The sequence below is a fragment of the Roseomonas sp. BN140053 genome (assembly GCF_047690175.1).
In the GTDB taxonomy this organism is placed as follows: Bacteria; Pseudomonadota; Alphaproteobacteria; order Acetobacterales; family Acetobacteraceae; genus Roseomonas.
The window spans coordinates 1-54,509 of the sequence record NZ_JBLLEB010000016.1 but is presented as its reverse complement, the minus strand read 5'-3'; the positions used below and the strand labels follow the sequence as shown (position 1 = coordinate 54,509).

The 54,509-nt window shown below is 72.6% G+C and carries 54 protein-coding genes and 1 tRNA gene (1 of these 55 running past the window's edge); 27 read left to right on the top strand and 28 right to left on the bottom strand.

Features of this window, described 5'->3' with window-relative positions:
* Positions 1 to 108 carry the start of a glutathione S-transferase family protein gene (locus tag ACLIBK_RS15440; RefSeq protein ID WP_415388169.1) on the bottom strand. 516 nt of this gene lie to the left of the window's left edge, so the window shows 108 of its 624 coding nt (coding positions 1-108); it begins with the start codon at positions 106 to 108; its stop codon lies beyond the left edge, outside the window.
* Positions 109 to 321: 213 nt separating this feature from the next.
* On the opposite strand from ACLIBK_RS15440, the gene ACLIBK_RS15435 reads away from it, so the two are divergent.
* From ACLIBK_RS15435 to ACLIBK_RS15425, 3 genes are read left to right on the top strand one after another with little or no spacing between them, the layout of a single operon-like run.
* Positions 322 to 798, top strand: a complete 477-nt coding sequence (locus tag ACLIBK_RS15435) for a disulfide bond formation protein B (RefSeq protein WP_415388168.1) — start codon at positions 322 to 324, stop codon at positions 796 to 798.
* A complete protein-coding gene (locus ACLIBK_RS15430) occupies positions 795 to 1,388 on the top strand; it encodes a demethoxyubiquinone hydroxylase family protein (RefSeq protein ID WP_415388167.1) in 594 nt (197 codons plus the stop codon). Before ACLIBK_RS15435 ends, ACLIBK_RS15430 begins: the two co-directional genes overlap by 4 nt.
* A 41-nt stretch (positions 1,389 to 1,429) precedes the next feature.
* Positions 1,430 to 2,095 carry a hypothetical protein gene (locus tag ACLIBK_RS15425; protein ID WP_415388166.1) on the top strand — a complete coding sequence of 222 codons (666 nt, stop codon included), beginning with the start codon at positions 1,430 to 1,432 and terminating at the stop codon, positions 2,093 to 2,095.
* Positions 2,096 to 2,148: 53 nt separating this feature from the next.
* Here the strand turns inward: ACLIBK_RS15425 and ACLIBK_RS15420 are convergent, their stop codons facing one another.
* The 3 genes from ACLIBK_RS15420 to ACLIBK_RS15410 all read right to left on the bottom strand — a co-directional run bounded on the left by ACLIBK_RS15420 (position 2,149) and on the right by ACLIBK_RS15410 (position 3,685).
* A complete protein-coding gene (locus ACLIBK_RS15420) occupies positions 2,149 to 2,331 on the bottom strand; it encodes a hypothetical protein (RefSeq protein WP_415388165.1) in 183 nt (60 codons plus the stop codon).
* Between the two features lie 9 nt (positions 2,332 to 2,340).
* Positions 2,341 to 2,901, bottom strand: a complete 561-nt coding sequence (locus tag ACLIBK_RS15415; RefSeq protein ID WP_415388164.1) for an HNH endonuclease — start codon at positions 2,899 to 2,901, stop codon at positions 2,341 to 2,343.
* A gap of 145 nt (positions 2,902 to 3,046) precedes the next feature.
* On the bottom strand, positions 3,047 to 3,685 hold the full coding sequence (locus tag ACLIBK_RS15410) for an alpha/beta hydrolase (RefSeq protein WP_415388163.1): 639 nt from the start codon (positions 3,683 to 3,685) through the stop codon (positions 3,047 to 3,049).
* Positions 3,686 to 3,734: 49 nt separating this feature from the next.
* Here ACLIBK_RS15410 and gluQRS point away from each other — a divergent pair, with 49 nt between their 5' ends.
* Positions 3,735 to 4,595: a tRNA glutamyl-Q(34) synthetase GluQRS gene (gene gluQRS / locus ACLIBK_RS15405; RefSeq protein ID WP_415388162.1), complete on the top strand. Its 861-nt coding sequence runs from the start codon at positions 3,735 to 3,737 to the stop codon at positions 4,593 to 4,595.
* 23 nt (positions 4,596 to 4,618) lie between these two features.
* On the top strand, positions 4,619 to 5,173 hold the full coding sequence (locus ACLIBK_RS15400) for a nucleoside 2-deoxyribosyltransferase (protein ID WP_415388161.1): 555 nt from the start codon (positions 4,619 to 4,621) through the stop codon (positions 5,171 to 5,173).
* A gap of 48 nt (positions 5,174 to 5,221) precedes the next feature.
* Here the strand turns inward: ACLIBK_RS15400 and ACLIBK_RS15395 are convergent, their stop codons facing one another.
* A complete protein-coding gene (locus ACLIBK_RS15395) occupies positions 5,222 to 5,512 on the bottom strand; it encodes a 4a-hydroxytetrahydrobiopterin dehydratase (RefSeq protein WP_415388160.1) in 291 nt (96 codons plus the stop codon).
* A 41-nt stretch (positions 5,513 to 5,553) separates the two neighbouring features.
* On the opposite strand from ACLIBK_RS15395, the gene ACLIBK_RS15390 reads away from it, so the two are divergent.
* Complete coding sequence (locus tag ACLIBK_RS15390; protein ID WP_415388159.1) at positions 5,554 to 5,976, top strand: metallopeptidase family protein; 423 nt, start codon at positions 5,554 to 5,556, stop codon at positions 5,974 to 5,976.
* A gap of 50 nt (positions 5,977 to 6,026) precedes the next feature.
* Here ACLIBK_RS15390 and ACLIBK_RS15385 read toward each other — a convergent pair whose 3' ends face one another.
* The 4 genes from ACLIBK_RS15385 to ACLIBK_RS15370 all read right to left on the bottom strand — a co-directional run bounded on the left by ACLIBK_RS15385 (position 6,027) and on the right by ACLIBK_RS15370 (position 8,676).
* Positions 6,027 to 6,653, bottom strand: coding sequence for a uracil-DNA glycosylase family protein (locus ACLIBK_RS15385; protein ID WP_415388158.1), 627 nt, complete (start codon positions 6,651 to 6,653; stop codon positions 6,027 to 6,029).
* Entirely contained in the window at positions 6,644 to 7,366 is a 723-nt protein-coding gene (locus ACLIBK_RS15380; protein ID WP_415388157.1) for an NAD-dependent deacylase, read from the bottom strand. The genes ACLIBK_RS15385 and ACLIBK_RS15380 overlap by 10 nt, the downstream gene beginning before the upstream one ends.
* Before the next feature lie 157 nt (positions 7,367 to 7,523).
* Positions 7,524 to 8,060: an RNA 2',3'-cyclic phosphodiesterase gene (thpR, locus tag ACLIBK_RS15375; protein WP_415388156.1), complete on the bottom strand. Its 537-nt coding sequence runs from the start codon at positions 8,058 to 8,060 to the stop codon at positions 7,524 to 7,526.
* A 4-nt stretch (positions 8,061 to 8,064) separates the two neighbouring features.
* Positions 8,065 to 8,676 carry an arylesterase gene (locus tag ACLIBK_RS15370; RefSeq protein ID WP_415388155.1) on the bottom strand — a complete coding sequence of 204 codons (612 nt, stop codon included), beginning with the start codon at positions 8,674 to 8,676 and terminating at the stop codon, positions 8,065 to 8,067.
* Positions 8,677 to 8,731: 55 nt separating this feature from the next.
* On the opposite strand from ACLIBK_RS15370, the gene ACLIBK_RS15365 reads away from it, so the two are divergent.
* From ACLIBK_RS15365 to ACLIBK_RS15350, 4 genes are all read left to right on the top strand, one after another.
* Complete coding sequence (locus ACLIBK_RS15365; RefSeq protein WP_415388154.1) at positions 8,732 to 9,469, top strand: ABC transporter ATP-binding protein; 738 nt, start codon at positions 8,732 to 8,734, stop codon at positions 9,467 to 9,469.
* Complete coding sequence (locus ACLIBK_RS15360) at positions 9,466 to 12,111, top strand: ABC transporter permease (protein ID WP_415388153.1); 2,646 nt, start codon at positions 9,466 to 9,468, stop codon at positions 12,109 to 12,111. The genes ACLIBK_RS15365 and ACLIBK_RS15360 overlap by 4 nt, the downstream gene beginning before the upstream one ends.
* A 49-nt stretch (positions 12,112 to 12,160) precedes the next feature.
* Positions 12,161 to 12,673, top strand: coding sequence for a nucleoside deaminase (locus tag ACLIBK_RS15355; RefSeq protein ID WP_415388152.1), 513 nt, complete (start codon positions 12,161 to 12,163; stop codon positions 12,671 to 12,673).
* A 110-nt stretch (positions 12,674 to 12,783) separates the two neighbouring features.
* Positions 12,784 to 13,581, top strand: a complete 798-nt coding sequence (locus ACLIBK_RS15350; RefSeq protein WP_415388151.1) for a Bax inhibitor-1/YccA family protein — start codon at positions 12,784 to 12,786, stop codon at positions 13,579 to 13,581.
* Between the two features lie 92 nt (positions 13,582 to 13,673).
* Here the strand turns inward: ACLIBK_RS15350 and ACLIBK_RS15345 are convergent, their stop codons facing one another.
* The 8 genes from ACLIBK_RS15345 to acnA form a co-directional block, all read right to left on the bottom strand.
* Positions 13,674 to 14,462: a CarD family transcriptional regulator gene (locus ACLIBK_RS15345; protein WP_415388150.1), complete on the bottom strand. Its 789-nt coding sequence runs from the start codon at positions 14,460 to 14,462 to the stop codon at positions 13,674 to 13,676.
* A 201-nt stretch (positions 14,463 to 14,663) separates the two neighbouring features.
* Positions 14,664 to 14,996 (bottom strand): ferredoxin FdxA, encoded by a 333-nt coding sequence (fdxA, locus tag ACLIBK_RS15340; RefSeq protein WP_415388149.1) that lies wholly within the window; start codon positions 14,994 to 14,996, stop codon positions 14,664 to 14,666.
* Between the two features lie 85 nt (positions 14,997 to 15,081).
* Positions 15,082 to 15,372, bottom strand: coding sequence for an RNA-binding S4 domain-containing protein (locus tag ACLIBK_RS15335; RefSeq protein ID WP_415388148.1), 291 nt, complete (start codon positions 15,370 to 15,372; stop codon positions 15,082 to 15,084).
* 74 nt (positions 15,373 to 15,446) lie between these two features.
* A complete protein-coding gene (locus ACLIBK_RS15330; protein WP_415388147.1) occupies positions 15,447 to 18,386 on the bottom strand; it encodes a helicase-related protein in 2,940 nt (979 codons plus the stop codon).
* Positions 18,387 to 18,608: 222 nt separating this feature from the next.
* Entirely contained in the window at positions 18,609 to 19,691 is a 1,083-nt protein-coding gene (locus ACLIBK_RS15325) for a Hint domain-containing protein (RefSeq protein WP_415388146.1), read from the bottom strand.
* 107 nt (positions 19,692 to 19,798) lie between these two features.
* On the bottom strand, positions 19,799 to 20,590 hold the full coding sequence (locus tag ACLIBK_RS15320) for a metallophosphoesterase family protein (RefSeq protein ID WP_415388145.1): 792 nt from the start codon (positions 20,588 to 20,590) through the stop codon (positions 19,799 to 19,801).
* On the bottom strand, positions 20,587 to 21,486 hold the full coding sequence (locus tag ACLIBK_RS15315) for a diacylglycerol/lipid kinase family protein (RefSeq protein ID WP_415388144.1): 900 nt from the start codon (positions 21,484 to 21,486) through the stop codon (positions 20,587 to 20,589). The genes ACLIBK_RS15320 and ACLIBK_RS15315 overlap by 4 nt, the downstream gene beginning before the upstream one ends.
* An 85-nt stretch (positions 21,487 to 21,571) precedes the next feature.
* Positions 21,572 to 24,280: an aconitate hydratase AcnA gene (acnA, locus tag ACLIBK_RS15310; protein WP_415388143.1), complete on the bottom strand. Its 2,709-nt coding sequence runs from the start codon at positions 24,278 to 24,280 to the stop codon at positions 21,572 to 21,574.
* A 99-nt stretch (positions 24,281 to 24,379) separates the two neighbouring features.
* Between acnA and ccmA the strand changes: the two genes are divergently transcribed.
* The 4 genes from ccmA (at position 24,380) to ACLIBK_RS15290 (ending at position 27,914) form a co-directional block, all read left to right on the top strand.
* Complete coding sequence (gene ccmA, locus ACLIBK_RS15305) at positions 24,380 to 24,970, top strand: heme ABC exporter ATP-binding protein CcmA (RefSeq protein WP_415388142.1); 591 nt, start codon at positions 24,380 to 24,382, stop codon at positions 24,968 to 24,970.
* On the top strand, positions 24,967 to 25,626 hold the full coding sequence (gene ccmB / locus ACLIBK_RS15300; protein ID WP_415388141.1) for a heme exporter protein CcmB: 660 nt from the start codon (positions 24,967 to 24,969) through the stop codon (positions 25,624 to 25,626). Before ccmA ends, ccmB begins: the two co-directional genes overlap by 4 nt.
* A gap of 51 nt (positions 25,627 to 25,677) precedes the next feature.
* Positions 25,678 to 26,094, top strand: a complete 417-nt coding sequence (locus ACLIBK_RS15295; RefSeq protein WP_415388140.1) for a hypothetical protein — start codon at positions 25,678 to 25,680, stop codon at positions 26,092 to 26,094.
* Positions 26,095 to 26,249: 155 nt separating this feature from the next.
* Positions 26,250 to 27,914 carry an alginate lyase family protein gene (locus ACLIBK_RS15290; protein ID WP_415388139.1) on the top strand — a complete coding sequence of 555 codons (1,665 nt, stop codon included), beginning with the start codon at positions 26,250 to 26,252 and terminating at the stop codon, positions 27,912 to 27,914.
* Here the strand turns inward: ACLIBK_RS15290 and ACLIBK_RS15285 are convergent.
* The 3 genes from ACLIBK_RS15285 to tsaD form a co-directional block, all read right to left on the bottom strand.
* Entirely contained in the window at positions 27,859 to 28,836 is a 978-nt protein-coding gene (locus ACLIBK_RS15285) for an NAD(P)H-dependent glycerol-3-phosphate dehydrogenase (protein WP_415388138.1), read from the bottom strand. The two genes, ACLIBK_RS15290 and ACLIBK_RS15285, sit on opposite strands and share 56 nt — an antisense overlap.
* A complete protein-coding gene (locus tag ACLIBK_RS15280) occupies positions 28,829 to 29,668 on the bottom strand; it encodes a 23S rRNA (adenine(2030)-N(6))-methyltransferase RlmJ (RefSeq protein ID WP_415388210.1) in 840 nt (279 codons plus the stop codon). The genes ACLIBK_RS15285 and ACLIBK_RS15280 overlap by 8 nt, the downstream gene beginning before the upstream one ends.
* A 149-nt stretch (positions 29,669 to 29,817) precedes the next feature.
* Positions 29,818 to 30,894, bottom strand: a complete 1,077-nt coding sequence (gene tsaD / locus ACLIBK_RS15275) for a tRNA (adenosine(37)-N6)-threonylcarbamoyltransferase complex transferase subunit TsaD (protein ID WP_415388137.1) — start codon at positions 30,892 to 30,894, stop codon at positions 29,818 to 29,820.
* Between the two features lie 51 nt (positions 30,895 to 30,945).
* On the opposite strand from tsaD, the gene hemC reads away from it, so the two are divergent.
* The 5 genes from hemC to ACLIBK_RS15250 all read left to right on the top strand — a co-directional run bounded on the left by hemC (position 30,946) and on the right by ACLIBK_RS15250 (position 35,670).
* Positions 30,946 to 31,989: a hydroxymethylbilane synthase gene (gene hemC, locus ACLIBK_RS15270; RefSeq protein WP_415388136.1), complete on the top strand. Its 1,044-nt coding sequence runs from the start codon at positions 30,946 to 30,948 to the stop codon at positions 31,987 to 31,989.
* 10 nt (positions 31,990 to 31,999) lie between these two features.
* Positions 32,000 to 32,743 (top strand): uroporphyrinogen-III synthase, encoded by a 744-nt coding sequence (locus tag ACLIBK_RS15265; protein ID WP_415388135.1) that lies wholly within the window; start codon positions 32,000 to 32,002, stop codon positions 32,741 to 32,743.
* Complete coding sequence (locus ACLIBK_RS15260) at positions 32,740 to 34,266, top strand: hypothetical protein (protein WP_415388134.1); 1,527 nt, start codon at positions 32,740 to 32,742, stop codon at positions 34,264 to 34,266. The genes ACLIBK_RS15265 and ACLIBK_RS15260 overlap by 4 nt, the downstream gene beginning before the upstream one ends.
* The gene (locus tag ACLIBK_RS15255) at positions 34,266 to 35,540 is read left to right on the top strand and encodes a heme biosynthesis HemY N-terminal domain-containing protein (RefSeq protein WP_415388133.1); all 1,275 of its coding nucleotides are present in this window, start codon (positions 34,266 to 34,268) and stop codon (positions 35,538 to 35,540) included. Before ACLIBK_RS15260 ends, ACLIBK_RS15255 begins: the two co-directional genes overlap by 1 nt.
* A 55-nt stretch (positions 35,541 to 35,595) precedes the next feature.
* A tRNA-Thr gene (locus tag ACLIBK_RS15250) sits at positions 35,596 to 35,670 on the top strand.
* On the opposite strand, the gene ACLIBK_RS15245 is transcribed toward ACLIBK_RS15250, so the two are convergent.
* The gene (locus tag ACLIBK_RS15245) at positions 35,671 to 36,048 is read right to left on the bottom strand and encodes a tyrosine-type recombinase/integrase (RefSeq protein ID WP_415388132.1); all 378 of its coding nucleotides are present in this window, start codon (positions 36,046 to 36,048) and stop codon (positions 35,671 to 35,673) included.
* Positions 36,049 to 36,341: 293 nt separating this feature from the next.
* Positions 36,342 to 37,127, bottom strand: coding sequence for a Hint domain-containing protein (locus tag ACLIBK_RS15240; RefSeq protein WP_415388131.1), 786 nt, complete (start codon positions 37,125 to 37,127; stop codon positions 36,342 to 36,344).
* 446 nt (positions 37,128 to 37,573) lie between these two features.
* Between ACLIBK_RS15240 and ACLIBK_RS15235 the strand changes: the two genes are divergently transcribed.
* From ACLIBK_RS15235 to ACLIBK_RS15220, 4 genes are all read left to right on the top strand, one after another.
* Positions 37,574 to 39,259 (top strand): DUF2491 family protein, encoded by a 1,686-nt coding sequence (locus ACLIBK_RS15235; RefSeq protein ID WP_415388130.1) that lies wholly within the window; start codon positions 37,574 to 37,576, stop codon positions 39,257 to 39,259.
* A gap of 35 nt (positions 39,260 to 39,294) precedes the next feature.
* Positions 39,295 to 39,708, top strand: coding sequence for a DUF350 domain-containing protein (locus ACLIBK_RS15230; RefSeq protein WP_415388129.1), 414 nt, complete (start codon positions 39,295 to 39,297; stop codon positions 39,706 to 39,708).
* A 31-nt stretch (positions 39,709 to 39,739) separates the two neighbouring features.
* Positions 39,740 to 40,540 (top strand): hypothetical protein, encoded by an 801-nt coding sequence (locus ACLIBK_RS15225; RefSeq protein WP_415388128.1) that lies wholly within the window; start codon positions 39,740 to 39,742, stop codon positions 40,538 to 40,540.
* A gap of 189 nt (positions 40,541 to 40,729) precedes the next feature.
* Complete coding sequence (locus ACLIBK_RS15220; RefSeq protein ID WP_415388127.1) at positions 40,730 to 40,954, top strand: hypothetical protein; 225 nt, start codon at positions 40,730 to 40,732, stop codon at positions 40,952 to 40,954.
* Positions 40,955 to 40,989: 35 nt separating this feature from the next.
* On the opposite strand, the gene ACLIBK_RS15215 is transcribed toward ACLIBK_RS15220, so the two are convergent.
* Positions 40,990 to 41,238, bottom strand: coding sequence for a hypothetical protein (locus ACLIBK_RS15215; protein ID WP_415388126.1), 249 nt, complete (start codon positions 41,236 to 41,238; stop codon positions 40,990 to 40,992).
* A 298-nt stretch (positions 41,239 to 41,536) separates the two neighbouring features.
* On the opposite strand from ACLIBK_RS15215, the gene ACLIBK_RS15210 reads away from it, so the two are divergent.
* From ACLIBK_RS15210 to ACLIBK_RS15200, 3 genes are all read left to right on the top strand, one after another.
* Positions 41,537 to 42,646 (top strand): 5-methyltetrahydropteroyltriglutamate--homocysteine S-methyltransferase, encoded by a 1,110-nt coding sequence (locus ACLIBK_RS15210; RefSeq protein WP_415388125.1) that lies wholly within the window; start codon positions 41,537 to 41,539, stop codon positions 42,644 to 42,646.
* A gap of 104 nt (positions 42,647 to 42,750) precedes the next feature.
* The gene (locus ACLIBK_RS15205; RefSeq protein WP_415388124.1) at positions 42,751 to 43,389 is read left to right on the top strand and encodes a hypothetical protein; all 639 of its coding nucleotides are present in this window, start codon (positions 42,751 to 42,753) and stop codon (positions 43,387 to 43,389) included.
* Entirely contained in the window at positions 43,386 to 44,045 is a 660-nt protein-coding gene (locus ACLIBK_RS15200; RefSeq protein WP_415388123.1) for a hypothetical protein, read from the top strand. The genes ACLIBK_RS15205 and ACLIBK_RS15200 overlap by 4 nt, the downstream gene beginning before the upstream one ends.
* A gap of 57 nt (positions 44,046 to 44,102) precedes the next feature.
* Here the strand turns inward: ACLIBK_RS15200 and ACLIBK_RS15195 are convergent, their stop codons facing one another.
* From ACLIBK_RS15195 to ACLIBK_RS15175, 5 genes are all read right to left on the bottom strand, one after another.
* Positions 44,103 to 46,433, bottom strand: coding sequence for a xanthine dehydrogenase family protein molybdopterin-binding subunit (locus ACLIBK_RS15195; protein ID WP_415388122.1), 2,331 nt, complete (start codon positions 46,431 to 46,433; stop codon positions 44,103 to 44,105).
* 181 nt (positions 46,434 to 46,614) lie between these two features.
* Positions 46,615 to 49,785 (bottom strand): efflux RND transporter permease subunit, encoded by a 3,171-nt coding sequence (locus ACLIBK_RS15190; protein WP_415388121.1) that lies wholly within the window; start codon positions 49,783 to 49,785, stop codon positions 46,615 to 46,617.
* Between the two features lie 6 nt (positions 49,786 to 49,791).
* Positions 49,792 to 51,138: an efflux RND transporter periplasmic adaptor subunit gene (locus ACLIBK_RS15185; protein WP_415388120.1), complete on the bottom strand. Its 1,347-nt coding sequence runs from the start codon at positions 51,136 to 51,138 to the stop codon at positions 49,792 to 49,794.
* Positions 51,139 to 51,537: 399 nt separating this feature from the next.
* A complete protein-coding gene (locus ACLIBK_RS15180; RefSeq protein WP_415388119.1) occupies positions 51,538 to 52,764 on the bottom strand; it encodes an MFS transporter in 1,227 nt (408 codons plus the stop codon).
* A gap of 110 nt (positions 52,765 to 52,874) precedes the next feature.
* The gene (locus ACLIBK_RS15175) at positions 52,875 to 54,278 is read right to left on the bottom strand and encodes an FAD-binding oxidoreductase (RefSeq protein WP_415388118.1); all 1,404 of its coding nucleotides are present in this window, start codon (positions 54,276 to 54,278) and stop codon (positions 52,875 to 52,877) included.
* A gap of 151 nt (positions 54,279 to 54,429) precedes the next feature.
* On the opposite strand from ACLIBK_RS15175, the gene ACLIBK_RS15170 reads away from it, so the two are divergent.
* The coding region (locus tag ACLIBK_RS15170; protein WP_415388209.1) for a transposase at positions 54,430 to 54,509 on the top strand (80 nt) is incomplete at its 3' end.

The window sequence follows — 54,509 nt, the reverse complement described above, 5'->3', positions numbered from 1 at the left end:
GAAGGGGCCGCCGACATCCCGCCGGTCGAAGGCTTCGCCCAGCTCCTCGCAGAGCCAGAGCACCTTCATGACGTTGCTGCTGTTGGCCCGACCCCAGATGGTGACCATACCGGCGTTTCCCCTCGCTGTGCGCGGGGAGCAGGCTAGACCCGATCTGCCCGGGCTGAAATCGGACGGGGCGGTGAATCCGCGTCGTCGCCAGCGGGTCACGGTCCGGGCGCGAATGCCCGCGTCGGGCGGGTCGCAGCCCTGCGGCTACCGGTGCCCCAGGCAGCCGCACCCGGCTTGCCCGGCGCGGCGCGTCGCCGCAGGTTGCGCCGCATGACGCGCCGCACCGCCCTCGTCGTGGCCCTGTGCTCCATCCTGCCACCCCTGGCGGCGATGGCCACCGAGCGCTTCCTGGGCTTCGCACCCTGCGCCCTGTGCCTGTGGCAGCGCTGGCCCTACTGGGTGGCGGCGGTTCTGGCGCTGCTCGCCGCAACGACCCGGTCGCGGTCGCTGCTGGCGCTGGTGGCGGTGGCGGTGCTGGTGTCCGGGGCGGTCGCGGCGCTGCACGTGGGGGTGGAGCAGGGGTGGTGGCCCTCGCCGCTGGCCTCCTGCGCCGCGCCGACCTCGGCCGGGGGCGGCAGCGTGGACGACCTGCTGCGCAGCATGGCGGCCAAGCCGGACAAGCCCTGCGACGCGCCGGCCTTCCTGATCCCCGGCTTGCCGCTCTCCATGGCGGCGCTGAATCTCCTCGTCGCGTTGGCCCTGGGCGGCTTCGCCCTACATGCTGCGAGGAGAGGACCCCATCCATGAGCAGCACTGCCCCCGACCCGTCCGCCCCCGACGGGACCCTGCGCGAAACGGTGGCCCACCGGCTGCCTGGCGACCCGACTCCGCGCGAACTGGTGGAACGGGCGATCCGCGTGGACCATGCCGGGGAATACGGCGCCAAGCGCATCTACCAGGGCCAGATCGCCGTGCTGCGCGGCACCCGCTGGGAACCGATGCTGCGCCACATGCAGGAGCAGGAGCAGGTCCACCTCGACACCTTCACCCGCCTGATCGGCGAGCGGCGGGTGCGGCCCACCGCGCTGCTGCCGATCTGGCACGCGGCGGGCTTCGCCCTCGGCGCCGCCACCGCCCTACTGGGCCACCGCGGCGCCATGGCCTGCACCGTGGCGGTGGAGGAGGCGATCGACGAGCACTACGCCGAGCAGCACGACGCGCTGGGCACGGACGAGGCGCCGCTGAAGGCACACATCGCCCAGTTCCGCGCCGAGGAGCAGGAACACCGCGACATCGGGCTGGAAAACGAGGCCGAGCTGGCCCCGGCCTATCGGCTGCTCAGCAAGGTGATCAAGGCCGGCTGCAAGGTCGCGATCCGCGTCAGCGAGCGGGTGTGACGGGCCGGGGATCGCGCCCCCCGGGGCGGACGGCAGTGGCGGTGCTGCGGCGGGGCGCCGGGCTGCTGCTGGCAGCGGCCCTGCTGGGCTGCGCGCCGCTCGCCCACACGCCGGATGGCACGGCGCCCGCGACGGCGGGGGAGGCGGCCGTCACCCGCCTGCCAGCCGAGGCAGGCGGCTTCCGCCTGGCCGGCCCGGCGCAGCCCGACCGGACGCCCGGCGTGCGGGAGGGCATGATCGCCCGCTACGAGGGGCGCTGGGGCTTCGCCACCACCTACCTGTTCACGCGCGAGGCCGCGGCGGTCGAGGAAGGACCGGATTCCCGGCAGGCGCGGCAGGAGCTGGTGACCGCCGCGGCGGCCTCGCTGATCGCCGCGACGCAGAACGGGGCGCCCCGGCCGGCGCGGGAAGCGGCGGTGACCTTCCAGCAGGGCAACGCGCCGGCACTGCGCTGCCTGCTGTTCGAGCGCAGCCTGCAGAGCGGGCTGATGACGGATTTCGTCTGCGTCACGGGGGTGGGCGGCCGGCTGTTCAAGCTGCGGGTCACCGCGCGCCACACGGCCGAGAACCGGGAAGAACTGGTGGTCGCGGTGGGCCAGCTCTCGACCGCGCTGATCGCGGGCGCGGGCAGCCGCCCCGACGGCAGCCCGCCCCGCGTGCCGGGGCTGCGCTACACCGCCCTGGACACAGTGCCGGACGCGGGCTGAAGGGCAGGGCGCGCCCGCCCCGTTCGGCGGCCGACCCGCGGTCCGGGTTGCGGTCACAGCCGCCGGATGGGAACCGGGTTGGTCCGCAGCCAGTCCGGCCAGCCGAAGACGTGCTCGAAGCCGACGATCAGCAGGGCGATGGCGAGGGCCGCCAGGATCACGATGATTCGCGTGCGGTCCGGCGGATGGCGCCACCATTGCGCCATCAGCACCAGCAGCCGGGTATAGGGATCCAAGAGGGCGGGTCAGCTTTCCAGTTCGCTGTCCCAATAGAGGTAGTCGCGCCAGCTCTCGTGCAGGTAGTTCGGTGGGAAGCCGCGGCCGTTGTCCTGCAGTTCCCAGGAGGTCGGCTGCCGCGGCGTCACCCGCGGCACCATCTGGCATTCCCGCGGCAGCTTGGAACCCTTGCGCAGGTTGCAGGGCCCGCAGGCGGTGACGACGTTGTCCCAGGTGGTGCGGCCGCCGCGGGACCGCGGCACCACGTGGTCGAAGGTCAGTTCCGGCGTCGGGAAGCCGACGGAGCAGTACTGGCAGGCGAAGTGGTCGCGCAGGAACACGTTGAAGCGGGTAAAGGCCGGGCGCCGGGCGGAGGGGATGTATTCGCGCAGCGCGATCACGCTGGGCAGGCGCATGGACAGGGTGGGGGAGCGCACCTCGTGCTCGTACTCGCTGAGCACGGAAACGCGGTCCAGGAACACCGCCTTCACCGCGTCCTGCCAGGACCACAGCGAGAGCGGGTAATAGGACAGCGGACGGAAATCCGCGTTCAGCACCAGTGCAGGGAATGTGTGACCGCCGTCGGGCAAGCGTCGCTCCCATGCCGTTGCGGCAGCGAAGCACCATCCCTGGGGCCATGTCGGACGAAATAGGCCCCAGATGCAGTGGCGCCGCCCGATATGCCGTCCTGTTTGCCACGCCCGTGTCGGGGCGGCAACAGCCGCCCGCGCGGTGTCACCGGCTCGTCACGCGACGGAGGAACTCCGCCCCCGCGGCCAAGCCGGAATCGTCGATGCCGTGTCCCAGCCCGGGCACGAACAGTGTGGACACCGGCGCGCCCAGGGCCCGCAGCGCGGCTTCCGCCTGGGCGGAGGCGGCGGCCGGGACCACCTCGTCTTCCCGGCCGTGCACCAGCAGCACCGGCGGCCACGGCGTGGTCCGGGACGCGGGCGGGTCCAGCAGGGCGCCGGAAAAGGCCATGATCCCCGCCGGCGGAGTCGCCCGGCGCAGCCCCACCTGCAGCGCCATCATCGCGCCCTGGGAAAAGCCCATCAGCACCAGCCCGGCCGCCGGCACGGCTTCGGCGGCCAGCAGGGCCGCCAGCCGTTCTTCCAGCGCGGGCCCGGCGGCCCGGATGGCTGCGGTCAGCACGGCCGGCCGGCAGTCGCCCAGCGGGAACCATTGCCGGCCGAAGGGGGCGTCCGCGTAGGCGTCGGGGGCGTCGAGCGCCACGAAGGCCGCCTCCGGCGCCGCCGCGGCCCAGGCGGGTGCCAGGCCGAACAGGTCCTGCGCGTCGGCGCCGAGGCCGTGCAGCAGCACCACGAGTTGCCGCGGGGCGCCTCCGGATGCGGGTTCGAGTCGCAGACCGTCCATGCGGGCACCCTTTCCTTTCGGCCCGGGCGCCGGCACATCCCGCGGCACGATGGCGTCCACCGTGACCCGCTTCGCGCCCAGCCCGACCGGCTTCCTGCATCTGGGGCACGCGCATTCCGCCTGGCAAGGCTGGCGCGCCGCGCGGCAGGCGGGTGGCCGCTTCCTGCTGCGGCTGGAGGACCTGGACCCCGGCCGCTGCCGCCCGGAATACGCCGCCGCGATCACCGAGGACCTGCGCTGGCTCGGGCTGGACTGGGACGGTCCGGTGCGCGTGCAGTCCGAACACATGGCGGAATACCGCGCGGCGCTGGACGTGCTGGCGGCACGGGGGCTGCTGTATCCCTGCTTCTGCACGCGGGCCGAGATCGCGCGCGAGATCGCCGGCAGCGGCCGGGCGCCGCACCTCGCCGCCGCGGGGCCGGACGGGCCGGTGTATCCCGGGACCTGCCGCCGACTGTCGCCGGACCGGCGCGCGGCGCGGCTGGCCGCGGGGGAGCCGCACGCGCTGCGGCTGGACATGGCGGGGGCGCTGGCCGGCCTGTCGGCGCCGCTGAGCTTCGAGGAGCTGGGGGAAGGGCGCGTCCGCTGCGACCCGGCGCGCTTCGGCGACGTGGTGCTGGCGCGCAAGGACGCGCCGGCCTCCTACCACCTGTGCGTCACGCACGACGACGCGGTGCAGGGCGTGACGCTGGTGACGCGCGGCGAGGACCTGCGCGCCGCCACCGACATCCACCGGCTGCTGCAGGACTTGCTCGGCTGGCCGGAGCCGGCCTACGCGCATCACCCGCTGCTGCGCGGCGCCGACGGCCGCCGCCTGGCCAAGCGGGACGGGGCGCCGGCGCTGCGGGACCTGCGCGCCGCCGGCCGCAGCCCGGGCGAGGTGCTGGCCCTGGCCGGCGCCACCAGCTGAGAAGAAGGGGAGGACGCGAGGGCATGGCGATCAAGGCGTATCTGGCCGGTCCCGAGGTGTTCCTGCCCGGGGCGCCCGAGCAGGCCCGGCGCAAGGCCGCGATCTGCGCCCGCTACGGCATCACCGGCCTGCCGCCGCTGAACGAGGACGTGGCCAGCCTGCGCGCCATGGCGGAGGAGGAAGCCTGGCGCACTATCTTCCGCAAGGACGTCGCGATGATGGAGGAGTGCGACGTCGTCATCGCCAACCTGACGCCGTTTCGCGGCGCCTCGGCCGATGCGGGCACGCTGGTGGAGTTGGGCTGGTATCTCGGGCGCGGCAAGCCGGCCTTCGGCTATTCCAACGTCGCGCTCCCCTTCGCCGAACGGTCCCGCGCCCAGGTCGCGGCGATGCCCGACCCGGTTCCCGGGCTGGCCACCAACGGCTTCGGCCTGGCGGACAACCTCATGGTAGCGGGCGCCCTGCTGGCCACCGGCGGCCTGCCGATGGTGCTGCCGGAGGACGGGATGGACCGTCCCTTCGACGCGCTGGACGTGTTCGAGCGCTGCGTGGCGCTGGCCGCGGCGCGGCTGGGGTAGGCTGCCGCGGGCTGACCGGCGGAGCCGGCTCCGGCCGGGCGGGGGGCCTCAGCGCAGCAGGGCGTCGATCGCGGCGGCCAGGCGCAGGTCGCGCGCGCTGAGCCCGCCCGCGTCATGGGTGGTCAGCACGATCTCCACCCGGTTCCACACGTTGCTCCATTCCGGGTGGTGGTCCTGCTGCTCGGCCAGCAGCGCCACGCGGTTCATGAAGCCCCAGGCCTCGCTGAAATCGCGAAAGGCGAAGCGGCGGCGCAAGGCGTCGCGCTCCGGCACGGGGTGCCAGTCCGGCAGGGTTGTGGCCAAGGTCGCGCGTTCAGCCGGGGAGAGTGTTGCGATCATGTGAGCGGGCCCTGCCTCCGCTTGACGGTCGGGGGCAGGTTATGGGCCTGCTGCCAACCATGCGCCACAGCACGCCGCCCACCGTGGATGACATCGCCGACATGGCCGACGCGGCGCTCGGCGCCCTGCCGCAGGAGCTGCGCGCTTCCGTGCGCGGGGTGGCCATCCTGGTGGAGGACGTGCCCGACGAGGCTACGCTGGAAGAGATGGGGCTGGAGCATCCCTGGGAGCTGACCGGCCTGTACCGTGGCGTGCCGCTGACCGAGCGATCCGTGTCCGACCCGGTGCGCGAGCCCGACACCATCCTGCTGTTCCGCGAGCCGATCCTGGTGGAATGGGTGGAAACCGGCGAGGACCTGTTCCGCCTGGTGCGCAACGTGCTGATCCACGAGGTCGGGCACCATTTCGGCTTCTCCGACGAGGAGATCGCGCGACTGGAGGAAGAGGGCGACGAGCCGCACTGAGCGGCGCCGGCAGCCCACCTCACCCGCGCGGGCCGCCCCGACCGGCAGCGTCAGTTCAGGATCGCCGCGACGTGCTGCCGCAGCGCCGGGATGACCTCCTCGTCGAACCACGGGTTGCGCTTGGCCCAGACCAGGGTGCGCCAGGACGGGTGGGGCAGGGGGAAATGCGCCGGCAGCAGGGTCCGGAAGTTCCGCACCCGCTCTGCCAGCCCCGGGCCGGGACCCAGCACCCAGCGCATCGCGTAGGTCCCGACCAGCAGCCGGCAGCGCACGGCGGGCAGCAGCGGCAGCAGGCGGGGATGCCAGATCGGCGCGCATTCCGGCCGCGGCGGGGCGTCGCCGCCGCGCGGCAGGCGGCCGGGATAGCACAGGCCGGTGGGCAGGATCGCCACCAGGCCGGAACGGTAGAAGGTGGCGTGGTCCAGGCCCAGCCAGTGGCGCAGCCGGTCGCCGGAAGCATCCTCGAAGGGTATGCCGGACAGGTGCGCCTTGGTGCCCGGCGCCTGGGAGGTGATCAGCAGCCGCGCCGTGTCGCTGACCTGCAGGATCGGCCGCGGCCCGAGCGGCAGGGCGGGGGCGCAGAGGGTGCAGGCCCGCGCCGCGGCCTCGGTGGCGGCCAGGCCGGCGCCGGGCGGTGGCGGAACGGCCGCGCCCAGGGGAGGCGCCTTCAGCCGCATCGTGCCAGCAGTTCCGCCACCAGGGCGGGCACCAGCGCGGTGGCGGGGCCGTGGCGGGCCTCGTCGAACAGGGCGGAGCCGGCGGAGGGTTCCAGGTTCAGCTCCACCGTGCGGGCGCGGCCGCGCACCTCCGCCACGAAGCTGGCGGCGGGATAAACCAGGCCGGAGGTGCCGATCGAGACGAACAGGTCGCAGCGGTCCAGTGCCCGGCCGATGCGGTCCATGCCGACCGGCATCTCGCCGAACCAGACGATGTTGGGTCGCAGCCCGCCGGCGGTGCCGCAGCGGGGGCAGGGGGTGGCGGTGGACAGATCCTCCTCCCAGGGCAGCACGGCGGCGCAGCGCGTGCAGCGGGCTTCGCGCAGGGCGCCGTGCATGTGCAGCAGGCGCTTCGAGCCGGCGCGGTCGTGCAGGTCGTCCACGTTCTGCGTCACCAGCAGCAGCTCGCCGGGCCAACGCGCGTCCAGCTCCGCCAGGGCGAGGTGCGCCGCGTTGGGCGACACGCCGCGCAGCTGGGCGCGGCGGGCGTTGTAGAAGCCGTGCACCAGGGCGGGGTCGCGCGCGAAAGCTTCGGGGGTGGCCAGCTCCTCCGGACGGTGGCGCTGCCACAGCCCGTCCGGGTCACGAAAGGTGGCCAGGCCGGATTCCTGGGAAATCCCCGCGCCGGTCAGGATCACGATGGCGGGCAGGGCAGGGTCGGCGGGGCGCGGCATGGCTCGTCCTGTGGCCACGCGCCGCGCCCAGGGTCAACGGCCCGGCACTTCAATCCTCGGCGCGGCGCGGACGGCGTGGTGGGCGCCGTGCGCCGGGCCGTGGCGACGACCCCCGCGGTAAAGGGTTAGCGCCCTGGCCGGGCACCGGGACCGGCGGCTACGCCAGCGCGTAGTCCACTTCCTGGACGTAGACCGAGTTCTCCTTGCCCAGGCGCGAGGAGAACAGGGTGAACTGTTCCACCCGCACCGGCGGGGCGCGGAACAGGTTGTGCGCCTGGACGTAGGCGATCAGCTTGGGGATTTCGGCTCGGTCGGTGCGCGCCAGGGTGACGTGCGGGGCGAAGCGGCGCCGTTCCGGTTCCAGCCCGACCCGCTGCAGCGCGGTTTCCACCTTGGACTGCAGGTGCGTCAGCGCGTCCGTCCGCTCCACCCCGGCCCAGAGCGCCTGGATCCGGCCGCCCTTCTCGAAGGTGCCGAGGCCTTGCAGCGTTAGGTCGAAGGGGCGGGCGCGGATGGCGGCCAGGGCCTCGTCCACTTCGTCGGCGCGCCAGTTCTCGATGCCGCCGATGAAGCGCAGCGTCAGGTGGTAGTTCTCCGGCGGCACCCACTTGGCGCCGGGAATGCCGCCGGCCAGGGCCGAGAGCTGGACGCGCAGCTCCGGCGGCAGGGCCAGCGCGACGAACAGGCGAAGCATCCCCTCAACTCCCCTGAACCTTGGACAGCAGCTGTTGCACTGCCGGCAGCATTCGCCGCACCATCTCCTCCACCCCCCGGGGATTGGGATGGATGCGGTCGGGCTGGTTCAGCTCCGGCTCCCCCGCCACGCCGTCCAGCAAGAAGGGGTAGAACACGGCCTCCGGATGTTCCCGCGCCAGCTGGACGAAGGCCTCGGCGAATTCGCGGCCGTAATCGGCGCCGAGGTTGGGCGGCGCCAGCATGCCCGCCAGCAGGGCTGGGACGTTGCGCGCCTTCAGCCCGTCCAGGATAGCGCCGAGATTCGCCTTGCTGTCGCGCGGGTCGATGCCGCGCAGCCCGTCATTGCCGCCCAGCGCCACGATCGCGGCGTCCGGCTGCTCTGCCAGCGACCATTCCAGCCGGGAACGGCCGCCCGCCGTGGTGTCGCCGGACACGCCGGCGTCGATCACGCTGACGGGGCGCCCGGCGGCGCGCAGGGCCGCTTCCAGCCGGGCCGGCAACCCCTGCTCGCGGTTCAGCCCATAGGCTGCCGTGATGGAGTCGCCGAGCATCAGCAGCTTGATCGGCCGCCCTTGCGCGCGCACCGGGGACGCGAGGCCCGCGGCGAGACACATTGCGAAACCGGTGAGACCCCTGTGCAGCGCAGCACGGCGGTCCAATCTGCGGGCGATGCCGGATGCCATGATGCCCTCCTCGCCCCACCGCGACGCCCTGATCGAGGCCCGCGGACTGCGTTTCAGGGTGGGGGGCTCGGCCGGGGAGGTCAACATCCTCAAGGGCCTCGACCTGTCCGTGCAGCCGGGCGAGGCGATCGGCATCGTCGGCCCTTCCGGTTCGGGCAAGACCTCGCTGCTGATGCTGCTGGCGGGGCTGGAACGGGCCACGGCCGGCACCCTTGAAGTCGCCGGGCAGGACCTGTCCGCGCTGGACGAGGACTCCCTGGCACGGCTGCGGCGCGACCGCATCGGCATCGTGTTCCAGGCCTTCCACCTCGTGCCCACCATGACGGCGCGGGAAAACGTGGCCGTGCCGCTGGAATTCGCCGGCCGGCGCGACGCCTTCGAGCGGGCGGAGGAAGCCCTGGCGCAGGTCGGGCTGGGGCACCGGCTGGACCACTACCCCGGCCAGCTCTCGGGCGGCGAGCAGCAGCGCGTGGCGCTGGCCCGCGCCTTCGTGGCCGGCCCCGCCCTGATGCTGGCGGACGAGCCCACCGGCAACCTGGACCGCAAGACCGGCGACGCGGTGATGGACCTGCTCTTCGGCCTGCGCGAGCGCTTCGGCACCACGCTGATCCTGATCACCCACGACCCCGCCCTGGCCGCGCGCTGCGAGCGGCAGGTGCGGATCGAGGACGGGCTGATCGTGTCCGACACCCGCGAGTCCGCCCTGGACGCCGTGCCGGCATGAGCGCCGCTTCCGAAGCCGGCGGCGGGCTGGCCGCCGGAGTGGGCGCGGCGCGGGCGGCGGCGCCGGCCCCAACCGGGGCGGGCGCGCTGGCGCTGGGCTGGCGCTTCGCCCGGCGCGAGCTGCGCGGCGGGGCGCGCGGGCTGCGGCTGGTGCTGGCCTGCCTGGCGCTGGGCGTGGCGGCCATCGCCGCCGTGGGCACGCTGCGCGATGCCACGGAAGCGGGGCTCTCGGCCGACGGGGCGCGCATCCTCGGCGGCGACCTGGACGTGCGGATGACCTACCGCCCCATGTCGCCGGAAGCGCGCAGCTGGCTCACCGCCCGCGGCGCCACGCTGAGCGAGGTGGTGGAGATGCGCGCCATGGCCGTGGCGCCCGCCGCGACAGGAGGCAATGGCGCGGCGGAGGGCGCACGGCCGTCCGGCGAGCGCACCCTGGTGGAGCTGAAGGCGGTGGACACCGCCTATCCGCTCTACGGCGAGCTGGTGCTGGACCCGCCCGGGACGCTGGACGCGGCGCCGGACGCCCAGGGCCGCTTTGCCCTGGCGCTGGATCGCATCGTGGTGGACCGGCTGGGGCTGCAGGTCGGGCAGGAGGTGCGGCTGGGCGAAGGGCGCTTCGTGCTGCGCGGCGTGGTGGCGCAGGAGCCGGACAAGGTCGCCAGCCCCGCCATCCTGGGCCCGCGCGCCATGGTGCCGATCGCGGCGATCCCCTCGACCCAGCTGATCCAGCCCGGTTCCCTCGTGCAGTACGACTACCGGCTGCGCCTGCCGCCCGGCGCCGATGCCGCCGCGCTGGGACGCGAGCTGCTGCGGCAGCCCTTCGCCGACAGCGGCTGGCGCGTGCGCGACACCTCCGAGGCTTCGCCCGGGGTCGGACGCTTCCTGGACCGCGCGGCTTCCTTCCTGACGCTGGCCGGTCTGACGGCGCTGCTGGTGGGCGGCATCGGCGTGGCCACGGGCGTGCGCGCCTGGCTGGACCGCCGGGCCCGCACCATCGCGACGCTGCGCTGCCTCGGCGCCCCGGCCTCGGCCATCTTCGCGACCTACCTGATCCAGGCGCTGGCCCTGTCCCTGCTGGGCATCGGCATCGGGCTGGCCGGCGGCGTGCTGCTGTTCTGGATCGGCTCGCAGGCCCTGGCGGGCGCCCTGCCGGTGCCACCGCGCCTGGGCTTCTACCCGGCGCCGCTGCTGCTGGCCGCGCTGTACGGGCTGCTGACGGCGCTGGCCTTCTCGCTCTGGCCGCTCGGCCGCGCCCGCGACATCCCCGGCGCGGCGCTGTTCCGCGACGTCGTGCAGCCCGGCGGCGGGCGGCCGCGCATCGGCCTGCTGCTGGCCAACGCCGCGGTGGCGCTGGTGCTGGTGGCGCTGGTGGTCGGCACCGCCGAGCAGCCGCTATTCGCCCTGTGGTTCTGCGTCGCGGCCGCGGCCACGCTGGCGCTGTTCCGCGCCGGTGCCTGGGCGCTGACCGCCATCGCCCGCCGCTTCCGCGGGGTGCGGCGGCCGACGCTGCGGCTGGGCCTGGCCAACCTGCACCGCCCCGGCGCCCCAACGGCGCTGATGCTGGTGTCGCTGGGCATCGGCCTGACCACCCTGGCGGCCATCGCGCTGATCGAGGGCAACCTGCGGCAGCAGATCAACGAGCAGCTGCCCAACAGCGCCCCGAACTTCTTCTTCATCGACATCCAGAACGATCAGGCCGCCCGCTTCGACGCCCTGACGCGGAGCCTTCCGGGCGTGGGCGAGGTGCAGCGCGTCCCCTCGCTGCGCGCCCGCATCGTGGCCATCAACGGCACGCCGGTGGAGCAGCTGCGCGTCAGCGAAGACAGCCAGTGGGCGCTGCGCGGCGACCGCGGCCTGACCTACGCTCCCACCCCGCCGGAAGGCACGCGCATCACCGCCGGGGAATGGTGGCCGGCAGATTATCGCGGGCCGCCGCTGGTGTCGCTGGACGCCAACCTGGCGCAGGGCTGGGGCATCGGCGTCGGCGCCACGGTGACCATGAACATCCTAGGGCGCGACATCCCGCTGCGCGTGGCCTCGCTGCGCGACATCCAGTGGCGCGGGCTGGGGCTGAACTTCGCGCTGATCGCTTCGCCCGGGCTGCTGGAAGCGGCGCCGCACACGCACATCGCCACGCTGCGCTCCGACCCGGCGGTGGAGGGCGCGGTGCTGCGGGCGGTGACCGACGCCTTCCCCAACGTCTCGGGCATCAACGTGCGCGACGCCATCGCCGCGGTGGGCGAGTTGCTGTCGCGGCTGGGCGCGGCGCTCTCCTCCACGGCGGCGCTGACGCTGCTCTCCGGCGTGCTGGTGCTGGCCGGCGCCGTGGCGGCGGGGCAGAACAAGCGCATCCGCGACGCGGTGGTGCTGAAAACCGTGGGCGCCACCCGCGCCCAGATCCGCAACGCCTGGCTGGTGGAGTTCGGGCTGCTCGGCCTCACCGCCGGCGTGCTGGCCGCGGCCGCGGGGACGCTGGCCTCCTGGGGGGTGGTGCGTTTCGTGATGCGGGCCGACTGGGTCTTCCTGCCGGGCACGCTGGCGCTGACCGTGCTGGGCTGCGTGGCCCTGACCATGGCGATGGGGTGGGCCGGCACGGCACTGGCCCTGCGGGTGCGGCCGGCGCCGCTGCTGCGCAATGAATAGGGACGCGCCGCCGATGGACCGCGGTTCCCCAGGCACTACTCTGCCGGGCATGAGCAGCCCCGACCCGCAGGATTTCACCGCAGAGGACGCCTTCTGGCTCCGTCGGGCCTATCGCGCCGCCGGGGACGCCCGCGCCCGCGGCGACCGGCCCTTCGGCGCCGTGGTGGTGGATGCGGCGGGGGAGGTACTGGCCGATGCCGGCTCCACCCAGGGCGCCAGCGGCGACGGCACCCTGGCGCATTCGGAGATGAACGCCCTGGGCAGCATCATCCGCGCCGGCATCCCGCGCGAGCGGCTGGAGGGCAGCACGATCTATTCTTCCGGCGAGCCCTGCGCGATGTGCTCCGCGGCGATCTTCTACGGCGGCATCGGGCGCGTGGTGTACGGTTTGTCCGCCGGGGCCATCCTGGAACTGCGCAACGCCCGGCCGGAAACGGCGGGGCTGTCGCTGTCCTGCCGGGCGGTGCTGGAGAGCGCCCACCGACCCCCCACCGTGATCGGCCCCTGCCTGGAGGAGGAGGGCGCGGTTCCCCATCGCGGCTACTGGACGGAGGCGGCCTGAAGGGGCCTGTGTCGAACTCCCCCATTGATCCGCATTACGGAAATTCCATATCTTTCACATAGCGGGGATGGCCCCAACCCTCATCCCTCGCTGAAGGAGTCGTTCCTCTCATGGCATTGCGTCCCGACAACCGCTTCACGACGGGCGGCTCGGCCTGGACCCAGCCGCTCGGCCGCGCGTCCACCGACAGCGCCGTCCTGGATGCCGGGCTCCGCGCTTACATGCTGCGGGTCTACAACTGGATGGCATCCGGCTTGGCCCTGACGGCGATCATCGCCTACGTGGTGGCCAACACGCAGCTGTCCGAAGCCTTCTACACGGTGGTCCGCACCCCTCGCGGCCTAGCCACGCAGCCGACCCTGCTGGGCTACGTCGCGATCTTCGCGCCCCTGGCCTTCGTCCTGGCGCTGAGCTTCGGCGTCAACCGCATGTCCAAGGGCACGGTGCAGGCGCTGTTCTGGGCCTTCTGCGTGGCGATGGGCGCCAGCATGGCGAACATCTTCGCCGTGTACGTCGGTGCCTCGATCGCCAGCACCTTCTTCGTGACCGCCGGCATGTTCGCCGCCGTCAGCATCTATGGCTACACCACGAAGACGGACCTGACCCGCATGGGCAGCTTCCTGATGATGGGCCTGATCGGCATCATCATCGCCGGCATCGTGAACATGTTCATCGGCAGCACGGCGCTGCAGTTCGCCATCAGCGTGATCGGCGTGGTGGTGTTCGTGGGCCTGACCGCCTTCGACACGCAGCGGATCAAGGCCGACTACCTCGAGTACGCCTACGCGGAAGGCTCGGACGAGGCGGCCAAGCGTTCGGTGTTCGATGCGCTGGGCCTGTACCTGAACTTCGTCAACCTGTTCCAGCTGCTGCTGCAGTTCATGGGCGTGCGTCAGTCCTCCGACTGACCGGGTTGAGCGCATGAGAAAGGCCCCGGGGAGCGATCCCCGGGGCCTTTTTCGTTGGCTCGACGCGGTAGCGGACCGATGCCCGCCCAGCCTCAGCCCTGCTTGAGGAAGTCCATCAACTTCTGCGTCGCGGCCGGCTTGTCCGTGCCGTCGCGCGCCGCGACCTCCATGGCCAGCCGGTCCAGCGCCAACTCGTAGATCTGCCGCTCGGAAAAGGACTGGTCGGGCTGCCCGGCGTTGCGGTGCAGGTCGCGCACCACCTCGGCGATGGCAATCGGGTCGCCGCTGTTGATCTTCTGCTCGTATTCCTGGGCGCGGCGCGACCACATGGTGCGCTTGATTCGCGCCTTGCCCCGCAGCGTGTCCATGGCCTCGTCCATCACCTTGGGCGAGGCGAGCTTGCGCAGCCCCGAGCTCGGCGCCTTGGCCATCGGCACCTTCAGGGTCATCCGGTTCTCCTCGAAGGTGATCACGATCACTTTGAGGGTGGTGCCGGCCACAGGCACTTCCTCGATGCCCTGGACCTGCCCGACGCCGTGCGTGGGGTAGACGACGTGGTCGCCCGCCTTGAAGTCCTTGCCGGGATTGCCGAGCGGCTTGGGCGGCGGCACCGGCCGGATCGGGCCGGCGGCCACGGAGGGCTGCGCGGGCTCCGGGGCAGCGGCGGGCGGCGCTTCCGGGGCGGGCTCGGCGTCCTCGACCGGGTCGGTGTCCACCTTGCGGGCGGCCGGCGCCGCGGAAGGCTTGGCCGCGAGGCGAGGGGATGCGGGCTTGGGGGCGGCAGCCGTCTTGGCGCGCGACGCCGCCGCGGGCGCCGGGCTGGCAGCCTCCTCGTCCGGCGTGGCGGAAGCGGGCGCCTGGGACTTGGCTGGGGCCTTCATGCGGTTAACCTCCGAAACTCGGGAGCGGCCTCAACCGGAACCCCGCGCGGCACGGGGAAACGGAACGGCCGCACGGCGCGGTGACCAGCCTGCGGGCGCTGAACGGCATGATCGCTTGCCGCAACGCGGTTCGAGGCCGGGACGCTTCGCGGCGAGGGGCGTCCATAGCAGAAAAGACGCCCCCCGTCATGCGATCGATTCTCAGGGCGTGCCGGGTTCCGGATTAAACAGCTCACGCTTGCCCGGCTTGTCCTTCCATTCCTCCGCATCGGCCGGCGCCTCACCCTTGCGGGTGATGTTGGGCCATTGCGCGGAATAGGTGCGGTTGAGCTCCGCCCAGGAGGTCGCGGCGTCGTCGCTGTCGGGCAGGATGGCTTCCGCCGGGCATTCGGGCTCACACACGCCGCAATCGATGCATTCGTCCGGGTGGATCACCAGCATGTTCTCGCCGACATAGAAGCAATCGACCGGACACACTTCGACGCAGTCCATGTACTTGCACTTGATGCAGTTCTCGGTGACGACGTAGGTCACTGGCAGGCGACTCCTGTCCGGATTCCCGGCTTGGCGGGCGGCAAGCGTCACATGGCGCGGTCGTCCCATCAGGACAACCCGCCTTTCAGCCGGGCAGCTCCTCGTACAGCGCGCGTGCTTCCGTGGCAGGGCCGCGGCGCTCGGCCAGGCTCAGCACCCGCCACACCCGCACGCTGCCGCGTTCCGGCCCGCCCAGGGCCAGCGTGAGCACGTCGCCGGGTCGCAGCTTGGCGTGCGCCTTTTCCGTGGGCTGCCGGTTCAACCGCACGGCGCCGGATTCCACGAGGCGGGAACAGGCGGCGCGGGTCTTGGCGAGCCGCGCGCACCAGAGCCAGGCATCCAGCCGTTGCCAGTCCCGGCCTTCGGTGTCGCTCATGCCGGCCGCATCAGCGCCGGCCGGGTCGCGGGCCGCCAGTTGGTCCCGTCATCCGCCGAGGCCGGCTCACGCCCTCACTTGCCCAGCTTCAGCTTGGCCAGCACCGCGAAGGGGCTGTCCGGGTCCATCGGACGCTCCTCGCGCCGGGGCGGTTGCGCCGGCGGGAAACGACGCCCGCGGTCGCCCTGGCGGTCGCCGCCCTGGCGCTCCCCTCCTTGGCGTTCCTCCTGGCCCGCGCCGGCCGGCGGCCCACCCTGCGGGCGGTTGCCCGGCCCGCCATTGTTGCCGCCCGGGCGACCACCGCCACCATGCGGTCGGTTCTGCCGCTGGTCGCCGCCATGCTGACGGCGCGGGCCGTCGCGGCGCGGGGCATCCGGGTCGCGCGGCGGCCGCGCCGCAGGGGCGGGCTGCGCGGCTGCCGCCGCATCGGGCTCGGCACCCGGGGCCTCGGCCAATGCCTCGGCAGGCGCGTCGTCCGCGGCTGGCTTCGGCGGCGCGCCACCGGGCGTGTGCCGGCCGGGACGCGGGCCGCGCTCCGGGCGCTGACGGCGGTGCTGCTCGTCCCGCCGCAGGGCCACCAGGGCCGGGGCAAGGGGACCGTAGACGTTCTCCGCCAGCGGCTCGGAGGGCAGGAAACGGAAGCCCAGCGCGGTCAGCGCCGGGCCCAGCGCTTCCGCCTTGAGGCCGAGCCGGCTGGCGACGTCGGAGGGCAGCACGGCCGGGGCACGGCGCGTCAGGTGGCCCAGCTCGCCCGCCACGCGCTCGGCGACGTCCAGGCGCACCAGCACCTCGCCGGCGCTCACCCAGCCCATGGTCTCGGCGAAGCCGCGCGGCCAGTTGGAGGGCGGCGTGATGCTGACGAGGCCGCTGACCGGCAGCGGCGGCACCGCGCTCTGGGCGGCGAGCGACCAGAGCTGCGCCCGCAGCGCCATCGGCCGTGGCTTGAGCATTTCCGGCAGGTACAGCGCGTAGCGGCCGGCGCGGACGCCCACCGCCTTCAGCTTGGCGCGCAGATCGGGCGGTATCTCCCGCTCCGTGCCGCCCGGCAGCAGGCCGAGATATTCGCGCAGCCGGAACAGGTGGCCGCGTAGGCTGGCATCCTCGGCCGCCTTGGTCTCGGCGGCCTCCAGCGGCGCCAGGGCCTTCTTGACCAGGTTCTCCAGCCAGGTCGCCAGCCGCGCGCGAACGCGCTCCCGCTGCGCCCCGTCCAGGAACTCGGAGTTCAGCGGCTCCACCACCGGCTTGTCCGGGGTGGGGCCGGCCTTGAGGCGGGCGATCTCCGCCATCTCATGCCCGGGGGAGCCCGGCGGCGGCGAGCCCGGCATGGTCCAGGTCACGCGCTGCAGCGGCGTCAGCCCGAAGGCGTCGTCGCTGCTGGCTTCCAGCTGGGCGACGCGCCGCGGCATCTCCTCGCGCAGCGCCCGTCGGGCGGCGCGCAGCACCACGCGGCGCTCGTCCTCGCCGGCATCGGCGGCGGTGTCGGGCTCGAAGGTGAAGCCGGACACCTTGCCGACGGGATGGCCTTCCACCACCACCTCCCCGCGGCGCGTCACGGCCGAGAGCAGGTCCTCGTCGTTCTCGTCGAGCTTGCGCATCAGGTGCGCGGCGCGGCGGTCCACGAAGCGGGCGGTCAGGCGCTCGTGCAGCGCGTCGGACACGGCGTCCTCGGCGGCGCGGGCCTCGCCCTGGAAGCGCGGGGCGTCGCGCACCCAGTCGGCGCGGGCGGCGATGTAGCTCCAGACCCGGATGGAAGCGAGGCGCGCCATCAGCGTGTCGAGGTCGCCCTCGATCGAGCCGCAGGAGGCGATCTGCGAGCCGATCCAGTCATCCGGCACTGCGCCGTCCTCGACGAGGTGCTTGAACACCCGGCCGCAAAGCCGGACATGCGTCTCGTCCGCCAGCTTGCGGAAGTCGGGGATCTGGCAGGCTTCCCACAGCAGCCGCACCCGAGTCCGGCTGTCGGCGAGGCGGCGGATCTCCTCCTCGCGGGCCAGGGCGGAGAGCGTCACGTGGTCGTCGGCGTCGTTGCCGCGCGCCAGCCCGGCGAAGGGCGGTGGGGCCGCGAGGCTGTCCAGCAGCGCGTCGGGCGAGGCAAAGTCCAGCGCGCTGTTGCGCCAGGCCAGCGTCTGCAGCGCGTCGAACTGGTGCCCCTCGATCTTGGTGGTCAGCTCGTCACTCAGGGGGGGACAGTCGGCGGTGACGCCAAAGGTGCCGTCGCGCATGCCGCGACCCGCGCGGCCGGCGATCTGCGCGGCTTCCTGCGCCGTCAGCGGGCGCGGGCGGTGGCCGTCGAACTTGGTCAGCGAGGCGAAGGCGACATGGTCCACGTCCATGTTCAGCCCCATGCCGATCGCGTCGGTGGCGACCAGGAAGTCCACCGCGCGCTCCTGGTACAGGGCGACCTGGGCGTTGCGGGTCCGGGGGGAAAGGCGGCCCATCACCACGGCGCAGCCGCCGCGGCGGGAACGGATGGCTTCCGCGATGGCGTAGACCTCGGCCGCCGAGAAGGCGACCACGGCGGAACGCGGCGGCAGGCGGGTCAGCTTGGCCGGGCCGGCATAGGTCAATTGGCTCAGGCGCGGCCGCGTCTCGATCTCGGCCGAGGGGATCAGGCGCTGCAGCAGCGGCCGGATCGTCTCAGCGCCCAGGAACATGGTTTCCACCATGCCGCGGGCATGCAGCAGGCGCTCGGTGAAGACGTGGCCGCGATCCGGGTCGGCGCAGAGCTGGATCTCGTCGACGGCGACGAACTCGGCGCGGCGGTCGAGCGGCATGGCTTCCACCGTGCAGGCGAACCAGCGCGCTTCCAGCGGGATGATCTTCTCCTCGCCGGTGATGAGGGCAACGTGCGCCTCACCCTTGGCGGCCACCATGCGGTCGTAGTTCTCGCGCGCCAGCAGGCGCAGCGGGAAGCCGATGATGCCGGAGGAATGCGCCAGCATCCGCGTGATGGCGAGATGCGTCTTGCCGGTATTGGTGGGGCCGAGAACGGCCTTGACGCGAGGTTCGAACATGGGGGGAGCGTGTTGGCTCATGCTGGCCGAGTGTGTGGCCATCTCCCGCGCGCTTGGCAACCGCCCAGGACGGGGAAGGCAGGGCCCGGGCCGGCAAAACGCCGCGCGAGGCGGGCGTCACCGGACCGGCGGAAACGAAAATGGCGGCACCCGAGGGTGCCGCCATCTCCGTGCGACGCTTCCGGCCGAGGCGGGTGGTCCACCTGGCCGGCGCGCCGAACCTCAGGCCGCGCGAGCGGCCGGCTGCTCGATCCAGCGCGCCGCGATGGCGGTACGGGCCGCCAGCAGGGCCGGGTCGTTGGCCGAAGTGGTCTTCGGGCAGACATAGAGCGAGGCGTCGGCCGGCTCGGTGCCCTCGAAGTCCGGGTGCATGGCGGGCACGGCGGCGTTGGCGAAGGCATTGCGGTTGCCGCGGTCCAGGTAGGACTCGGCAGCCACACCCTCGGCCAGCATCAGGTCATGCTGCGGCAGCTCGACGTGCCAGTAGGTAACCGAAGACCAGCCGGCCTCGCGCACCACGGCCTGACCGTCCACCAGCAGGCGGGCGGGAACCAGGATGCCGTCCACGAACAGGCAGTGGTCGGGCGACACGACCAGGTCGCGCACGGGCTGGTTGTTGCCCAGGGCGCCGGCGCGGACGCGGATCGGGTTCACCTTCTCCGGACGCGGGTGACGCAGCAGGTCGACCCGGCGCCAGCCGAGCCAGGTCACCGGGGCGAAGTCGCCCTGGCGTCCGGACACGGTGCGGACCTGATCGCCGATCTGCAGGTCTTCCACCGCGACGTTGCCGCGCTGCGTCTCGACCAGGGTGCCGGCGGCGTAGCAGGGGATCACCACCTGGCCGTCGAACACGAACTTCTCGACTTCCTGCACGAAGTTGCTGGAAGCGAACTGCGGGTCGTTGCCGGTGTAGACGACGGTGTAGGTGTTATCGCCCAGGGCCGTGACGTTGTAGTCCTGGTAGGCGCCGCCGAAGAAGGCGGTGTCCTGACCGGCGCCGCCGGACATGATGTTGAAGCCGGTGCCGCCATACAGCGAGTCGTCGCCGGCGCCGCCGTCGAGGATGTCGTTGCCCGCGCCACTGTCCAGGAGGTCGGCGCCGCCACCGCCCGAGATCACGTCGTCGCCGCTGTTGCCGTACAGCTGGTCACGACCCGTGCCGCCCGCCAGCGCGTCATCGCCGGCACCGCCGAACAGGGTGTCGTTGCCGCCCAGGCCGAGCAGCACGTCATTGCCGAGATTGCCGAAGAATTCGTCGTCACCCGCCGTACCGGGCAGCGTGTCGTTACCGTTCGTACCGCTCATGAAGGGGGGACTTCCTATTCCGGACAGCCCACGGCAAACGCGGGCGATCGATTGCTGTCAATTGCTCAATAATTGAGACAGGTCGGAACAGCCAGTCGAATTTTCCGTCAGTATCTGAAAATTTCGTGCTTAGACCCCTCTTTCCATTGATTTTCTTCCCAACAATACACCTTTAAGTTGCATTCAGAGGAAGATATCACCAAATGATTGAACGAATTTGCCTCTCCTCTCAGTCTGAGAGACGTTGTTGAGCCAGATTGGACAACGAAGACGCCTTTCGTGCTCAGCGCACTGCTCGTGAGCTGATTCGTGTAGGTCTGATGCAAGTGACCGGACAGGACGAGCCGCGTTTTTGCGCGCCGGAACGCTGTCAGGGCGCGACTCGCGCGCTTAACGAGCACTGTCTCGGGATATTGGACGGATGGCAGGAAGGGATGGTGCGCCACCACGATGCGGAACGGGTCCGCCGGTAGGTCCCGCAGTCGCCGCAGCAGGCGCAACAGGTTGGTCCGGTGCACGGCGCCGTCCGCCCAGGATCCGTGCCAGTTCGCCCGGCTCACGGTGTTGAGGCCGATTACCGCGATCTCCTCGTCGATCCAGGCGGGTTCCAGGTCGTCGAGCACCATCTCGCGCCAGCGGCGGAACGGGTCGAGGAAGCGCTCCCAGGGGCGGAACAGCGGGATGTCGTGGTTGCCTGGCACGGCGAGCCAGGGCGCCCGCAGGGCCCGGAGGAACTCCATGGCCTGGGCGAATTCGCGCCGCCGCGCCCGCATGGTCAGGTCGCCCGACACCACCACCAGGTCCGCCGGGTCGGCGTTCAGGTGGTCCACCAGCGCCGCCGTCGCGCGCTCGTCCACCCGGGGGAAGTGCAGGTCGGACAGGTGGTGGATGCGCCTCATGCCCGCGGCGCCAGCACGCGCAGCGCCCGCGGCAGGATGCGGTAGCGCAGCGGCGTCGCCAGCATCAGCATCTCGCCGTCGTTCATTACCCGCAGGTGCTTGCGGCGGGATCGCAGGGTGACCGCGGGGGCATGCAGGATGTCCACCTCCCGCATCTCCCGCCAGCGCCCGAGCGCCATGGCCAGCATCATCAGCAACGCCCAGAACAGGCCGAAGCGGCGGGGGCGATAGATCGCCAGGGTGCCGCCATCCAGCGTCGGGCGATGGAACAGCTGGCCGACGCCGCTCTCGTAGGGGTTGTTCACCACGGAAAGGGCGCGGGCCCAGACCCGGCGCACCCGGCTTTCCCCCGCCACCACCATGCCCAGCCGCAGCGGCGGCTGGCCCATGGCGCGCACGATGCCGGCGATCACGCGTAGGCGGGACAGCAGGCTGCGTTGCCGGCGATGCGCCTGGCGGTGTCGCCCGACGGCGTTGGGCATGCCCAGCACGGACTGGCAGGCGAAAACCTCGCCGTTCACCTCGCCCAGGTCGATCCGCCGTTCGGCGGCCTGCCCGAGCAGGCGCGCGGCTTCCACGGGGTCGAGCGGCAGTCCGAGATCCCGCGCCAGCAGGTTCAGCGTGCCGAGCGGCAGGATCCCCAGCGTCCGGTCGGTGCCGGCCAGGCGCCCCGCCGCACTGCGCAGCGTGCCGTCGCCCCCCCCCACGATGATCAGGGTCGCATCGCTGGCCAGGGCGAGGTCCAGCCGACCGGGCAGGTCGGCCGCCGCATCCTCGCCGATGACGAGCAGGTCGAAGCCGGCGTCGCGGAGCGCGGCCTCGACCAGTTCGGGAATGTCGGGGCGGGCCTGGATGGTGCCCGCCCGGGTGTTCAGGATCAGCGCAGCGCGCGTCATTGGGCCCCCGGCCTCCGGGGGCAGGAAACCCCGGGGGCGAACGCGGGCCTCGCCGGAACGGTTGCCCGTTCCGGCGGTCAGGGCATCAGGCGGCCTGCGGCGCTTCCGCCATGGAGCGCAGCACGTAGTGCAGGATGCCGCCCTGGCGGTAGTACTCGACCTCGTCGGCCGTATCGACGCGGCACAGCAGCTGGGTGCGCGTCTCGGTGCCGTCGGGGCGGTGGATCACCATCTCCACCTGCATGCGGGGCTTGATGTCGTCCAGGCCCACGAGGTCGATCGTTTCCTCGCCGGTCAGGTTGAGGCTCTTGCGGTCCTCGCCGTTCTGGAAGGTCAGGGGCAGCACGCCCATGCCCACCAGGTTGGAGCGGTGGATGCGCTCGAAGCTCTCGGTGATCACCGCCTTCACACCCAGCAGGAAGGTGCCCTTGGCCGCCCAGTCGCGCGAGGAGCCGGTGCCGTATTCCTTGCCGCCGAAGATGACCAGCGGCACATCCTCGGCCTTGTAGCGCATCGCCGCGTCGTAGATCGGCATGATGTCGCCGGAGGGCAGGTGCTTGGTGATGCCGCCTTCGATGCCCGGCACCATCTCGTTCTTGATGCGGATGTTGGCGAAGGTGCCGCGCATCATGACTTCGTGGTTGCCGCGCCGCGCGCCGTAGGAGTTGAAGTCGGCCTGCCGGACCTGGTGCTCCAGCAGGTACTCGCCGGCGGGCGAGGCCTTCTTGATGGAGCCCGCGGGCGAGATGTGGTCGGTGGTGATCGAGTCACCCAGCTCCGCCAGCACGCGCGCGCCGGTGATGGCGCCGCGGATCTCCGGCTCCATCGTCATGCCCTCGAAGTAGGGCGGGTTCTGCACGTAGGTGGAGCCGGAGTTCCAGCGGTAGGTGTCGCTGTCCGCCTCGACCTTGATGGCCTGCCACTGTTCCGTGCCTTCGAAGACATGGGCGTAGCGGGACTGGAACATTTCCCGGTCGAGGGAGGAAGCGACGATCGCGTCGATCTCGGCCTGGGAGGGCCAGATGTCGCGCAGGAACACGTCCTGCCCGTCACTGCCCTTGCCGATCGGCTCGGAGGTGATGTCCCTGGTGATGGTGCCGAGCAGCGAGTAGGCGACCACCAGCGGCGGCGAGGCGAGATAGTTCGCCCGCACGTTGGCGTGGATGCGGCCCTCGAAGTTGCGGTTGCCCGACAGCACGGACACCGCCACCAGCTTGTTGGTCTCGATGGCGTCCACGATGTGGTCGTCGATCGGGCCGGAATTGCCGATGCAGGTGGTGCAGCCGTAGCCCACGGTCTGGAAGCCGATAGCGTCCAGATCCTCCTGCAGGCCGGAGCGGTTCAGGTAGTCCGTCACCACCTGCGAGCCGGGGGCCAGCGAGGTCTTCACCCAGGGCTTCGGCCGCAGGCCCTTGGCCCGCGCCTTGCGCGCCACGAGACCCGCGGCCACCAGTACGTAGGGGTTGGAGGTGTTGGTGCAGGAGGTGATCGCCGCGATCACCACGTCGCCGTGGCCGAGGTCATGGTTGGCGCCCGCCACCGGCACGCGCGCGGCGATGTCGGCCGTTTGGCCGGCGCCGGCCAGCGCGGGCAGGTCGCGCGAGAAGGCGTTGGCGGCGTCGCTCAGCACCACCCGGTCCTGCGGCCGCTTCGGGCCGGCCAGCGACGGCTGCACCGTGGACAGGTCCAGCTCCAGCGTGTCGGTGAACAGCGGGTCGGGGGTGCTCTCGTCGCGCCACAGGCCCTGCGCCTGGCAGTATTCGCGCACCAGGGCGATGCGGTGCTCCTCGCGGCCGGACAGGCGCAGGTAGCCCAGCGTCACCTCGTCCACGGGGAAGAAGCCGCAGGTGGCGCCGTATTCCGGAGCCATGTTGCCGATGGTGGCGCGGTCGGCCAGCGGCAGGTTGCCCAAGCCGGCGCCGAAGAATTCCACGAACTTGCCGACCACGCCCTTCTTGCGCAGCATCTGGGTGACGGTCAGCACCAGGTCGGTGGCGGTCACGCCCTCGCGCAGCTTGCCGGTCAGGCGGAAGCCGATCACGTCGGGGATCAGCATGGCGATGGGCTGGCCGAGCATGGCGGCCTCGGCCTCGATGCCGCCGACGCCCCAGCCCAGCACGCCCAGGCCGTTGACCATGGTGGTGTGGCTGTCGGTGCCGTAGCAGCTGTCGGGATAGGCGTAGGTGTCGCCGGTCTCGTTGCGGGTCCACACCACCTGGGCGAGGTGCTCCAGGTTCACCTGGTGGCAGATGCCGGCGCCGGGCGGCACGACGCGGAAGTTGTTGAAGGCGGACTGGCCCCAGCGCAGGAACTCGTAGCGCTCGCCGTTGCGCTGGTACTCGATCTCGACGTTCTTTTGCAGCGCGTCGGCCTCGCCGGACACGTCCACCATCACGGAGTGGTCGATCACGAGGTCCACGGGCACCAGCGGGTTCACCTGTCGCGGGTCGCCGCCGAGCTTGAGGATGCCGTCGCGCATGGCGGCGAGGTCCACCACCGCGGGCACGCCGGTGAAGTCCTGCATCAGGATGCGGGCGGGGCGGAACGGCACCTCGCGGTCGGAGCGGGCATTCTCCAACCAGCCGCCGAAGGCCTTGGCGTCGTTGACGGTGTAGGCGCGGCCGTCCTCGAAGCGCAGCACGTTCTCCAGCAGCACCTTGAGGCTGTTGGGCAGGCGGGCGACGTCGATGCCCAGCGCCTTTCCGGCTTCGGGCAGGCTGAAGTAGAAGTAGTCCTTGCCGTCCACCGAGAGGGTCCGGCGGGTCTGCAAGCTGTCCTGCCCGATCATGCGCATTTGCTGAGAACCCCTCGCAAGTACATTGATGTGATTAGGATCGGCTTGAAGCATGGCGACCGCTGCCGGTCCAGGGGAGAGGCTCAGACAGGTGGGGTCGTGCTGACGGCGGAGAAGCTCACGTTGCGCCGGGGCGGGCATGTGGTCATCTCGGGGCTCGACCTGCGGGCTGCGCCGGGCGAGGCGATCGTGCTGACCGGGCGCAACGGGGCGGGGAAGTCGTCGCTGCTGCGGGGACTGGCGGGGCTGCTGCGGCCTGCCGGGGGCCGCGTCGCCTGGGACGGCCAGGACATCGCCGCCGATCCGCCGGCGCATGGCCGCCGGCTGCGCTGGGTCGGGCACCTCGATGCTTCCAAGCCGTCGCTCAGCGTGTGGGAGAACCTGCGCTTCGCCGCCGCGCTGCTGGGCGGCGACCCGGCCAGCGCCGCGCGGGCAATGGGACTGGAAGCGCTGATCGAGCAGCCCGCGCGCACCCTGAGCTCCGGCCAGAAGCGCCGGCTGGCCCTGGCGCGGCTGGCGCTGGGAACGGCCGCGCTGTGGCTGCTGGACGAGCCGACGGTGGGGCTGGATGCGGCCTCGGTGGCGCGGCTGGAACCCTTGCTGGCGCAGCATCGCGCGGCGGGCGGCATCGTGGTGGCGGCGACCCACCTGCCGCTGCCCATGGCCGGCACCCGGGACTGGCCGCTGTGAGGGCGTGGCGCGCGGTGCTGGGGCGGGAGCTGCAACTCGCCGCGCGGCATCTGGGCGACGCCTTGTCGGCGGTGCTGTTCTTCCTGGTGGTCTGCGCCCTGTTCCCCTTCGGCGTCGGCCCCAGCCCGGAGGCGCTGGCGCGGCTGGCGCCGGGGGCGCTGGTGGCGGCCGGGCTGCTGGCGGCGCTGCTGCCGCTGGACCGGCTGTTCGGCGCCGATGCCGAGGACGGGTCGCTGGACCTGCTGCTGGTGTCCGGCCTGTCGCCGGCGGGGCTGGCCGCGGCCAAGGCGGCCGGGCACTGGCTGACCACGGGCGTGCCGCTGGTGGTGGCGACGCCGGTGGCCGGGGCGATGCTGAACCTCGACCCCGCGGCTTGGCCCGCCGCCTGCCTGGCACTGGCGCTGGCGGCGGCGGCGCTGTCGCTGCTGGGCACGCTGGGGGCGGCGCTGACCATGGGGGCGCGGCGCGGCGCGGCGCTGCTGCCGGTGCTGGTGCTGCCCTTGTCCGTGCCGGTGGCGATCTTTGCCGCCGCCGCCATCGAGGCCGCGGCGGCCGGGCTGTCGCCGCGTCCCTACCTGCTGCTGCTGGCGGCGATCTGCGCCGCGACGCTGCCGCTGGCGCCGCTGGCGGCCGGGGCGGCGCTGCGGGGGGATTGAAAAGCCGCCGCCGAATCGGTCCATATACCGCCAACCAGGAGCACGCAGCCCATGCCGACCATCAAGGGCAAGGCGCCCGGTGCCGGCGCCGGTGAAATGTCCCGCCGCACCCAGGCGCTGCGCCCCGCCATCGCGCTGGAACCCAAGCAGGTCGAGCAGGCCCGCCGCATGCGCCGCGGCGGGCTGGAGCCGGCGCAGATCGCCGAGCAGCTGGCTGTGCCGCTGGAGGAGGTGGAGAAGGCGCTGGTGCAGATGCGCATGCCGCGCCCGGAAACCACGCGCGGCACGCTCAACGTCACCCTGGCCGCGCACCGGCTGGTGATGCAGGAACGCCGCGGCGACGAGCCGATCTGGGTCACCATGGACCGCATGCTGAACGAGCTGCTGCGGCTGCGCGCCGACCGCGAGCGCCCGCGCCGCCTGCAGGAAGACCAGGGCGCCCTGCCGCTGTTCGGGAGCGACGCCTGAACCCCTCGCGCGGCGCGCGGCTCGCCCCCTGGCTGCTGTCGGCCCTGGCGCTGCTGCCCGGCCTCGCCGCGGCGGCGGAGCCGCTGCGATCCCCCTTCGCGCCGCTGCCGCCGGTGACGCGCCCGGCCACGGATTGCCCCGCCGCGCCGGAAGCCATGCGCAACATCGAGGGCGTGGCCTTCTACGCCGATCCCGCTTGGTCCCGCCCCGACCCGCAGCGCCTGGCCGCCGACCGGGCCGTGCAGGCCGGCATGAACACCTGGCTGGACGTGGTGCAGGGCGCGGCGGCCCGGCGCCGGGCCGGCGAGCGGCGCGCCGCCGCCTGCGCGCTGAGCACGCTGGACAACTGGGCCAAGGGCGGCGCGCTGCTGGGCGGCACCAACCTGCAGGGCAGCTACCACCGGGTCTGGACCCTGGCCGGCGCGGCGCTGGCCTTCCTGGCGATCCGCGACGCGGAAGGGCTCGACCCCGTTTCGGCCGGGCGGGTGGGGCGCTGGCTCGGCCAGGTGGCCGAGGCGGTGCGGCCGCGCTACGATCGTTCCTCCCAGGCGCGGATCTCCGACGCGCTGAACAACCAGGCGGCCTGGGCCGGGCTGGCGGTGGCAGCGGCCGGTATTGCCGCCAACAAGCGCGAACTGTTCGACTGGGGCCTGGACAAGCTGCGACAGCAGCTGGCCCAGGTCACGGCGGAAGGCGCCCTGCCGCAGGAAGCCGCGCGCGGCGCGCTGGCGCTGCACTACCACCTGTTCGCGCTGGCGCCGATCGCGGCGCTGGAACGGCTGGCGGCGGCCAACCGCGTCAGCCTCGCGCCGCCGGAGGCCGAGGCGCTGGCGCGCCTGACCCGCTTCATCTTCGCCGCGACGCAGGATCCCAGCCGCATTGCTGCGCTGGCCGGCGTGCCGCAGCAGGATTTCTGGCTGGAGGACCGGCCTGTCCTGTCCGCGGCGGCCGGGCTGGAACTGCGTGCCCAGGCCGCAGCCGATTCGGCCCTGGATGCCGCCCTGGCGCCGTTCCGGCCGCTGCGCGACCGCTGGCTCGGCGGCGAGGTGACAGGGCGCTGGGGCGACCCCGCCGCACCGGCCCCGCCTTTGGACGCCGCCGCGGCATCGCCGGAGGGTCCCGCCGCGGCAACCCCGGGCAGGGCAGGGAGCGAGGGGCCGGCGACGGGTACCGGCGCAGCCGTGACCCCGACGGTCCCGAACACCGCGACTTCGGCGGCTCCCGCCGCCGCGACCTCGGCGATCCCGTCCACTGTGATCGCGGCAGCAGGTGCCGCGGCGGCCGCAGCCGTTGCTGCCTCGCCCACCGGGGTGCTCGCGGCGGTCGCCGTGCCCGCTCTGCCGTCACGGCGCGGCGCGCCGCCGGCGAGTCCGGCATCGGGCAGCGCGGCGCCGACGGCACCTGCGCCGCGCGGTCCGGCCCCGGAAGGTGCGGCTGCGACGGACGCCCGGCCCGCTTCCCGCAGCGCCAGCTTCGGGCCACCGGCACCGCGTAGCCCTGCTCGGCCAACAGGGCAGGACTCCGCGCCGCGGGCCGCAGCCGCAGGACGTGCCACCGCGCCGGCACCGTCCCGCACCTCTGGCCCCGAGCGCCGGAGCGGCACGCCGGCCGCCCGCGCTGCCGCCACTCCCCCGGGACGCGCGGACACGCCCGCGCCGCGGCCGACCGCCGGGGGCAGCGGCCGCGACGCCGCGGCCCGCAACGTCCCGGCCAGTGCCGGCCGCCCGACCCGCCCCGAGCCGCCGCGCGTCCGGGACGCCGCCGCTACTCGCCGCGGCGCGGCCGCTCCATCAAGCGCTCCACCGCGCTCCGCACGCTGAGTCGGCCGTCCAGCACCGCCACCACGGCGGCGCAGACCGGCATCTCCACCCCGCGGGACTCGGCCCGGGCCAGCAGGGCCGGGGCGGTGGCGGCGCCTTCCACCACGCCGCTGCTGCCCGCGAGCGCTTCCGCCGCCGGCACCCCGCGCCCGAGGGCATGGCCCAACGCGAAGTTGCGGCTGCTGCTGCCGGTGCAGGTCAGCAGGAGGTCCCCCAGCCCCGACAGGCCCGAGGCGGTTTCCGCCCGCCCGCCGGAGGCCACCACCAGCCGGGCGATCTCCGCCAGCGCGCGGGCCACCAGCGCGGCGCGGGCATTCTCGCCCAGCCCCGCGCCGATCGCGGCGCCCGCGGCGATGGCCACCACGTTCTTGGCCGCGCCGCAGAGCTGCACCCCCAGCGGGTCGGCGCTGCCGTAGAGCCGGAAGCCCGGGGTGGACAGGCGCGCGGCGGCCAGGTCGCAGAGGGCCGGGTCGTCGCTGGCCAGGGTGGCCGCGGCGGGCAGGCCGGCCGCGACCTCGTGCGCGAAGTTGGGGCCGGACAGCACCGCCGCTGCCAGGCCGGGGTGGCAATCCGCCACGATCTCCAGCGGCAGGGCGAGCCGTCCCGCCTCCACCCCCTTGGCCACCATCACCGCGGGCGGCAGCGCGGGGGACAGCGCGGCCAGGGTGGCGCGCAGGTGCTGCACGGGCACCGCCAGCACGCAGAGCGCGGCGCCCGCCAGCGCCTCGGCCGCGTCGGCGGTGATGCGCAGGCCGGACAGGGCGGCGCCGGGCAAGCGCGGGTTCTCGCCGGCCCCGCGCATCGCCGCGGCGCGGGCGGGGTCGCGGGCCCAGAGCGCGACCGGGCCGCTGCGCGCCGCCTGGATCGCCAGCGCGGTGCCCCACGCCCCGGCGCCGATCACCGCGAGGGGGGCGTCACTCATCGCACAGCCGCGTCACGGCGAAGCCCTGGCCGCGCTCACCCTCGCCAAGGCGGTCCAGCAGCGCGGCCAGGATGGCGCGGGCGGCGGCCTCGAAGCCGCCCTCGGGCGTCCAGGGCGGGTTCACCACGGCCAGGCCGCAGCCGTTCAGGCGGGTCGGGTCGGTGGGCTCGCGCAGCCACAGCTCGCAGGCCAGTACGTCGCGCATGCCGCTGTCGCGCAGCGCGTCGTGAAAGGCGCGCACGGGGGCGCGGTGCTTCACGGGGTACCAGGCCAGCTGCACCCCGCCGCGGAACCGCCGCCACACCTCGCGCAGCGTGTCGGCCAGGCGGTCGAACTCGCCGTCCTGCTCGAAGGGCGGGTCCAGCAGCAGCAGCCCGCGCTTCTCGGGAAACGGCGTCAGCGCCGCGGCGGCTTCCCAGCCATCCCGCGCATGCACCGCCACGCGCCCGTCGCGGCCGAGGGCGCCGCGAAGGGTGAGCTGGTCCTCGGGGTGCAATTCGCAGAGCACCAGCCGGTCGTCGGGCCGCAGCAGGGCCCGACACAGCGCCGGGCTGCCGGGATAGAGCGGCGGCCAGCCCTGGGTGCGCAGTAGTTCCAGCCAGGGTGCCAGCGGTCCGGTCGTGACGTCCCCCAGCCGGCCGATGCCGCGCTGCCATTCCCCAGTGCGGGCGGCACGCTCGTCGCGCAGGTCGTAGAGGCCGATGCCGGCATGGGCGTCCAGCACGCGGAACGGCGCCGGCTTGCGGCACAATGCCGTCAGGACATGGTGCAGCAGCGCGTGCTTCACGCAGTCGGCGAAGTTCCCGGCGTGAAAGGCGTGGCGGTAGTTCATCCCGATGATCCGGCTGCCCGACGATGGTTCCGGCGTGAAGGCGTGCCGCGCCGGAGCGGCGAGGGGCGTGTAGCCCGTGTTGCCCGACGCAGCCACCGCGCCCGGGCCGAAGGTCGCCGCTGGCCGGACCGCGACCCAGGCGCGCGCCTTCAGCCGGCCGGCGCCGCCATCTCGTCCAGCGGCCAGCGCGGGCGCGGGGCGTGGTCCACCGGATCACGCAGGCCGGCGCGCAGCCGCTCGATCCCGGCCCAGGCCACCATCACCGCATTGTCCGTGCAGAGCCGCACCGGCGGCGCCACCAGCGGCAGCCCGGCGGCCGCCGCGACCCCGGCCAGGGCGGCGCGCACGGCGCCGTTGGCGGCGACGCCGCCCGACACCACCAGGGCGGTCGGCGATCCGGCCATGCGCAGGGCGTTGCGCGCCCGGTCGGCCAGCACGGCCGCCACCGCAGCCTGAAAGGCGGCGGCGAGGTCGGCCCGGCCGCTGCCACCTTCGGGCAGGCGCCCGGCCGCCTGGGCCACGGCGGTTTTCAGGCCGGAAAAGGAGAAGTCGCAGCCGGGACGGCCCAGCATCGGGCGGGGCAGGGGAATGCGTCCGGGGTCGCCCGCAGCCGCCAGCCGTTCCAGGTGCGGCCCGCCCGGCCAGGGCAGGCCGAGCAGCTTGGCCGCCTTGTCGAAGGCCTCGCCCACCGCGTCGTCCAGCGTGGTGCCGAGGCGCCGGTAGCGGCCCAGCCCTTCCACCGCGACGCACTGGCAGTGCCCGCCGGACAACAGCAGCAGCAGGTACGGAAAGGCGGGTGCCTGCTCCAGCAAGCCGGGCAGGCGGGGCGTCAGGGCGTGGGCTTCCAGGTGGTTCACCGCCACGAAGGGCAGGCCCTGCGCCAGGGCGATGCCCTTGCCGAAGCTGGCCCCCACCACCAGCCCGCCGATCAGGCCGGGCCCGGAGGTCGCGGCCACGCCGCCCAGCTGCCCCGGCCGCAGCCCGGCCTGTTCCAGCACGCGCGCGCACAGCGCGGGCAGGTGGACGAGGTGCGAGCGGGCGGCGATCTCGGGCACCACGCCGCCGAAGCGGGCGTGTTCCACCACCTGGCTCAGCAGCGTTTCCGCCAGCACGCGGCCGTCGGGTGCCAGGATGGCGGCGGCGGTCTCGTCGCAGCTGCTTTCCAGCCCCAGCACCGGCCCGGCCAACGGCGCGCCCGGAGGGCCGCCGATCACGCTCTCCTGCATCGCGTACCCCACTGCTTCCCCGATCGGCGAGGCGGCTCTATGACGCGCCCCATGTTGTCTGCCCACCCCGCCACGGCCGCAGGAACGGCGCTGCCCGCCAGTGCGGAGGCGCCGGCCATCGCGCATCCCCGGGTCAACCCGCGCGGGCGGGGGATGCCGCTGCGCGTCGGCACTCGCGGCTCGCCCCTGGCGCTGTGGCAGACCCGGCATTTCCTGCGGCTGGTGACGCATTTCTGCCCCGTGCTCCGCATCGCGGAAGCCTTCGAGGAGCACGTCATCACCACCTCCGGCGACCGCATCCAGGATCGCCGCCTGGCCGATATCGGCGGCAAGGGCCTCTTCGCCAAGGAGATCCACGAGGCGCTGCTGGACGGGCGCATCGATTTCGCGGTGCACAGCCTCAAGGACCTGGAAACGGAGATGCCGCCGGGCATCGCCCTGGCCTGCACCCTGAAGCGGGAAGACGCGCGCGACGTGCTGATCCCCGGGCCGAACTGTTCCGGGCTGGACCCCGCCGACCCGCTGGGCACCCTGCCGGCCGGGGTGCTGATGGGCACGGCCAGCCTGCGCCGGCAGTCGCAGATATTGCATGCCCGGCCCGACCTGCGGGTGACCATGATCCGCGGCAACGTGCAGGGACGGCTGGGCAAGCTGGCGGCGGGCGAGGTGGACGCCACCATGCTGGCCCTGGCCGGGTTGCGCCGGCTGGAGATGCAGCCGGAGGGCATGGTGGTGCTGGACCCCGAGGCGATGGTGCCCGCCGCCGGCCAGGGCATCGTGGCCGTCACCGTGCGCGAGCGCGACCGGGAACTCTGCGAACTGCTCTCGGCCATCGAGGACCCGGAAGCGCGGGCGGTGTCGCACGCCGAGCGGGCGCTGCTGGCGGCGCTGGACGGGTCCTGCCGCACGCCGATCGGCGGCTATGCCAAGCTGCTGCCGGACGGGCAGCTGCGGCTGACCGGGCTGGTGGCCCGGCCGGATGGCTCCTTTCTGCTCAAGCGCGCGCTGCACGGCGCCGCGAGCGACGCAAAAGCGCTTGGCGACGAGCTGGGCCGCGAGCTGCGCGCCGACAGCCCTTCCGACATCTTCGGCTGACGCCCTTCCCTTGGCTCCGGCCGATGCCGCACCGGCGGGCTGCCTGATCACCCGTCCGGAGCCGGGGGCCACGGAAACGGCCGCCCGGGTCGCGGCGCTGGGCTGGCATCCCGTGCTCGCCCCCGCGCTGGTGCTGCAACCCCGGCCCGGGGCGCTGCCGCGGGCGCAGGCGGTGCTGCTGACCAGCCGCGCGGCGGCCCGGGCCCTGGCCGGACAGCTGGACGGCCGCACCGTGCTGGCGGTGGGCGAGGCAACGGCCGCAGCGGCGCGCGAGGGCGGCGCGGCGTGGGTGCTGGCGGCTGGCGGCGACGCGGCGGCCCTGTGCGAGCTCGCCGCGGCGCAGCTCGACCCGGCGGCGGGACCGCTGCTGCTGGCGGTGGGGGAGGGCTACGCCACCGACCTCGCCGCGGCGCTGCGGGGGCGGGGCTTCCGGGTGATCCGCCGGGTCGCCTATGCTGCCCACCCGGCGCCGTCGCTGCCGGACGGGGCGCGGGCCGCCCTGTCCACCGGCGGGCTGCGCGCCGCGCTGTTCACCTCGCCGCGTTCCGCGGCCCACGCCGTCCGGCTGTTGCGGGATGGCGGCGGCCAGGACGCGGCAACCGCGATCGATGCGCTGGCGTTGAGCGGGCGCGTGGCATCCGTGCTGGCGGGGCTGCCCTGGCGCTCCGTCCGCATCGCTGCGCGCCCGGACCAGGATGCCCTGCTGGCCCTCCTCGGGCCGGCCCACCTCGAAGGATCCGTGGCCGTTTCATGAGTGACAACCCCGCACCCGCCACCACCCCTGCCGCCGAGGCGGGACCGGGCAGCGCGCCGGCCCCGGCCGGCCTGCCGCGCGGCCCGGCCCCCCGCCGGCTGGACCCGGCCGTGCTGCCCATCCTCGCGGGTGTGGTGGTGCTCGGGGGCGCGTTGTTCTTCCTGTTCGCCTGGCCGAGCAGTTCCGTGCGGCCGGCGGAGAACCTGCGCACCCGGATCGAGAGCCTGGACGAGCGGCTCGCCTCGCTGGAACGGCTGCCGCAGCAGGTGCGGGCGCTGGAAACCCGCCCCGACCCCGCCGCCGGCCTGCCGGAACGGCTGACCGGCAACGAGCGGCGCCTCGCCACGCTGGAAAGCACCGCCCAGGAGTTGGCGGCCCGTCCGCCCGGCGACCCGTCCAACAAGACGGCCATCGAGGCGCTGACCGCCCGGGTCGCGGCCATCGAAACCGGCAGCGCCGAGGCGGTGCGCCGGCTGGAGGAGCACGTGGCGGGCGTCGAGGCCGCGGCCACGCAGCGCGTCGCCGCGCTGGAAAGCCGCGCCGGCGATGCCGACCGGCAGATCGAGGCACGCGTCGCCGCGATGGAAGCCCGCGCCACCGAGGCAGGGCGCCAGATCGAGAGCCGTCTGGCCGCAGCGGAGTCCCGCGCCGGCGAGGCGGAGCGCCGGTCGGAAGCCCGCGCCGCGGAAACCGACCGCACCCTGTCGCAGCGGCTGGGCGAGGCGCAGCGGCAGCTGGCCGAGCGGCTAGCGGCGGCGGAACAGGCCATCACCCCGCGGCTGCAGGCGCTCGACCAGAGCATCGCCCAGCGGGTGGAGGCCGCCTCCGGCGAGCTAGACCGTCGCATCGGCGCGCAGAACGCGGCGCTGGACCAGCGGCTGGCCGTGTTCGACGCGAGGGTGCGCCAGGCCGAGAATGCCGAACGCCGGGTCGGCCTGCTGGCCGCGCGCGGCGCGCTGCAATCGGCGCTGGAGGCTGGCCGGCCGCTCGGCGCGGCCCTGTCCGGCCTGCCGGGAACTCCGGCACCGGCCCTGGCGCGCTTCGCCACTGCCGCGCCGCCCACGGAAGCGGCGCTGCGCCTGAGCTTCGAGGACGCCGCCCGTGAGGCCCGCGCGGTGGCGCAGCCGCGCGGCCAGGGCGTGGTCGACTCCGCCCTGGCGCGCATCCAGGGGCTGGTGACGGTGCGGCGCGGCGAGCAGGTGCTGGTGGGCGACGCCGTGTCCGGCGAGCTGGAGCAGGCGCGCAACCTGCTGGATGCCGGCGACCTCGGCGGTGCCGTGGCGCGGCTCGACCAGCTGCCGCCCGAACCCAAGGCCGCGATGGCGGCTTGGCTGGGGCAGGCGCGCGGGCTGCTGGACGCCCGCAACGCCGTGCGCGACCTGACCGTGGCCCAGGCGGAAGGGACGCCGGCCGCGCCGGCCCAGCCCGCCAGTACTCCCGCCGCGGGCGGCCAGCCCGGACCCGCCGCGGGCGCCGCGGCCCCTGCTGCGCCCAGCCCCGCGCAGCCGGAGGGTGCCCGCTGATGCTGCGCGCCATCGGGCTGCTGATCCTCCTGGCGCTCGGCATCGCCGCGGCGTGGTTCCTGCGCCAACTGGGCGGCGTGATCGAGCTGCGGGTAGGCGAGGTCTTCGTGGCCGTGCCGCTCTGGCTCTGCCTGCTCGCGGCGGTGGTGGGTTTCGTCCTGCTCTACGGGCTGCTGCGCGGCTGGGCCCTGCTGCGCGCCTGGCCGTCGCGCGTGCGGGCTCGCCGGGCCGCCCGCAACCGGGTGGAAGGCGATGCCGCCGTGACCCGGGCCCTGGTGGCGCTGGCGACCGGCAGTGCCGACCAGGCACGGCTGGAGGTGCGGCAGGCGCGCCGGCTGCTGGGCGACACGCCGCATACCCTGCTGCTGACCGCCGAGGCCGAGCGTTTGTCCGGCCGTGAGGACGCGGCGGCCGACGCCTTCCGCGCCTTGTCGGAACGGGACGACGCCCGCTTCCTGGGGCTGCGCGGGCTATTGCGCGCCGCCATGCAGCGGGAAGACTGGCCGGAAGCGCAGCGCCTGGCCCGGGAGGCCGAGGCCGAGCAGCCCGGCGCCGCTTGGATCCGCGAGGAGCGGGCGCGCCTGGCGCTGCGGACGCATGACTGGCGAGAAGCCCTGGCGCTCTCCGCCCCCGGCATGTCGCAGGCCGCGTTGGCTTTGGCCGCGGCTCAGCAGGAGCCCGATGCGGACCGTGCGGCGGAACTGGAGCGCCGCGCCTTTGGCCTGGATCCGTCCTTCGCTCCGGCGGCTCTGGCGCTCGCCGCGCGCCTGCGTGCTGCCGGGCAGGACCGCCGCGCGCGGGGCGTGCTGGAAGAGGCCTGGAAGGCCGGGCCGCATCCCGCAGTCGGGCACGAGTTCCTGGCCGACAGCGGCGACGTCCTGGAGCAGGTCAAGGCGGCCGAGAGCCTGACCCAGCCCAACCGTGCCCATCCCGAGAGCCGGCTCCTGGTCGGGCAAGCGGCGCTGCATGCTTCCCTGGTGGGCCGCGCCCGCACGGAACTGGAAGCCCTGGTGGCCGGCGAAGGCGCCGATCGCCGGGCCTTCCTGGCGCTGGTGGAGCTGGAACGGGCCGAGCAGGGCGACACGCCGGCAGGCCGAGCCGCGGAGGCCAAGTGGCTGCGCGCCGCGGCTGCAGCCCTGCCTGAGCCGGTCTGGCGCTGCACGGCCTGCGGCACGGATCATCTGTCCTGGGCACCGGTCTGCGATCACTGCGGGACGGCCGGGCGGATTGGCTGGACGGGAACCCCGGCCGGGCAGGCGCTGAGTGCGGCATGAGCGCGCCGGGATGCAGTTGCAGGCGGCGTGCGGGGCGTCTAGATAGCGCCGGCACGCCGACGTAGCTCAGCGGTAGAGCAACTGATTCGTAATCAGTAGGTCCCCGGTTCAATCCCGGGCGTCGGCACCATTATCCATCCTGTTCGGCATCTTGCGACCTGCCGGGTAGAGGCGGTTTCCCTGCTTCCCCGCCGGTTTCCCTGGCCGCTTTCTGGCGCCCGGCAAGCCGCTTCTTGGCGCCGCTCTCCATCTGCGCCGCGGTCGGCCGGGCGTATCGCCGTGCCATCTTCGCGTCCCGGTGTCCGGTGTGGGTGCTCATCTCGATCAGGTCGGCCCCGCCGTCCGCGAGCTCCGTGGCCGCGGTCGCCCGCAGATCGCGGAACTGAAGGCTCTTGGGGATGCCGGCCTTCGTCGCGGCCTCCCGCCAGTCGTGGTTGACGGTGTAGCGGTTGTAGGGCAGCCCCGTGCCCTCGTGGATCTCCGCCGCAGCTGCGGACCGGCCTGACATCGCAACAGGCGCAGCAGGCAACTCTCAGCTGGTTCCCCAGCGGCCCTGCGAGGAATGACCGGAAGTTCAAGCCGCTCCAGCCGATATCCGGACAGCAAAAGGCCGGTAATCGCCCGTTCCCGCGTTCCGGGCCGCTGCTGTGGCGAGCGCTGCAACAGGCTGCGCGGTTAACTCGGTCCGGGTCGGCAGTCTGGATCGACGCCCAGGGTCTGCGCGGTGCAGCCGAGGCTCCCGAGTGTCAGGGCGATCCGGAAAGAAAGGGGCCGACCAGACGGCCGGCCCCCAAGACTGGTTCAGGCCACTTCGGCCAGAGCCATTTCGTCCGCGCGCTGCTGCAGTTCCGCACGAATCAGCTTCGCCACCTCGCCACCATCGGCCGGCAGGCGAGGCGCCAGGCGCGCGTCGCTGTCACCCTCGGTGAAGTCGGCGTGCAGCATCTCGACCTGACTGCCGTTGCTGAAGGCGTGACGGTTGCCGGTGTCCAGGTAGCTCTCGGACAGGGCACCCTCCGCCACCAGTAGGTCGTGGTGCTCCAGTTCCACGTGCCAGTAGGTCACATGGGCGTAGCCGGCTTCGCGGATGACGGTGGTGCCGTTCACCAGCAGCCGCGCCGGCACCAGCGAATCCTTGAGCCACATGCAATGGTCCGGGGACACCACGAGGTCGCGCGACGGCACGTTCTCGCCCAGCGCGCCGGCACGGATGCGCACGGGTGCCACCTTCTCCGGCCGCGGATGGCGCAGCAGGTCGAAGCGGCGCCAGCCGATCCGCTTCACCGGCGCGGAAGCGCCGTGACGGCCGGAGCAGGTCAGTGCCATGTCGCCGATGACGAGATCCTCCACCGCGACCGGGCCGCGCTCGGTCGCGATCCGCGTGCCGCTCGCGAAGCAGGCGAGTGCGGCGAAGGTCACCGCCCCGTCGGCCATCACCATGGTGTCCGAACCGTCACCGCCGGCCAGCGTGTCGTCGCTAACGGCGTTGGGCGGCGCCTCGTTGAGGCCAGGGTCGATCCCGAGCCTGTTGAGGCCGGGGGAGTAGTGGTTGTTGCCCTCCGTAGGGATGCCATTGTTGTACGGCATGAGTGCTCCGTCCGGACATCTCGCTTCGAGCCCGACTACCAAACCCAGCAAGCGACATGCTGCGTATGCAAGATCGAGTAACAGGGCGTTAACAACCTAACAAGAGAAATTCTTCAGAGATTAACAACTATATCGAGTGTTATAGTGCATCTTAAACCGATAAGGCGAGCACAAGATCTGAGATGGCGGCCGCTTGGTCACGAGGTGGCAGAAGGTAAGATGAAGTGCCGGTGGGACTACCCCGGCATGTGCTGATCCGCTCTGGCCGGGGTACCTCCCCGGAGCATGCTGCAGCGGGTCGGGCTGGTGCCAGCGCAGCCAAGTCGCCCGGCGTTCGCGGGCCGCGCCCGTGCCAGCCCTGAGCCCTGGCTATCGTTACGGCAGCCGTTATCCTGGCCCTCAAGCCGGTGCTGCAACCAGACGCCCGGTGGAAGGTTCGCAGAGGGATGATGCGCCCAGGATTGCTTGCCCGCTGGCTGGGCGTGACGCTGGTTGTCGGCACGCTCCTGCCGGTGCCGCCCTTTTTCCCCAGCGCGGAAGCCCAGGCGCAGTCACGCTCCAGCGGCGGCTATTCGCGCCCCAGCGGTGGTTCGCGCACGCCGTCCTCCAGCAGCTTCGGCAGCAGCTCCCGGACACCGTCCTCCAGCAGCTACAGCCGAAGCTCCTCCTCGGGCGGATACAGCCTCCCGGGTTCCGGCGGCTCCTTCGGCAGCCGGCGTCCTTCGGTGGTGCCGGGCTACGGCAGCTCGGCCGGCGACCGGTCCTATACGCGCGAACAATCGGGCGACGTCCTGCGCCGGATGCGCGAGCGCGCGGAAAGCGAACGGCAAAGGGCGGAACAGGCGGCGCGGCCGCCGGCGACCTCGCAGCCCTCGGCCGGCGGAGGCTGGGGCACGGGGGGCTGGGGCAGCACCGCCGGCGGCTACCGGCCCGCCCCGCGCTCCAGCTGGCCGAGCGACGTGTCGAGTGGCTGGTACCGCAACCGCGGCTACCAGGTGCCGGGCAACGTCATGAACGGCCCGCGCTCCTTCGGCATGTGGGACGCGGCCTTCCTGTATTTCCTGCTCAGCACCCTGTCGCAGTCCGGCCACGCCGACTTTTTCCGCAACCACCAGGACGATCCCGGCTTCCGCGAGTGGCGCCGGGACGCCGAGCAGCGCGCCCAGGAAGATCCCCAGATGCGGGCCAGCCTGGACGACCTCGACCGCCGGCTGGCGGAGTCGCGCGATCAGCCGCGCGACCCGAACTACCTGCCGCCGGGCGTGCCGCCGGAGGTGGCCACCGGGACGGCGGATGCGGCGGACCGCCGCACGCCCAGCGTCGAGCCGGCCGGCGGCGGAGGCGGCATCCCCGTCTCGGTGATCGGGGTCGTGGTGGTGGGCGGCGGGCTGCTGGGCCTCCTGGCCTGGCGGCGGTCGCGCGCCGCGGGGAACACGGGCAGCATCGGGGGGAGCGGCGGGATGGGACCGGCAGGCACGTTGCGCAGCGGCGCGGAGATGCTGCGCCACAAGGCGTCAGGGGAGGGCTACACGCCCTCGCGCTTCCGGGTGGGCATGACGCTGACGGTGGACCCCACCCCCTTCCTCCTGACCGCGGGATCGACCCACGTGCCCAGCCCCTCCAACGGCGGCGAGGTGGTGAGCGTCACCGAGGTCGGCCAGATCGCCGAGAGCGGGGCAGGGCGGCTGGTCCGGCTCTACCTGCCGGAAGGGCGGGCCATGTTCCAGCTGCACGTCGGCCGGGACGGCGAACCGGATGAGTGCCGATACTTCGCCGTGCTGGACGAGGTGACCCCGGCGGACGAGGCCGAATGGGGCGCCTGGCTGGACCCGCGGGAAGGCATGATCGGCTGGCCGGAATTCCAGACCAAGGACGGCAAGCTTTACGGCCGCGCCTGGTCGCCGGGCCAGTCGCGGGTCGAGCCGCGCGAGCTGGTGGAGGAAGTGGCCTCGGCGCAGGGCACCCGCACCGTGCGCAGCCAGGCGATGCTCTATGCCGCCCCGACCGGGGCGCCGGCCCCGGCGCCGCAAACCGAATACATCCTGGTTTCCGCGATCCAGGATGGCAGCCAGGCCTGGGTGGAGGTGCGGGCGGGGCTCGATGTCAGCCTCGCCTCGCTGTCCCTGGCCTGACCCACGGCAACGCCCGAAGGACGATCGAAGAACCCATGGACGTGATCCTGGAAGCCCTGCGAGCGGGCCTGCCCGTGCTGGTGACGCAGTTCGCGGTTACGCTGGCGCTGCTCTGCATCGGCGTGGCCGTCTATATGGCCATCACGCCGTTTCACGAGATGCGGCTGATCCGCGCCGGCAACATCGCCGCCGGCATCGTGCTGGCCGGCACGCTGGTGTCGCTGGCCCTGCCACTGGCGGCGACCCTGGCCACCAGCCGCGCCACGCTCGACATCCTGATCTGGGGCCTCGTGGCCCTGGTGATCCAGCTCCTCGCCTTTTCCGCCTGCACGGTGCTGATCCGCGGGCTGCGCGGGATGATCGAGGACGGCAACGCCGCCGTGGCCTGCACGCTGGTGGGTATCCAGCTCGCGGTGGCGCTGCTCAACGCCGGCGCGATGGCCGGCTGAACGAACCCGGGAAGAAAGAAGGCCAGAACCCATGCTCGCATTCATCCGCAACCTCGTCGGCGTGAAGACCGATCAGGCCGTCAACAACGCCGTCGAGGCGATCGTCCGCTGGGACCCGAAATCGGCCACCGAGGCGGAGCTGCGCACCATGGAGCAGCACCTCGACCAGCTGGGCATGCGGGTCGCCGAGGCGCGGCAGGCCTACGACAAGGAGAAGAAGGAAGCCGACACCATCCAGGCCCTGTCGCAGCAGCGCTTCGCCGCGGCCGAGCAACTGCAAACGCGCGCGGAGGCCGAAGCCGACCCGACCCGCAGGGCCGAGCTGGAAAAGTCGCTCGCCACGCTGCTCTCCATGCTGGAGGAAATGGCACCCGAGGTGGAGCGCGAGAAGCAGGACGCCGTGGACGCGGCGGAGTTCCTGCAGACCCTGCAGCAGACCTACGACCAGGCCGGGCAGAAGCTGCGCGCCGCCCGCACCGACCTGACCCGGGCGCAGCTCGACATGACCCGCGCCGATGCCCAGCGCGAGGCGGCCGAGCGCCGGGCCGAGGCGGCCCGGCAGGCCGCCGGGCTTTCGGGGGCCACCAGCGGGCTGAACGTGGCGCTGAAGGCGATGCAGGACGCCGCGGCGCGCGACCTGGCGCATGCCGAGGCCGCCAACGCGAAGGCAAAGCTGTTGACGCCGACGCGGCCCGAGAAGGACGACCCCAACATCGCCGCGGCGATGGCGGCCGCCTCGGGTGCCGGTTCGACGCCCACCAGCCTGGGCGACCGGCTGGCGGCGCTGCGAGTGCGGCAGGGCACGCAGAAGCAGCTTGCCGGTCCGGGCTGACCGGAGGGGGGCCACTCGGCCCGATGGTCCGGGCACCGGGGCAGGGCGCCGTTGCGTCCTGCCCTAGGCTTTGGCGCGCTCACGCCGCCATGCGCCATGATCACGAAACGCTGAACGGAGGGCCGGTTTAAGGTTCCGGCAAGCTGGGAAGGTCAGCCTGACCGAAGCCTCGAAAATGGGAGCCCCGGTATGCAGGACGCGACGACCGCCAATTCGCCTTTCCACCCGGACGTGCCGGCGCCCGAACAGATGCGGGCGGAGCGGGAACGCCGCATGGCGCATGCGCAGCGCTGCCGGCGGCTGCCGCCCGTGAAGCCCGCAGAGTCCGACCTGCTGGTGTCGCAGTTCCTGGCCCGGGGCGGCGGGGTGACGCGGTGCCCGACCGCCTACCTGCTGCCCAGCGTCGGCGGCTGACGGCTCAACCGCTCCCCCAAGGGCCAGGCCACGCCTCAGTAGCTCGGGCGTCGGTTGAAGCCCATGCGGGGCAGGGGCTTCGGCCCCATCACGGCGTCGATCTCCGCCTTGGCGCGGTGCACGAGGTCCGACAGGGTAACGGTGGTGCTGTCGCGGGTGACCTCCCTTGGGGCACCCATGGAGCGGGGCGGGTGGATGATCACGGAACAACCCGCCTTGCCGTGGTCCAGCAGCTCGATCTGATGGCGCCGGTAATCCCGGAACTGAACAACCGACAGGGCCATGTCGAACCTCCTCATGGGCCGAGGGCCTCGCCCTCCCGCACCGAGGTGAGAGTATAGGGAGCGCTATGCTGCATCGCAACATAAGCTGTCCGGGTGTGGACCCTTCCGCCGGGCAGCGTACGACCTCCGGCACCTCGCATCGCTGCATTCCGGGCTGCTGACGGGGGCGCAGGAAGCCCTGCCGCTTGACGCTCCGGGGCTGCCCGTGGCAACCGCCCGGCCATCATCGGCCGCGGCGGGGCATCGGCGTCCCCGCGCCATGCGCGGCAACCCACGCCCGTCGCAGGACACCCCGAACATGCCTCAAGGCAAGCCGCCCTTCCGCGCCGACCATGTCGGCAGCCTGCTGCGCCCGCCGGAGCTGCGGGATGCCCGCGTCGCCCGTGCCGAGAACCGCCTGGACGCCGCCGCGCTGCGCGAGGTCGAGGACCGCTGCATTCGCGACGCCATCGCCAAGCAGCAGGAGATCGGCCTGCGCGCCGTGACGGACGGCGAATATCGCCGTGCCTTCTGGCATTTCGACTTCCTCGCCGGGCTGGGCGGCGTGGAGATGTACGAATCCGACCAGGGCATCCAGTTCCAGGGCGGCCAGACCAAGGCCTACGGGCTGAAGGTCACCGGCCCGCTGCGCTACGACGCCCCGGTGATGGTGGATGACTTCCGCTTCGTGGCGGAGAATGCCGGCGGTTCGGTCGCCAAGATGACCATCCCGTCCCCTTCCGTGCTGCATTTCCGCGGCGGCCGCCGGGCAGTCGACACCCACACCTATCCGGACATGGACGGCTTCTTCGCCGACCTCGGCAACGCTTATTCCGGCGCGGTGGAAGCCTTCGCCGCGGCCGGCTGCCGCTACCTGCAGCTGGACGAAACCAACATCGCCTATCTCTGCGACCCGCATCAGCTGGAACAGCTGGAAGCGCGCGGCGAGAAGGTGGAGGGGCTGCTGCAGACCTACGCGACGCTGATCAACACCGCGATCGCCAAGCGCCCGGCCGACATGACCATCTCCATGCACCTGTGCCGGGGCAATTTCCGCTCCATGCACATCGCGGCCGGCGGCTACGACCCGGTGGCGGAGGTGCTGTTCAACGGCATCAACTCCGACGCCTACTTCATGGAATATGACGACGAGCGCTCCGGCTCCTTCGCGCCGCTGCGCTTCCTGCCCAAGGGCAAGACCGTCGTCTTGGGCCTGGTGACCAGCAAGACCGGCGAGCTGGAAAGCAAGGACCTGCTGAAGCGCCGCCTCGAAGAAGCGGCGAAGTTCTGCCCGATCGAGCAGCTGGCGCTCAGCCCACAATGCGGCTTCGCCAGCACGGAGGAGGGCAACCTCCTGACCGTCGAGCAGCAATGGGCCAAGCTTTCCCTCTGCATCGAGGTCGCGCGGGAGGTCTGGGGCGAGGTCTGATCACACCGCCCCACCCTGGCGGCGCGGCGCGACCGATACCAAACTGAGACAGACAGGCGCGGGGTTATGAACCCTCGTCGCCGTCCCAGGAGGTTCCGCCGACGATGCGCCGCCGCTCTCTCTTTCCAGCGCTGTTCCTGGCGCTGGCCACCGCCTGGTCGGGCCAGGCACGGGCGCAGGACCCGTCCTTCGACCTCGTGAACCGCACGGGGCGGCCGATCATCGAGGTCTACGCGACGCCCTCGCGCGTGCCGAACTGGGGCTACGACCGGCTGGGCAGCGAGGTAATCCCGCCCGGCCGTTCCCACCGGGTGAGGATCCAGAACAGCGGCGATTGCGTCTTCGACCTGCGCGTCGTCACCGCCGGCGGCGAGGTCGAGGACCGACGCGGCCTGGACACCTGCCGCCTGCGGGAGGTCGTGTTCGGCACCGCCGGCGGGGTGCCGGCCACCAGCGGCAAGGGCGGCCAGCCCGCCTACGCCGAGCCGGCGGGCAACCCATCCTTCAACCTGCTCAACCGCGCCCGCCAGCCGATCCGGGAAATCTACGCCTCCCCCGCCTCGCGCCCGGACTGGGGCGGCGACCTGCTGGGCAGCGAGATCGTGCCCCCCGGACGCAGCTACCCCGTGCGCCTGCCGCTGGGCGAATGCCTCTACGACCTGCGCGTGGTCTATGCCGATGGCCGGACGCAGGACCGCCGCGGCGTGGACACCTGCCGCCTGTCGCGGGTGGCCTTCCCATGATGCGCCGCCTGCTGTTCGGGCTGCTGCTCCTCGCGGCGCCCGCCCTGGCGCGTCCTGCCGCGGCGCAGGACGACCCGTCCTTCAACCTGGTGAACCGGTCCGGCCAGACGATCCGGGAAATCTACGCCAGTTCCGCCCGTGACCAGAGCTGGGGCCGCGACCGCCTGGGTGCCGACGTGCTGCCCAACGGGCGCAGCTTCCCCGTCCGGCTGCCTGCCAGCTCCGGCTGCCAAACGGATATCCGCGTGGTGTTCCAGGACAGCCGGGCAGAGGAACGCCGGGCCGTGAACACCTGCAACACCACGGACGTGGTGTTCGGCGCCGGGCAGGGCGGGTCGGCCAGTGGCGGCAAGCCGGGCGCGTCCGGCGGCTCCCAAGCCACCACGGGCAACCCGTCCTTCAACCTCGTGAATGCCGGCACGCGGGTGCTGCAGGAACTCTACGCCACCCCCACCTCGCAGGAGGACTGGGGAGCCGACCAGCTGGGCGACGCCACGGTGCCGCCGGGCGGCCGCTTCCCCGTGCGCTTCCACGTCGGCCCCTGCCGCTACGACATCCGCGTGGTCTGGGAGGGCGGGCAGAGCGAGGAACGGCGCGACGTCGACCTCTGCTCGGTGGCCGACGTCACCTTCCGCGACGGCGCCGCGCGGCGCTGACGCCGCCGGTCCGGGAAGCGCGATCCGGCCCGGCCGGACCGCGCATCCCGGAACCGCTCAGGCCGCCAGCTTGGCGTCCTCGATCGCCTTCCACACGATCTCGGGCGTGGCGGGCATGTCCAGGTGCGTCACGCCGGCCGGTGCCAGCGCGTCCACCAGGGCGTTCATCACCGCCGGCGGCGAACCGACCGCCCCGGCCTCGCCGGCGCCCTTCACCCCGAGCGGATTGGTCTCGCAGGGCACCGACAGCAGCTCGACCTCGATCGACGGCAGGTCCTCCGCCCGCGGCAGGGCGTAGTCCATGAAGGAGGCCGAGAGCAGCTGCCCGTTCTCCGGGTCGTAGATCGTCCGCTCGTGGATCGCCTGCCCGACGCCTTGCGCCACGCCGCCATGCACCTGGCCGCGCACGATCAGCGGGTTCAGCGCGTGGCCGACATCGTCGACCACGAGGTAGCGCTTGATCTCCACCAGCCCGGTGTCGGGGTCCACCTCGACCTCGGCCACGTGGCAGCCGTTGGGAAAGGTGCCGAAGGGCACCGCCGCCACCTCCGCCGCGTCCAGCAGCGTGGCATCCTCGCCGCGGGCACGGGCTTCACGCTGCCGCTGCGCCAGCTCCAGGATGCCGATGCCGCGGTCGGTTCCGGCGATGGCGAAGCGTCCAGCCTCGAACTCGATATCGGCGGCCGCGGCTTCCAGCGCCTCGCCGGCGGCCTGCTTGCCTTTCTCCAGCACCGTCGCCGTGGTGGCCAGCAGCGCCGTGCCTTCCGAGTAGAGCGACCGCGCGCCCCCCGTGCCGCCACCCGTCGGGATCTCGTCCGAGTCACCCTGCAGCACGCGGATGCGGCTGACGGGGATGCCCAGCTCGTTGGCGGTCAGCATGGCGTAGGCGGTCTCGTGCCCCTGGCCGGTGGACTGGGTGCCGACCAGCACCTCCACCATGCCGTCGGCGGCGAAGCGGACCTCGGCACGCTCGCTCGGCGCACCGCCCGTGGCTTCCAGGTAATAGGCCATGCCGATGCCGCGGCGCTTGCCCTGCCGCTCGGAGGCCGCCTGCCGCGCCGGGAACCCCGGCCAGTCCATACGGCGCATCGCCTCGTCCAGCACCTGGCCGAAATTGCCGGAATCATAGTGCTGCCCGATCGCCGAGGTGTAGGGCATGGCGCTGGGCGGAACCATATTGCGCCGGCGCAGCTCGACCCGGTCCATGCCCAGCTCGCGCGCCGCGGCGTCGATCAGCCGCTCCACGAGGTAGTTGCTCTCGGGCCGCCCGGCGCCGCGGTAGGCGTCCACCGGGGTGGTGTTGGTCAGCACGCCGATGACGTGGGCGTAGATCGCCTGGAAGTCGTAGACGCTGGCCAGCACCTTGGTGCCGGCGCCGGTGGGGATGAAGGGCGCGAAGTTGGACAGGTAGGCGCCCATGTTCGCCAGGTTGCGCGTGCGCAGCGCCAGGAACTTGCCGTCCTTGTCCAGCGCTAGCTCGCCGGTGGTGATGTTGTCGCGGCCGTGGCTGTCCGACAGGAAGCCTTCCGTGCGCTCCGCCGTCCACTTCACCGCGCGGCCGAGCTTGCGCGCGGCGTAGCAGACCAGCGCGTACTCGACGTAGCAGAACAGCTTCATGCCGAAGCCGCCGCCGACATCGTTGGTCACCACGCGGAACTGCTCGGGCGCCAGCTTGAACACGTGGTTGGCCAGCATGTTCTTGATGTGCCAGGAACCCTGCGTCCCGGCATGCAGCGTGAACTTGCTGTTGGCCGCGTCGAAGGAGGCCAGGGCCGCGCGGCCTTCCATGCTGGCCACCACGACGCGGTTGTTCACCACGGTCAGGGTGGTGACATGCGCAGCCTTGGCGAACAGAGCGTCGGCCTTGTTCTGGTCGCCCGCTTCCCAGTCGAAGCAGGTGTTGTCGGGGATCTCGTCCCAGACGCGCGGCTGGCCGGCATCGATCGCGGTGGCGAGGTCGGTGCAGGCCGGCAGGATATCATAGTCGACGCTGATCGCCTCCGCAGCGTCCTTGGCCGCGTCCAGCGTGTCGGCCACGATGAAGGCCACGGGGTCGCCGACGTGGCGGACCTGCCCCTTGGCCAACAGGCCACGCAGCGCCTGGTGCGCCTCGGACCCGTCGCGGTTCTTCACCATGGCGACGCAGGGGATGGCGCCGATCCCGTCCGCATCCAGATCGGCGGCCGTGTAGATCGCCAGCACGCCCGGCATCGCCGCCGCGGCGGCCGTGTCGATCGTGCCGATGGTGGCATGGGCGTGCGGGCTGCGCAGCACGAAGCCGATCGCGGCACCGGCCGGATCGAGGTCGTCCGTGTAGCGGCCCTCGCCCTTCAGCAGTCGGGGGTCCTCGATGCGCCGCAGCGGCTGGCTCAGACCGAACTTCGCCATCTCTGGTTCCTCCTGGTTCGCCGGGCATCATCCGGCAGATCGGGGGGGGACGGGAAGGGGGGCAGTGCGGCACCCGGTCCCGCGCCGGTTCCCCGGTGCAGGCCCCCCCCGGCACCCCGCCGGGCCCCGGCAGGGTTCCGGGACGCGGGGATCGCCGCGGGGTGCATCCCGCGGCGAGGCGTCAGGCGGCGGGCGCCGCCGGCTTCGGGCCCTGCTCGGTGTAGCCCAGCTTGCGCTTCACCCATTCCCGGACGGTCTGGAAGGTCACGTAGAGCATCGGGATCACGAAGATGCCCAGCAGCGAGGCCGCCAGCATGCCGTAGAACACCGGCGTGCCCACCGCGCGCCGCGACGCCGCCGCGGCACCCGTGGCCGTGATCAGCGGCACCAGCCCGAGCACGAAGGCGATCGAGGTCATCATCACCGCGCGGAACCGCAGCCGCGAGCCCTCGATGGCGGCGTCGCGGATCGGCATGCCGCGCTCCCGCGCATCCTTCGCGAATTCCACGATCAGGATGCCGTTCTTGGCCGCCAGCGCGATCAGCACCACCAGTCCGATCTGGGCGTAGATGTCCAGGCTCAGCCCGTTGAACATCACCCCCAGGAAGGCCCCGGCGATGGCCACCGTGACCGAGAGCAGCACGGGCACCGGAATGGTCCAGCTCTCGTACAGCGCCACCAGGAACAGGAAGGCGAACAGGATCGCCAGCGCCAGGATGGTGCCGGTCTGCCCGGAGGCCAGCTTCTCCTGGTAGGCCGTGCCGGTCCATTCGAAGCCGTAGCCCGAGGGCAGCACGTTGCGCGAGATCTGCTCCATCGCCGCCAGCGCCTCGCCCGAGGAGATCCCGGGACGCGGCGAGCCGTTGATCGAGATGGCGCGGTAGTTGTTGTAGCGCGTGATGGTCTGCGGCCCCAGCACCACGCGCGCATCGGCCATGGCCCGCAGCGGCACCATGTCGCCGTGGCTGCTGCGGACATGGATGCGCCACAGGTCGTCGAGGTCGTTGCGGTCGGCGAATTCGGCCTGCAGGTTCACCTGCCACACGCGGCCGAACAGGTTGAAGTCGTTGACGTAGAGTCCGCCCATGGTGGTCTGCAGCGCGGTGAAGATGCTGGAGATCGGCACGCCCAGCGCCTGCGCCTTGTCGCGGTCCACATCCAGGTACAGCGAGGGCTGGTTGGCGGTGAAGGTGGAGAACACCGCCGTCAGCCGCGGGTCCTGGTTGGCCGGTACGATCAGCCCCTGCATCGCGCCGTTCAGGTCGTTGGGCGAACGGCCCTCGTAGTCCTGCAGGATGTACTCGAAGCCGCCGCCGGTGCCGAGGCCGATGATCGGCGGCACGTTGAAGGCGAAGGCATTGGCGGTGCGGATGCCCTGCACCTGCCCGAACACCCGGCCGATGGCGGCCTGCGCCGTGTCCATGGCGCCGGTCCGCTCCTCGAAGGGCTTCATCCGCACCACCACGAAGGCGGAGTTGGACTGCGCGCCGCCGTCGATCAGCGAGAAGCCGACGATGCCCAGCGTGCCCTGCACGGCCGGGTTGGTGCGCACCAGCTCCTCGATCTGGCGCGTCACCTCGCGGGTGCGGGCGATGCTGGCGGCGGGGGGCAGCTGCGCCTGGATAAAGAAGGCGCCCTGGTCCTCCTGCGGCAGGAAGCCCGTGGGCGTGCGCAGGCTCAGCTGCCAGATGCCGAAACCGGTTGCCCCGACCACCAGGATCGAGACGATGGAAACGCGCACCAGCCGCGCCACGGCGCCGGCATAGCGGTCCCGCGTCCAGTCGATCCCGCGCAGCACCCGGCCCATGATGCCGCGCCGCTGCCCGCCATGCGCCGCGTCCGGATGCGGCCGCAGCAGCAGGGCGCAGAGGGCCGGCGAGAGCGACAGCGCGTTGACCGCCGAGATCACCATGGCGGCGGAGATCGTCACCGCGAACTGCCGGAACAGCTCACCGGACAGGCCGGGGATAAAGGCGATCGGCACGAACACCGAGAGCAGCACCAGGGTGATGGCGATGATCGGCGCGGTGATCTGCGCCATCGCCTTCTTGGTGGCGTCGCCGGGGGAAAGGTGCGGCTCCTCCTCCATGACGCGCTCGACGTTCTCCACCACCACGATGGCGTCGTCCACCACGATGCCGATGGCCAGCACCATGGCCAGCAGCGACACGGTGTTGGCGGAATAGCCCAGCAGCAGCAGCACGATGAAGGCGCCGATCAGGCTGACCGGCACGGCAATGGTGGGCACGATGGTGGCGCGCCAGGAGCCCAGGAACAGGAACACCACCACCACCACCAGCACGAAGGCCTCGATCAGCGTCTTGATGACCTCGTGGATGGTGTCGTTCACGAAGTCGGTGCTGTCGTAGAAGACGTTGGTCTTCACCCCCGGCGGAAAGCGGCTTTCCAGCTCCGTCAGGGCGTTGCGCACGGCCACCGACACGTTCACCGCGTTGGCGCCGGGCGACAGGTACACCGCGAAGGCGATGGCCGGCTGGCCGTTGAAGCGGTTCTCCGTGTCCACGCTGGTGGCACCGAGCTCCACCCGCGCCACGTCGCGCACCCGCAGCACGGAGCCGTCGGAGTTGGCGCGCACGATGATGTTGCCGAATTCCTCCGGGCTGGTCAGGCGGCCCTGGGTTTCCAGGTTGATCTGGAACTGCTGCTCGTCCGGTGCGGGCTGGCCGCCCAGGCGGCCCACGGCGGCCTGGATGTTCTGCGCCTGGATCGCCTGCACCACGTCCGTGGGCGTCAGGTTCAGGCTGGTGAGGCGGTCCACCTCGAACCACACGCGCATGGAATAGTCGCGCGCGCCGAACACGTTCACCTGGCCGACGCCGGGGACGCGGGCCAGCTGGTCCTGCATGTTGATGGTGAAGTAGTTGCTCAGGAACAGCGGGTCCTGCGCGTTGTTCTCGGCATAGAGCGTGCCGAAGAGCAGCACGGCGGAGGACTGCTTGCGCACGGTGACGCCGTTGCGCTGCACCTCCGACGGCAGGCGGGCCAGGGCGGCCTGCACGCGGTTGTTGACGTTCACCGCCGCGATGTCGCCGTCCGTGCCGAGCTGGAACGAGACGTTGAGGTTGTAGGACCCGTCATTGGCGCTCTTGGACTGCATGTAGATCATGCCTTCCACGCCGTTGATCTGGGCTTCCAGCGCCTGTCCCACCGTGCTCTCGATCACGGAAGCGTTGGCACCGGGATAGCGCGTCGCCACCGACACCTGCGGCGGCACGATGTCGGGGAACTGCGCCACGGGGATGCGCAGCAGCGAGATCGCGCCGGCAATGGTGATGACGATCGCGATGACGATCGCCAGCCTTGGGCGATCAACGAAAACCGAGGAAATCATCGAGGATCAGCCCCGGCCGCCGCTGCTCGTACCCTGCGGCGCGGGGTTCGGACGAACGGTGGGCGCGGCGGGAGTCTGGCCTCCCGCGTCCTGCGGCGCGCCGGGCACCTGGCCGGAGGTGGAGCGCCCCTCGGCCGGTGCGGCCCCGGGCGTGCCGCTCCGCTGCGCGGGGGCGGCGGTGCCACCCTGCGCGGGTGCGGGGGCGGCGCCCTGGCCGCCGGGCTGCGGCGCGGCGGGCGCCGCGGCCGGGGCGGCATTGACCTCCTGGCCCGGGCGGACGCGCTGGATGCCCTCGGTGATCACGGTGTAGCCGGGCTCGATGCCCTGTTCCACCACGGACTGGTCGCCGATGGTGCGGCCGAGGCGGATGTTGCGCCGCTGCGCCTTCTTCTCGGCATCCACGATGAACACGTAGGAGCCCTGCTGGTCCTGCAGCACCGCCGCGCGCGGCAGGGTGATGGCCTGCACGGGCTCGATGCCCTCCACGAAGACGTTGACGAACTGGCCGTCCACCAGCTCGCGGTCATCCTGGCCGGCACGCACGGGGTTGGGCATCAGGGCACGGATCAGCAGCGTGTCGGTGTTGCGGTCCACCTGGTTGTCGATGAACTCGACCCGGCCGGACTGGGCAAAGGGCTGCCCGTTGGACAGGCGTACCCGCACCCGCACGGCGTTCACCCCGCCGCGGTTCTCGTAGCGGTCGCGCAGTTCCAGCACCTGCCGCTGGCTCACGGGAAAGGAAATCCGCACGGGGTCCACGGACACGATGGTGGCGAGGGTGCCGACATCCGGCCCTACCACGTTGCCCACGGTGAAGTTGGTACGCCCGATCTTGCCGTTGATGGGGGAGGCGATCTCGGTATAGCCGAGGTTGATCTGGCTCACCCGCAGGGCGGCCTGTGCGCCCAGCAGCTGGGCGCTGGCAGTGCGTTCCTGCGCCACGGCGTTGTCCAGGGTGACGCGCGTGCCGGCGCCGGTGCGCGACAATTCCTGCGCACGGCTGAGCGAGACCCGGGCATTGGCCAGCTCCGCCTCGGCGGAGGCGACGGTGGCCTGGGTCCGGGCCAGCTCCGCCTCGAAGGGCGCGCGTTCCAGGCGGAACAGCGGGTCGCCGCGCTTGACCTCCTGGCCCTCGCGGAACAGGCGCTCCTGCAGGAAGCCGGTGACGCGGGCGCGGAGATCCACCCGCTCGGGCGCTTCGACACGGCCGACGAATTCGGTGCTTTCCGTCACCGGACGGCGCGCGGCCTGGATGACGCCCACCGCCGGCGGGCCCTGCGGCCCGAACTGGGCCAGGGCCGGCACGGCAAGGAGCATCAACCCCAGGGGGGCGAGTGCGAGGCGCTGCAACATGATCTCGCCCCTCCAGGCGGAGCCCGGCGGCCGCGCGGAGCGGCGCTGCCGGATTCATGGACTGCGGCCACCAACCATCCCGGCAGGTCGGACAGCAGCGGACCGCGATGAGCACAAAGATGTTCCCGTCAGCCGGCCAGCAGGCCGCAGAAGGGTGAGACGAAGGGATGGGGCTGCCGTGGCAGCCGGTCAAGGATTGTGTTTTTTGCGCAACTGTGTGCAAAGCGCCGCGCCGCGCCGTCCCGGGGCAGGCTTTCGCGAATGCTGTTCGCAGGCAGCGCATGACCGCGCCGCCGCCGCCGCACCCCGCCCCGTTTCCCGCGCCGGCAGGTTACCATCCGCGCAGGACCCGCGCGGGCCGGTGTCCTGTGCCGGCCCCTGGAAAAATGTGGACCGGACTCAGCCGCGCAGCAGCAGGAAGGCCGCCGTGCAGACCGCCAGCGCCGCGGCGAAGAACACGAGTCCGCCACTGATGCCCATCGCCGCCGCGACCGGGCCGGAGGCGGATTGCAGCACCGCCGTGCCCAGGAAGAAGGACAGGTTCACCGCCGCCAGCGCCTTGCCGGTCTGCTCCGGCGGCACGGCCGCGCGCGTCAGGGCGAAGGTCAGCGGCTGCACGCCGATGCACAGCCCGAACAGGAACAGCACGCCGGCATCCCACAGCGTGGGCAGCGCCCCGAACGGCCCGCCCGGCCCGCCGGCCACCAGCAGCAGCAGGCAGCCGGCCGCGAGAAAGTGGCCCCCGGCCAGCAGGGCCCGGCGATGCCCGACCCGGCGGTCCAGGATGCCGCTGAGCAGGGGGCCGAGGATCAGCGCCACCGTGCCGGCCAACAGCACGTTGCCGGCCTCGATCCGGGTCAGGCCCTTGATCTCCATCAGCCAGGGCCCGCCCCACAGGCCCCGCACGCCGATCACCGCGGCAAAGGAAGCGAAGGCGATCACCACCAGCCCCCGCAGCCGGCGGGAAAACAGCAGCCGCATCACCTCCCGCGCATCGGCCCCCATGCTGCGGCCCGAAGCCGGGGACGGGCGGTCGTGCACCAGGGCCGCCACCAGCACCAGCACGGCGGCCCCGAAGGCGGCGGCCACCCAGTAGCCGGCGCGCCAGCCGGAATGCTCCACCAGCCACGCGAGCGGCGAGGCGCTGAGCAGCATGCCGGTGTTGCCCATCGCCTGGATCAACCCGGTCCACAGCCCGAATTGCGCCGGGGTGAGCAGCTTGGCCGAGAGCGTCATCGGGGTGATCAGCATCCCCGCCGAACCCATCCCCAGCACCACCTGGGCCAGCAGGTAGCCCAGCGGCCCGCCGCAGAGCGCCGCCACCACGGAGCCGACGGTGACGGTGGCCACCAGCCCCAGCGCCACGGGCCGCACCCCGAACCGGTCCAGCGCCACGCCCACCGGCACCTGGGCGATCGCGAAGGTCAGGTGATAGGCGCTGGTCAGGCCCGACAAGGCCTCTGGCCCGACGGCCAGGTCCCGCTGCAGCACATCCGCCGAGATGGCGGGCAGGGTGCGCAGCGCGTTGGACAGCATGTGCCCCAGCGCCAGCACCACCAGCGGCAGCACGAAGGCAGCCGACGCTTCCCGCGTTCCCGGCCCGCGGCCGGCTGAAGCCTGCGACACGCTGTGTTCTCTCCCCCCCGACGCGAACGGCGCTGGCGATCAGGCGCGCTGCGTCATGCCGGTGCGGCGCCGCCGGCGCCACCCCCAGCCGGGCATGGCTGCCGGGCCGGTCAGTTCCGGAACATCTTGCCCGGGTTCATCAGCCCCTTGGGGTCCAGGGCCGTCTTGATCGAGCGCATCACCGCCAGCGCCTCGGCGCCGTGCTCCTGTTCCAGGAACTCGCGCTTGCCCAGGCCGACGCCGTGCTCGCCCGAGCAGGTGCCGCCCAGCGCCAGGCCGCGCGCCACGATCTTGCGGTCCAACGCCCAGACCCGCTCGATCTCGGCCGGGTCGTTGGGGTCGGTCAGGATGGCGCAATGGAAGTTGCCGTCGCCGACATGGCCGACGATGGGCGCCGTCAGGCCGGAAGCCTGGATGTCCTCCTTGGCCCCCAGCAGGGCCTCCGCGAGGCGGGAGATCGGCACGCAAACATCGGTGGTGACGCCGCGGCTGCCCGGACGCAGGGAGGTCGCGGCCCAGTAGGCGTCGTGCCGCGCCTTCCACAGCCGGTTGCGGGTTTCGGCATCCGCGGCCCAGGTGAAGCCCATGCCGCCGCCCACCGTGGCGATCTCCTCCACCGCCTCGGCCTGCTCCTGCACCCCGGCGGGCGAGCCGTGGAATTCCAGGAACAGGGTCGGGCGCGGCTCGAAGCCTTCCAGCTTCGAGTAGCGGATGCAGGCGCCCATCTGCACCTCGTCCAGCAGCTCGATCCGCGCCACGGGGATGCCGGCCTGCATCACCGCGATCACGCTCTCCACCGCGCCGCGCAGCGTTTCGAACTGGCACACGGCGGCGGAGGTCGCCTCGGGGATGCCGTGCAGGCGCAGGCGGATCTTGGTGATCACGCCCAGCGTGCCTTCCGAGCCGATGATCAGCCGCGTCAGGTCGTAGCCGCTGGCCGATTTGCGCACGCGCCCGCCGGTGTGGATCACCCGCCCGTCGGCCAGCACCACCTCCAGCCCGAGGACGTTTTCCCGGATGGTGCCGTAGCGCACGGCGTTGGTGCCGGACGCCCGCGTCGCGCACATGCCGCCGATGGTGCAGTGGCTGCCGGGGTCGACCGGGAAGAACAGCCCGTCGGCGCGCAGGTGGTCGTTCAGCGCGTGGCGCGTCACCCCCGGCTCGATCAGGCAGTCCATGTCCTCCTGGCTGACCTCCAGCACGCGGTCCATGCGCGACAGGTCCAGGCTCAACCCGCCGCGCACGGGGGTGACGTGGCCCTCCAGGGAGGTGCCGGCGCCGAAGGGCGTCACCGGCACGTCGAAGCGGTGGCACAGCGCCAGCAGCTGCGACACCTCCTCCGTGCTGGCGGGAAAGGCCACGGCGTCCGGCAGCACGGGGGTGGTGGCGTCCTCGCCGTGCGAATGCTGCTCCCGCACGGCGGCCGCGGTGGAAAGGCGTTCGCCGAGGATGTCGCGCGCGGCGGCCAGGAACGGCTCGCCGGCAGCGGGGGCGGGGCGGGTCTGGACATTCATCGGCGGGGCATCCCTGTTGCGGCGGGCGCGCCGGGAAGCAGGCCGGCACGGGCCCGAGGGTAGGACCGCGGCGATGCCGCTCCAACCCCCGCGCGCCTCCAGGGGCGGCCTAGAGGCTGTTGTGGACTGAGGGGAGGTCCAGATTTGCGGGATGACCCGCAAGGCTTATCCGTCCGACGTATCCGATGAGGAATGGGGTCTGGTCGCACCCTACCTCGTGCTGCTGCCCGA

Coding starts and splice junctions, on each gene's coding strand:
- ACLIBK_RS15435 (WP_415388168.1), top strand. CDS start 322: ATGACGCGCCGCACCGCCCTCGTCGTGGCCCTGTGCTCCATCCTGCCA.
- ACLIBK_RS15430 (WP_415388167.1), top strand. CDS start 795: ATGAGCAGCACTGCCCCCGACCCGTCCGCCCCCGACGGGACCCTGCGC.
- ACLIBK_RS15410 (WP_415388163.1), bottom strand. CDS start 3,685: ATGGACGGTCTGCGACTCGAACCCGCATCCGGAGGCGCCCCGCGGCAA.
- gluQRS (WP_415388162.1), top strand. CDS start 3,735: ATGGCGTCCACCGTGACCCGCTTCGCGCCCAGCCCGACCGGCTTCCTG.
- ACLIBK_RS15400 (WP_415388161.1), top strand. CDS start 4,619: ATGGCGATCAAGGCGTATCTGGCCGGTCCCGAGGTGTTCCTGCCCGGG.
- ACLIBK_RS15395 (WP_415388160.1), bottom strand. CDS start 5,512: ATGATCGCAACACTCTCCCCGGCTGAACGCGCGACCTTGGCCACAACC.
- ACLIBK_RS15390 (WP_415388159.1), top strand. CDS start 5,554: ATGGGCCTGCTGCCAACCATGCGCCACAGCACGCCGCCCACCGTGGAT.
- ACLIBK_RS15385 (WP_415388158.1), bottom strand. CDS start 6,653: ATGCGGCTGAAGGCGCCTCCCCTGGGCGCGGCCGTTCCGCCACCGCCC.
- ACLIBK_RS15380 (WP_415388157.1), bottom strand. CDS start 7,366: ATGCCGCGCCCCGCCGACCCTGCCCTGCCCGCCATCGTGATCCTGACC.
- thpR (WP_415388156.1), bottom strand. CDS start 8,060: ATGCTTCGCCTGTTCGTCGCGCTGGCCCTGCCGCCGGAGCTGCGCGTC.
- ACLIBK_RS15370 (WP_415388155.1), bottom strand. CDS start 8,676: ATGTGTCTCGCCGCGGGCCTCGCGTCCCCGGTGCGCGCGCAAGGGCGG.
- ACLIBK_RS15365 (WP_415388154.1), top strand. CDS start 8,732: ATGCCGGATGCCATGATGCCCTCCTCGCCCCACCGCGACGCCCTGATC.
- ACLIBK_RS15360 (WP_415388153.1), top strand. CDS start 9,466: ATGAGCGCCGCTTCCGAAGCCGGCGGCGGGCTGGCCGCCGGAGTGGGC.
- ACLIBK_RS15355 (WP_415388152.1), top strand. CDS start 12,161: ATGAGCAGCCCCGACCCGCAGGATTTCACCGCAGAGGACGCCTTCTGG.
- ACLIBK_RS15350 (WP_415388151.1), top strand. CDS start 12,784: ATGGCATTGCGTCCCGACAACCGCTTCACGACGGGCGGCTCGGCCTGG.
- ACLIBK_RS15345 (WP_415388150.1), bottom strand. CDS start 14,462: ATGAAGGCCCCAGCCAAGTCCCAGGCGCCCGCTTCCGCCACGCCGGAC.
- ACLIBK_RS15335 (WP_415388148.1), bottom strand. CDS start 15,372: ATGAGCGACACCGAAGGCCGGGACTGGCAACGGCTGGATGCCTGGCTC.
- ACLIBK_RS15330 (WP_415388147.1), bottom strand. CDS start 18,386: ATGTTCGAACCTCGCGTCAAGGCCGTTCTCGGCCCCACCAATACCGGC.
- ACLIBK_RS15325 (WP_415388146.1), bottom strand. CDS start 19,691: ATGAGCGGTACGAACGGTAACGACACGCTGCCCGGTACGGCGGGTGAC.
- ACLIBK_RS15320 (WP_415388145.1), bottom strand. CDS start 20,590: ATGAGGCGCATCCACCACCTGTCCGACCTGCACTTCCCCCGGGTGGAC.
- ACLIBK_RS15315 (WP_415388144.1), bottom strand. CDS start 21,486: ATGACGCGCGCTGCGCTGATCCTGAACACCCGGGCGGGCACCATCCAG.
- acnA (WP_415388143.1), bottom strand. CDS start 24,280: ATGCGCATGATCGGGCAGGACAGCTTGCAGACCCGCCGGACCCTCTCG.
- ACLIBK_RS15295 (WP_415388140.1), top strand. CDS start 25,678: ATGCCGACCATCAAGGGCAAGGCGCCCGGTGCCGGCGCCGGTGAAATG.
- ACLIBK_RS15290 (WP_415388139.1), top strand. CDS start 26,250: ATGCGCAACATCGAGGGCGTGGCCTTCTACGCCGATCCCGCTTGGTCC.
- ACLIBK_RS15285 (WP_415388138.1), bottom strand. CDS start 28,836: ATGAGTGACGCCCCCCTCGCGGTGATCGGCGCCGGGGCGTGGGGCACC.
- ACLIBK_RS15280 (WP_415388210.1), bottom strand. CDS start 29,668: ATGAACTACCGCCACGCCTTTCACGCCGGGAACTTCGCCGACTGCGTG.
- tsaD (WP_415388137.1), bottom strand. CDS start 30,894: ATGCAGGAGAGCGTGATCGGCGGCCCTCCGGGCGCGCCGTTGGCCGGG.
- hemC (WP_415388136.1), top strand. CDS start 30,946: ATGTTGTCTGCCCACCCCGCCACGGCCGCAGGAACGGCGCTGCCCGCC.
- ACLIBK_RS15260 (WP_415388134.1), top strand. CDS start 32,740: ATGAGTGACAACCCCGCACCCGCCACCACCCCTGCCGCCGAGGCGGGA.
- ACLIBK_RS15255 (WP_415388133.1), top strand. CDS start 34,266: ATGCTGCGCGCCATCGGGCTGCTGATCCTCCTGGCGCTCGGCATCGCC.
- ACLIBK_RS15245 (WP_415388132.1), bottom strand. CDS start 36,048: ATGTCAGGCCGGTCCGCAGCTGCGGCGGAGATCCACGAGGGCACGGGG.
- ACLIBK_RS15240 (WP_415388131.1), bottom strand. CDS start 37,127: ATGCCGTACAACAATGGCATCCCTACGGAGGGCAACAACCACTACTCC.
- ACLIBK_RS15235 (WP_415388130.1), top strand. CDS start 37,574: ATGATGCGCCCAGGATTGCTTGCCCGCTGGCTGGGCGTGACGCTGGTT.
- ACLIBK_RS15230 (WP_415388129.1), top strand. CDS start 39,295: ATGGACGTGATCCTGGAAGCCCTGCGAGCGGGCCTGCCCGTGCTGGTG.
- ACLIBK_RS15225 (WP_415388128.1), top strand. CDS start 39,740: ATGCTCGCATTCATCCGCAACCTCGTCGGCGTGAAGACCGATCAGGCC.
- ACLIBK_RS15220 (WP_415388127.1), top strand. CDS start 40,730: ATGCAGGACGCGACGACCGCCAATTCGCCTTTCCACCCGGACGTGCCG.
- ACLIBK_RS15215 (WP_415388126.1), bottom strand. CDS start 41,238: ATGGCCCTGTCGGTTGTTCAGTTCCGGGATTACCGGCGCCATCAGATC.
- ACLIBK_RS15210 (WP_415388125.1), top strand. CDS start 41,537: ATGCCTCAAGGCAAGCCGCCCTTCCGCGCCGACCATGTCGGCAGCCTG.
- ACLIBK_RS15205 (WP_415388124.1), top strand. CDS start 42,751: ATGCGCCGCCGCTCTCTCTTTCCAGCGCTGTTCCTGGCGCTGGCCACC.
- ACLIBK_RS15200 (WP_415388123.1), top strand. CDS start 43,386: ATGATGCGCCGCCTGCTGTTCGGGCTGCTGCTCCTCGCGGCGCCCGCC.
- ACLIBK_RS15195 (WP_415388122.1), bottom strand. CDS start 46,433: ATGGCGAAGTTCGGTCTGAGCCAGCCGCTGCGGCGCATCGAGGACCCC.
- ACLIBK_RS15190 (WP_415388121.1), bottom strand. CDS start 49,785: ATGATTTCCTCGGTTTTCGTTGATCGCCCAAGGCTGGCGATCGTCATC.
- ACLIBK_RS15185 (WP_415388120.1), bottom strand. CDS start 51,138: ATGTTGCAGCGCCTCGCACTCGCCCCCCTGGGGTTGATGCTCCTTGCC.
- ACLIBK_RS15175 (WP_415388118.1), bottom strand. CDS start 54,278: ATGAATGTCCAGACCCGCCCCGCCCCCGCTGCCGGCGAGCCGTTCCTG.